Raw genomic sequence first — 57,671 nt, 5'->3', positions numbered from 1 at the left:
TAATTGAAGATAAGATTATTACAATTAATTTAAAATAAAGTATATAAAATACTTAGAAGAGGGAAAAGCAAGTAAAATGTAATTCTAATAAGATACTTGAGAAATAGATATTCTATTTTTATAAAATAGTTATCATTTACTTTCGATACGGAGAACCGTACCATAAATGATGTAGACTTTCATATAAATAGTTGATATCACTAGCTTTAAGTAAAATAATAGTGTGATATTTTGTATCATATTTGTAAGCAAGTTTTTAAACTAACTAAGCTTAAATATAAGTTAAAGAGATATTTCATAGATAAAAAAGAAGGAGAAGCCTCTCTTCATCAGAGACTTCTCCTTCTTTTTCAGCTTTTTCAAATTATTTAGAACCAGTTGGTACCGGAATTTTGATTCCAACTGTTGCTGCCATTTTTGCTATGGCTTTCGGGTCGGAATTTTTAACGTTCACGTCAACACGTGGAGTGTAGTATGCTTCTAATTGATGTACTTCTTCATTGGTTAACTCGATTGAGAGGGCTTTAATTGCATCGTCGATGTGGCTAGTTTTAAGTGCTCCAACGATAGGCGCTGCAACAACCGGATTTCGGTATAACCAAGCAAGCGAGATTTCTGCACGACTGACCCCACGTTCTTCTGCAACTTTACCAATGGCTTCAACAATTTTCTCATCGGCTACTGCAGTTGCCTCAAAGTAATTTAGAGCTCCTGCTTCAGCCTCGGAGCGAGTTGTCTTTTCACCCCATGGACGAGCTAGCATACCACGGGAAAGCGGGCTGTATACGATGGTCTGAATACCTTCATCAGCACAGAGCGGAATCATTTCATTCTCTTCCTCACGAGCGACCAAATTGTAATTATGTTGCATTGATATAAAGCGTGTCCAGCCATTAACCTTCTGGATGTGAAGAGCCTTAGCAAACTGCCAAGCTCTCATTGTAGAGGCTCCCAAATAGCGCACTTTTCCCATCTTTACGAGATCATGGAGTGCTTCCAAAGTTTCTTCCCATGGGGTAAATGGATCAGCTCTATGAATCTGATAAAGATCGATGTAATCAGTTCCAAGACGTTTTAAACTATGATCAATCTCTGTCATAATCGCCTTTCGTGAGAGTCCAAACGAGTTAGGCCCAGATCTCATCGGGGCACCAAGCTTTGTAGAGATGACTATATTCTCACGTTTAGCAAATTCTTTCAGCGCCTTACCAATTATCTCTTCACTTGTCCCTTGAGAATATAGATTGGCAGTATCAAAAAAGTTAATACCTTCCTCGATTGCATGTTTGATTACAGGGCGGCTGCCTTCCTCATCAAGCGCCCAAGTAGGATGGCCCTTAGCAGGGTCCCCAAACCCCATGCAGCCGATGCATATCTGTGAAACTTCAAGTCCAGAGTTGCCTAGCTTAATGTATTGCATATAAATACCTCCTAAAAATATGTTATATTTGTTCGTTGAATCTATTTATATTATACATGTAGCTCTAAAGTCATCGGTAACACAATTCAATCAAAAAGTTGCCTAATCCTATCAAACTATACAATGTGGCTTTGATGATAGAATAGTTATAACAAAAAAGAGTGGTAAGTTAAAATGCCTTCACGCTCTTTAATAGTTTAAATTATTTATTATTGAATTTCTTAAATATCCACAATTGTATCATTAATGCATTTAAGCCGTTTAACATCCTCTCTGGGTGGAAAGCCAAACATTCTTGAGTATTCACGACTGAATTGCGTATGGCTTTCATAGCCAACATTAAATGATGCATCTGCCACATTCATTGACCCTGATAGTATTAGACGCCGGGCTTCCTGAAGCCTCAATTGTTTTTGAAATTGAATTGGACTCATTGCAGTTACTTCCTTAAAATGTCTATGGAATGATGGAATGCTCATCTTTGCCACATCTGCTAGATCTTCAATGCGAAGAGGATTCTGAAAATTATTCATCATATGTTGTATTGTGTTTCTAATATGAATAGTTGGACTCCCATCAGTTACAATTCGTCTTAATGAATCGCCATAATCCCCTTGCAATGTTTTATATAATATTTCTTTTGTATAAAGCGGGGCAAGGAAAGGAATATCGGTAGGTTTATCCAGAAGGCGAACGAGTCTCACCACAGCATCTAGCATGGATACATCAAATTCAGCAACATTCATACCACGTTTTGAAGTTCTCTTGCCAGTTACCTTAAACTCTTCAGCACTTAACAGTTCTAAAATAAGGCTTGGAGTAAATTCAATTTTGCAATACAAGTTTGGAACTTCGGGGGAGGATTCCATTGCTTCAAAGATAATCGGTAAATCTATAGATGATACAATGTAATTCGATGGACCGCCCCTTAATCGTTCACCCCCAAGTATAATATCCTTTGAGCCCTGAACTACGATACAGAGGGAAGGATTATAGAGTCCACGTGGAGGGCCAGCCAATGTAGAATAATGAGTAGTGGAATAACGTGAAAAACCAAGGCACGGAATTTTTGTAGGCTGATAGCCTTCCATGTGGGTATGTCGCTGAACGAGATCAGCAAGCTCCTTTTGAAAATAACTTATTTGATTAAACATAAGATCCTCCTGTATAAATCTTTATTCTTTAAGGCTTAAGCAAAGAAAATACCTTCGTCCAAAAGTGTCATTTATCTTATCTTTTAATAAATTATATCAAATTATTCTATAGTAGTATCATTTTTTTGTCTCATTACACTTGGATACAGTTGTTAGGAAAGAGATGGATCTACTTAATGGGTTTTCATAAAATTTATCATATAAGGTCTAAAAGTTTGAATATTAATTAGTGCTTTTGAAAAGGCCTTTTCCTAAACAATATTATCTACTTAAAAAGGAGTAGATGTGGTATAAAAAATAATCAAATGATAATATTGAAATGGAAATTTTGCAATAGTAAAATGGAATTAATAAAAAATAATGTGCAAAGAGGTATATGTAATAATGAATTTAATTGATTACATATGCCTTTATTTTTTATCATATTTACAAATTTGTGATTAGAAAATAAAGGGGGATATAAAAGGTGCAAAGTTTAGAAACAAATGACTGGATGGTTATTAATAATATAGTATATCAAATTAATTCTATTGAGGATTCAATGACCATGAGAAAAAATTTTCTTACTCAGATGGCTCTTATTCTAGATTTTGATAGTGCTGACTTTTATATTGCATCAGAGTTAAATAGCCATATCCTAACTAATCCGGTTTTTTACAATTATAAGCCAAAAAGTGATGAGAACTACATGGATAAATATGATAGCGTAGATTATAGCAGGGGATTGATGTTTGGAGGAAAAAGCAAAGTATATAGAGAAAGTGATATTATTTCAGAAGAAAAAAGAGTGAAGACAGAATATTATAAAATATATTTTGCACCTAATAATTGGCACCATACTTTAAACATGATATTGGCATATAAGAATCAGTTTATAGGAGTAGTATGTTTTTTTAGATTAAAAGGTAAAGAAGATTATACATATGAAGATTCTTTTATTTTAGATATTATAAAGGAACATATGGCATTTAGATTATATCAAGACTTAAATAAAAGTTCATTGAATGATGAGAAAATAACTCTTTCACAATGTGTAATAACTTATAATTTAACAAAAAGAGAGGAGGCTGTCTTAAAAGAACTTATGAATGGTACAGGAAATAATGATATTAGTGATAAATTATGTATTACCAGCAACACTTTAAAAAAGCATATACTTAATATTTACCGAAAATTAAATATAAAAAACAGAGTTCAGCTATTTAAAATGGTTAAGGAAAAAGAATAACATACTACTTTATAAGTATATATATATCAAAAAGTATAATTAAAATGGTGTTTTTGGACAATTGTTATAAAAATATTTTGATAGTATATTATTCACAAGAAGTAATTAACTGATTACAATAATTTTTCACATAATTTAATAACTTGGGGGTGATTTTATGAAGGAAATAGTGCTAATCATAAGACCTGAAAAGCTAGAGATTGTTAAAAGTATTTTAGATGAGTATCATTGTGGTGGAATGACGATTTCAACTGCCATGGGATGTGGGACTCAAAGAGGATCTTTAGATGGAGTTAATCAAATTAAAGGCTTAAAGACTAATATAAATTTATTACCTAAAATTAAGGTTGAGGCGGTAGTAGAAGATAATATATTAGAAGACATTTTCTTAGCAGTAATAAACAAGGTTGGCACAGGTAATGTTGGAGATGGAAAGATTTTTGTTCGAAACATAGAACAAGCTGTTCGCATAAGAACTGGTGAAAGAGGAGTCAAAGCTTTATAAGTATATATTTTTAAATGCAAGGGTGCATAAAGATACAGATATCTTTATGCATTTTTTAATTAAAAATTAATGTTTAATTAAAAAATATAATTGACTAATAGTAAGAAAGCATAAGGATAATAAGCAATATTTATTTAAGGAGTGAAGTTTTATGATTAAGGGAAGCTTAAAAAAGTTTATGGCAATTATGATGGTTGGGACTATAGCAGCAACAATTTTGGCAGGATGTGGTTCAAACAACCAAAGTTCTTCTGTCAGCAGCAGTTCTGGTGAGAAAAGTGGAAGTAAAGAATTAAACGTTATTACTTGGTCAGAATATATACCAGATGAGGTAGTAAAAGGCTTTGAAGATAAATATGGAGTCACAGTTAATTTAACCACATATTCTGATCCAGATGAAATGCTTGCCAAAATGAATTCGGGAGCAAAAGGAACGTATGATATGATCATTGGACCTGCACAAGATATTAAAACCTTAAAAGATCAAGATTTAATTCAGAAATTAGATACTAGTAAAATAGATAATTTTAAAAATCTTGATGAACAATATTTACATGAAGCCAATGATCCTAAAAATGAATATAGCCTTCCGTATTTAGGTACAAGCATTTTAATTGCAGTTAATACAGATAAAATTAAAGATAATATAACATCATATAAAGATTTGTTAGATCCTAAATATAAAGATTCAATGGTTGTTGTTGAAGATGCAAGACCAATTGTTGGCATCGCATTAATGGAAAATGGCTATAAAATAAACGATACAAGTGATGAAGGATTAAAGAAAGCAGAAGATTATTTAACACAGTTAAAACCAAATATTCATGCCTTTAATGGGGATAGTCCAAAAACCTTATTATTAAATGGTGAATGTTCTTTAGGTCTTGTATATGGAGGCGAATGTGCATTAGCAGCAGAGCAAAATCCAGCAATTAAAGTAGTATATCCATCAGAAGGCATATATTTCACTTTCGATATGATGATGAAAACAAATGGAGCTAAAAATCCTGAGAGTGTAGATTTATTCATGAATTATATTTTAGATCCACAGGTAAGTGCAACTATTTCTAAAAACTTCCCATATGTAAATCCAAATAAATCAGCTAAGGATGTATTAGGAGATGAGTATAAGAATAATATAATTGAAAATATTCCTGAAGCAGAATTAAAGAAGAGCCAAGGTTTAGTTGATATAGGAGATAATGTATCAAAAATAGTTGATATCTGGACTAAATTTAAAGGTTAGATATATTTGATAAAATAACAAGTCATTAGAATGTACTATTTTTATTAAACAAATTTAATAGAGGCTGCTTGTAGATGTTATTATAAAAAATAATTATTGAAGTTCTGACTTGTTATTTTTACTAATAAAAATTTAAAAACTGTGGAGGGGATGAAATGTCTGAGGTTATCGTAAAAATAGATAATATAAATAAAAAATATGGAGATAATTATGTAGTTAAAGACTTAGCTATTGATATAAGAAAAGGTGAATTTTTAACTATGCTTGGACCTTCAGGTTGTGGTAAAACTACTACTTTAAGAATGATAGCTGGTTTTGAAACACCTACAAGCGGAAATATTTATATAGAAGGTGAGGAAATTCAAAATACAGAGGCCTATGATCGTGAAGTAAATACAGTTTTTCAAAACTATGCATTATTTCCTCATATGACTATTTATGATAACTTAGCGTTTGGGTTATCTATAAAGAAGGTAAAGAAGAAAGAAATAAAAGAGCGTGTTATAGAAATGCTTGAATTAGTACAATTGGTTGGTTTTGAAAATAGAAAGCCTGATCAATTATCAGGTGGGCAAAAGCAAAGAGTTGCTATAGGAAGAGCTCTTATAAACAGACCTAAGGTTTTGCTATTAGATGAACCTTTAGGAGCTTTGGATTTAAAGCTAAGGAAACAGATGCAGTTTGAATTAAAGAGGCTTCAAAGAAAATTAGGAATTACCTTTATTTATGTAACACATGATCAGGAAGAAGCACTTACTATGAGCGATAGAATTGCAATTATGAGTAGTGGAAATCTTGAACAGATAGGAACTCCAAAAGAAATATATGAAAAACCAAAATCTAAATTTGTAGCAAACTTTATTGGAGAATCGAACTTATTTTATGGAGTTGCAAAAAAGAAAGAAGATAATGTACTAGAGGTAAAGGTAGAGAGCGGCAATGTAAGTACCATAGGTTCACAAATAAATGATAATGAAATAATTTATGTGCTAGTAAGACCAGAAAATATTAAATTATCTAAAGCACCAATTGATGGCTTTACCCTTGTTGGAAAGGTGAAAGAACATGTTTATATTGGCAATGTAAATAAGACAATCATTTTGCTTCCTACAGGAATGGAAGTGAAGATGAACACCAATCCCAAAATAGAGCTGATGTCAGTAGATTCAGAGGTATATATTTATTGGAAAAAAGAAGATGCAGTTGTAATTAAGTCTCCAAGTCAGGAAGTTTTTAGTGTTATAGATAATCCTGTATTTACAGCAGAGAATCAATTAAAGTAAGGGGGTAGTTAGATGAATCATAAAAAGAAGATAAATTTACCGCTTGTTACTACAGTAGGGCCAGTTTCAGCATGGATGATTTTACTTGTAGCTATCCCATTTATTTATGTTTTTGTTATGAGCTTCATGCTTAAAGATCCAAATGGTGGAGTTAAAATCGGATTTACACTAAATAATTTTAAACAGGTATTTGATCCGCTTTATTTAAAGGTATTTGGAGAATCACTTTTGATTTCAATTTTTACAACTATAATATGCATATTGGTTGCTTATCCATTCACTTATTTTATAGCTCAAAAGACAACTATAAAAAAGACTGTATTTATGGCAATGGTAATAGTACCGTTTTTAGTAAGCTCTTTAATAAGGCTTTTTGGATGGATTAATATACTTCGTAAAGATGGCATTCTCAATTCACTGTTATTAAAATTAGGATTAATTCATCAGCCTCTTGAGTTAGTATACAATACTACAGGAGTTATGATTGGTCTAGTATACATGTTATTGCCATTTATGATTTTGCCTTTATACAGTTCAATTGAAAAATTAGATAAGTCTTTGTTAGAAGCTTGCAGTGACTTAGGAGCTAAGCCAGCAGCTGCATTTTGCAGAGTAACATTACCACTTACAATGCCTGGAATATTTGCAGGAAGCATCTTAGTTTTTATTCCATCTCTAGGATATTTCTTTGTTACAGATATACTTGGAGGCAGCAAGACTCAAGTAATTGGAAACATTATTAGAAATCAATTTATAACTGCAAGAAACTGGCCTCTAGGTTCTGCTATTTCAATCTTTTTAATAATAATTACATTGATTCTCGTATGGCTGTATCAAAAATCAGGTGGTAGTATGGATGATTTAGGAGGGATGTAAAATGGTAAAAGCAAAGAAGAAAAGAATATCTGGAGTATTAAAAAATGTCTATATTGGTCTTGTTTTTTTATTTTTATATCTTCCTATTTTCTATGTAATAGTTTTTTCATTTAATACCTCAAAGTTGAATATTGTTTTCGAAAATTTCACCCTTCAATGGTATGGAAGTTTCTTTAAAAATAGAGCTTTAATGGATTCCCTTGCAAACACGTTAATTATTGGAGCTGCAAGTACAGCTGTATCAACTGTTATAGGAACTATTGGTGCTATTGGATTAAATAAATATAGATTTAAAGGAAGAGGAATAATAGATAAGTTATTATATATTCCTATAGTAATACCAGAGGTAGTTTTGGGAATTGCATTACTTTCTATATATTCTGCATTAAGTATTCCTTTAGGGCTTATAAGTTTAATCTTATCTCATATTACTTTTAGCATACCGTTTGTAGTAATAACAGTTAGAGCAAGACTTGCTGGCTTTGATAAATTTTTAGAAGAAGCGGCCATGGATTTAGGAGCAAATCGTATCGTAACTTTTTGGAAAGTTACTCTTCCACTCATAATGCCAGGAGTTCTATCAGGGGCGATGTTAGCTTTTTCATTATCTATTGACGATGTTGTAATCAGCTTTTTCACAACAGGACCAGGAAGTATGACTCTTCCCCTTAAGATTTTTTCAATGGTAAAGACAGGAGTAACTCCAGAAGTAAATGCTTTGTCTACGGTAATAATGGTTATTACTATCGCGATCATTGCTGTGAATACTGCATTTCAAGTTAAAAGACTAAAATCTAAAGGATAAACAGTTAACTAAATAAAATGGAGGTTAATATGAAATATGATTTTGTTATAAATAATGGTACCATAATAGATCCAAAACGTAGAAAAAGTACTGTAGCCAATCTCGGAATTTTAAATGGAAAAATAAGTGCTATAACAAGAGAAAGTATAGAGGGTACCTTTGAATTAGATGTTACAGGAAAAATTGTATGCCCAGGAATTATAGACATTCATGCTCATGTTGAAGGAAATTTAGAATGTGCAAAAGTCATGGCAGCAATGGGAGTTACTACAGTTTATAATGGTAACTGCGGAATGTCTCCAAAAGATATCAAGGAGTTTTATGATAAATATAAATATTTTCTAATTAATCAAGTGGAACAAATTGGACATACGACTTTAAGAGAGCAGGCTGGGGTTAATGATAGATATAGACCATCAACTGAGGAAGAAATAAAAATAATGAAGGCTAATATTGAAGAAGCATTTGATTTTGGTGTTAGCGGGTTATCTTTTGGACTTGAATATGTACCAGGAAGTTCTGAAACGGAAGTTTTAGAATTAGCAAAAATAGCAGCAAGATATGGTAAACTCATATCAATTCATACAAGGTCAGATTGTTATGGAGGCCTTATAACCTTGAGAGAAGCTATTGATATAGCAAGAAAGACAGGAGCTGCTATAAATATTTCACACTTGGTATATCAATTTGGAATGGGAATGGCAGATGAAGCTTTGCATATGATTGATGAGGCTTTGAAGGAAGGTCTAGACATATCAGTTGATAGTGGTTTATATAGTGGATTTGCAACATCTATTGGAAGTGCAGTTTTTGATGAAGGTTGTATAGAAAAATGGGGCTGTGACTATAGCAGTTTAATTGCAGGAACAGGAAAATACAGAGGACAAAGATTATCAAAAGAAATATATGAGGAACTTAGATGTAATTACCCAGAAGCTACGGTAATAGGTATGGTAGGAAAAGAACGTGAGGTTTTTGAAATTCTAGATAAGCCATATATGATGGTGTCTACAGATGCAGGCACCAATGTATGATAATGGAATTCCAGGTCATCCTCAAGATGCTGGAACCTATCCAAGATTCTTTAGGACTATGGTAAAAGAGCAGGACAGGCTTACGCTTATAGAAGCAATTAATAGATGTACTTATATGCCTGCTAAACGTCTAGGATTAGAGAATAAAGGAATTATTGATGTTGGAGCTGATGCAGATATTTTAATATTCGACCCTGACTTAATAGAAGATAAATCTATGTATCCTTGTTTTGGGCCTACAGATTTAAGACCAGAAGGTATTGAATATGTTTTTATAAATGGAGTTATAACGGTAAAGGGAAAAGAAGTTTTAGATGTCAATGCAGGAAATGTTATTAAAGATAAATGTGAATTTTGGAAATGGGATTAAGAATTAAAATAATAAAAAGTATATATATATATGTGGCAATTAGTTTTCTACATTTTATATTCTGGTATTTACTTAGCCTATAAATGTTTTAAATGTAATTTTACTATTACGACATATATATACGAGTTTGGCAAAGCGCTAAAGGTTGATTGTAAATTTAAGTGAAATTAATTGGGAGGTTAAAATATTATGGAAATTAAAAAGATGTATATAAATGGTGAATGGATGGAGGCAATTTCAAAGAAGACAAGAGATGTTATAAATCCGGCAAATGGACAAGTAATTGCTAAAACAACAGAAGGCGGAGTTGAAGATACTAAAGCAGCTATTGCAGCTGCTAAAGAGTCCTTTTATGGAAAAGGAGAATGGAGAAGAATGAATGCACAGGCTCGTGCGGATATTCTTTTGCAAATTGCTGATAAAATAGCAGAAAAAAGAGATAGATTTGCAATGCTTGATACTATAGATAATGGAAAACCACTCCGTGAAGCAGAAGGCGATATTGATGATGGAATTCACTGCTTTAGATATTATGCTGGGTTAATAACAAAACCATATGGAGGCGTTTATGATGTAAATGATGGCTTTGGGCAGATGCATTCATATACGGTTCATGAACCAGTAGGTGTATGTGGACAGATAACACCTTGGAATTATCCATTTTTAATGGCAGTTTGGAAATTAGCGCCAGCAATTGCAGCAGGCAATAGTGTCGTATTTAAGCCAAGCTCAAACACTCCTTTATCAACTATTGAATTATTTCAAATATTTGATGAAGTTGGGCTTCCAAAAGGCTGCGTTAATTTAGTTTTGGGGTCAGGTGGAACTGTAGGGCAGGAGATAGCAGAAAGCAATGATGTAGATATGATTACTTTTACAGGCAGTACAGAAGTTGGCCAGAGTATTGCTAAGGCGGCTGCTAGAAATCTTAAGAAAGTAGGGTTAGAACTTGGAGGAAAATCACCAAATGTTATTTTTGCAGATGCAGATTTTGAAGGTGCTGTAGAATGGGCTATGATTGGAATTTTCTTTAATCAGGGTGAAGTATGTTCAGCAGGCTCACGCATAATTATTGAAGAGTCCATAAAAGATAAATTCGTAGCACGTCTTGCAGAAAGAGCAAATGCAATTACTATAGGCAATCCAGTAAATAATCCTGATATGGGACCACTAGTTTCAAAAGAGCATATGGAAACAGTATTAAAATATATTGAAATAGGCAGAGAAGAAGGCGCAACTTTAGTTTGTGGCGGTGAGAGATATACTGAAGGTGAATGTGCAGAAGGATATTATATTAGACCAACTATCTTTGATAACTGCACTTCAGATATGACCATTGTAAAAGAAGAAATTTTCGGACCAGTAGTAACTATTCAAACTTTTAAGACAGAAGAAGAAGCTATAGCTTTAGCAAATGACACAATATATGGATTGGCAGGAGCAGTATTTACTTGTGATGGAACAAGAGCATTAAGGGTAATAAAAGAAATTCGTGCAGGAATCACATGGATAAACTGCTACAATCCAACTTTCAATGAAGCGCCTTGGGGTGGATATAAGATGAGTGGATACGGAAGAGAATTAGGTATCCATGGATTAGAAGAATATCAAGAAATAAAACAAATAAATATTAATTTAACACCAGGCCCAATAGGCTGGTATGAACACTAAAAGATTTATACTTATGCGGTAGCTTACCGAAATCACATACATTTTTATTCCACAGGACTTATGAAATTTTCGCTGGAAGGTTCTAAATGTGGGCTTGTCACCATTTCAGCGTGTTCCAAATGTAAAGTTTGGACAAGCTGTAAATGGAACAAGCCCACATTAGAACCTTCAACAGCTCAATTTCATATGCCTGTTCCACAAAAATGTATGTAATTTCTGGTTTAGTAATCTCATTTAAGTTTAACAAATATAGATATCCAATTTATAAATTCAACTTATACATTAGCCTGATTCATGTGATATCAATAATAATTTCTGGTGTATAAGTGAATTTCTTGTTTTGGATATCTATACTTTTCATAATTATAAAATAGATTATTAAGACAGCAGAATGTGATGAGATTTTAATAAAAATGCTCATTATATTCTGCTGTCTTAATGGTTTATAATTAAATAACATTATTTATGATTTATCTCTGAATTTTAATAAATTCCATTTAGTTGATACATTGAATTTTTTATATAGATTCTGAATATGTTTTTTTAAAGTATATCCACTTATAAATAGTTTTTCAGCAATTTCATCGTTATTCATATCTTCAAAAATAAGCTGTAATATCTCGGATTCGCGATTGGTTAAATTATATTTGGAAGCAAGAGCAGCTATTGAATAAGATGTGCTGGAAGAAGTTTTTGAATTCTTTGTATAATGCTTGTAAAAGCTAAGATTTAAATGATCACTAAAAGCTTTTACCAGAAATATCTCATCAGACGTAAAATCCCCTTCTCCTTTAGTACGATAAATTGTAACCACTCCTAGAAAAACATCATTATATACTAGATTTAATTGTAAAGAATAATGAAGTCCAAAAGGTTCATAACATTTTTTATATAGTGTCGTTTTTATTCTCTCACTTTCAGGCATTAAGTCACTTTCACGGATGAGAAGAGATTGTCCACTTAACATAATCCATCGGGTATAATCTTCATCTTCATTTAAAAGATAATTTTTTTCAGTATCTGAGTAAACCTCGGGCATGCAAATTGGATCGCAAAGTAAGTTTTTTGAATTAGTATGATCAGCCATTAATATGCTGGAGGCAGTGTTTGGAACCAACATTTTAAGTAAATTTAAGAATGTAATTTTCATAGTATCAAAATCAGAAATGCTATATATCTGATATATTATGTTATTTATTAAGAGAAATTCATTGTTCTGCATAAAAATACCTCTCTGTACTGATATAATTTTTAAGCAAAGTGTTAAACGATGTCATATGAAAAATAAAGCAAATATATGACACGTATTTTGGAAACTAAAGAATAAAAACAGTTTATCACAATTAAATATGCTTGTATATATGGATTGCCAACTTTAAAACTAAACTTATGTGGTAGCTTACCGAAATCACATACATTTTTATTCCGCAGGACTTGTGAAATTTTCGCTGAAAGTTCTAAATGTGAGCATGCACCCATTTCTGCATGCTCCAGAAACAAGTTCGTGACAAGCAGCAAATGGAACAAGCTTTAGCAGCTCAATTTCAAATGCCTACTTCACAAAAATGTATATGATTTCTAGTATAGATACACACAAAGGTTTGACTTAAATGCATAAATATTCTATATATAAGTTAAATTTTTAATTTGTTTATCTATATAGTGACTATACTAAATGTGAGTATCAACAGATATTAAGTAAGAAAGAATCTACTTATAAAGTAGTATAAATACTTTTAAAATAATACAATAACCATACCGTAGTGGAATTGTAATCGAGGATTAGTTTATTTTATAATAATATCAATAAAAGAAATATATGAATACAACGGCGTATTAATGATTTAAAAATCAATATAATACGCCATTTTAATTTTAGAAAGGAAGTACTGATTATGGCACAAAAAGAACAGGTTATTGAGGATTTAAAAAAAGTAATAGGATATATCAAAAGTGATGAACTAACAAATGAGGAAAAAGAAAAAATAACAAAAGATACAGTAAATTATTTTGATAATTATGTGAGTCCAGGCTGGTTAAAATATAGAAAATCAGTATCAACAAATGCGGCAGTTGTAGAATGGACTGATAAGGGAACATATTGTACAGGCTTATACGGAGAAGAATTTATAGATTGCCTAGGCGGCTTTGGAATTTATACATGTGGACATAGAAATGATGAGATACTTGATGTTGTAAAGTCACAGCTTGATCATCAAGCTTTACATTCACAAGAATTATTAGATCCTTTAAGAGGATATCTTGCAAAAGCAGTTGCAGATATTACTCCGGGAGATTTAGAATACTGTTTCTTCACAAATGGAGGTGCAGAAGCAGTAGAAATGTCATTAAAGCTTGCGAGAATTGCTACTGGCGGCAGATGGTATATTTCAACTGTTGGAGCTTTCCATGGTAAGTCAATGGGAGCTATCTCAATGGGAGGAAAAAGTACTTACAGAATACCGTATTCACCAATGGTACAGCAAGTACAGCATGTTGAATATGGCAATGCAGATGATATGAGAAAAGCTATAAAAAATCTCGTAGCTGTTGGAGAAAAAGTTGCAGCAGTTATAATAGAACCTATACAGGGTGAAGCAGGAATTATTATTCCGCCAGAAGGATATCTAAAGGAAGTTAGAGAAATATGTGATGAATATGATGTAGCATTGATTTTTGATGAAATCCAAACTGGTATGGGTAGGACAGGAACTATGTGGAGATGTGAAGCAGAAGGTGTAGTCCCTGATATAATGACTTTTGGTAAAGCTTTTGGTGGAGGAATAATGCCAATAACAGGTATTATATGCAAGCCTAAAATGTGGGTACAAGAATTGATAGATAATCCATGGCTGCTAGGTTCACCAACATTTGGAGGAAATCCAGTCTGCTGCTCAGCAGCACTTGCAACAATAAAATACATGCTGGAAAATGATGTGCCTGGACAATGTAAAGAAAAAGGAGAATATCTTAAAGCAGGATTAGAAAAATTATGGGGGAAATATCCTGAAGTAATTGATGAAGTAAGAGGAACAGGACTAATGCTTGCAGTAGAATTTTGTGAAAGTGAAGTAGGATATTCTGTTGCTAAAGGAATGTTCAAAAGAGGAGTCATGACAGCAGGAACTCTAGTAAACGCTAAATGCATTCGTTTTGAACCCGCAGCAGTAATTTCCAAAGAAGATATGGATAAGGTAATCGAAAGAATGGACGCAGCTTTAGAAGATACAAAAAAGGAATTTAATTTATAAAATAGATTATTATGAAAAATGTTGTAAATAATAGGGCGAAATGATATAAAATTTGTAAAATATGAAGTATAATGAAGATAGAATGTTTAGAGATAAGTGTTCTATCTTTTTTATATTTGGGAGGTTTATTTATTAAGGTTAAAGTGGTGATTATGTCTATAATAGGCAGTTCGGCGAAGATCAATCAAAACCTAAACTAAATGCTATGGTTAAATGATGTTATTCTTATTATCAATGAAAAAGGATTAGAATTTTTATTTAAATTAGATTTAGAAAGTAATGAAGAACTTAGAATATACTATGTTGCAATTAGTAGAGTTATGGAAAGTTATTTATTAATGTTTCTATATTACCAGTTGAAAAAGACAACGATTTAAAAAAATTGTTTTGAATTATAAGAATTTAACTAGTGATTTTAAAATATTTATTTTATTCATTAGCCGATTAGAGTATATTCAAAAAAATATGAAAAGAGGTATATCATGAAAAAATGTGCATATTGTGGTATAGAATTAGCAAGACAAAATAAAACTAAAGAGCATATAATACCACACGGTTTAATTAATTTGTTTCCAGAGTAGAATATTACATTTACAGAGGAGAGAGCGTATAAAGATAATTTTGGACAATCTATATCAGATGTTTGTGCTAAATGTAATAATGAAGATTTGGGAGAATTGGATACATATGGAGTAAATTTGATTAAGGATGTTTTCATGAAAGATTTTAAAAGAGATGAGAAACTTAGTATATCATTTGATTTCAATATGTTGTCAAGATGGTTGCTTAAAATAGCCTATAATTATAATCGAGTTTCAAAAACAAGTTGTGCATGGTTTGAAAAAAATATTGATTATATATTAGGTAAAGATGTTTCGTGTGATAGAGTTTCAATATTTGCAGGAGTGCATGTTGATATGAACCCATTAGGTGAAAAAAATGACATATATTTACCTTTAAGCATTGGAACTGATTTAAAGTTTTATGATTCTGGAATTATTCCATATAGAACTTTGATGTATGGACTTCACACTCAAGAAAAAAATAAACCATTAAATTTTAAAGATATTTATAAAAGTTATTCATTTAGATTTGCATCAGCAAGATTTATATTAATATTATGGAAAAGCTCATCAAATTTAAAAGATATAGAGAATATTAAAAAATTAATAGAAATGATGTTTCCTTATACAAATGTAAGCAATAATGAGGTTACATTAGAACGGGCTAATGATAATTTGAGTGGGCGATATAGTAATTTAATTATAGGATATACTGGAATGAGCTTAATGGATGCTCAAGTTGATAGTTTAGTTCCTGATATTGAATATACACAAAAACATTTTAATGAATTTGGTAAAAAGATGAAGTCGCAATATGGTGATATGGTAGAAAAATTAGTTATAAAAGAATATGGTAAAAAGTAATTATTAATCAGCAGGGCTAATTGATTAGAGCTTAAAGCAGATTTTAATTGATTCTCTCATAAATATGAGTGTAAATTTCTGTTGTAGCAACACTCTGATGTCAAAGAATTTGTTGCAAGTTGTCGTATTTATACATAAGAATAGCAGTGGTATGACAAAGTTTATACGTTGTTATAAAATTTGCATTAAGTTCGGAAGAGATAATACATTTCCTTACAATATTTTGGATAGATTTAGTAATAATGCGGTTATTATTTCTTTGGATGAATATAACAATCAATAACTAGATTATGCGATTAGGCACTATGGATTTAAAATGGTAAGATACAAATATTAGACAATATGTTAATAGTCATAGTTACATATAAGGAGGCAATTATGAAAGTAGAATACAATAATAAAAATAAAAATGATGCAGCTAGTTTGATTTTTAAAGAACTATATGAAGTTTCTAGTTTATCTGATACTGGAGAATATGTTGATGGAAAAGTGAAAAAGGAACAAATAAAGGTTGTTTTATATTCACATTTTTACCAGTATAAGACTGAAGAGAACGATACTTGGGGGATATTAACTAGTAAAAATATTGATAAAGTAGAAAGTATTGAAGAATTTTACAATAAGATTATAAGTGAATTAGTAGCATTAAATATGATTGAGAGCTATGGTATATTTTCTGCGGATGGATACAAGCTTACACTTTTAGGATTTAAATATAATTTAAAATTAGCTAGTAGCAACAGCTCAATTAATCTATTTATTGAAAGTGAAGCAGCAATTTCAGCGGAGATATCATATTTGAAAACTATTAAAATACCTGAAAGTAAGACAAAAACATTAATTAAAGATTTATTAGAAATAATTTATCTTTATAAAAATAATTATAATAAAAAAATACAAATTCATGAACTAATTATGAGATATTTATCTTCCATTGAGGATGAACTGTCGAAGTATTCAAATTTATATGATGTTGAGGAAAGTAAATTATATGATAAAAATAGCTTACAGGAAATAAAGAAAATAATTGAAAATGAAGTCTATTCGAGTTTTAGAAGAGATTTAATATTTTATGACAATTTTAGTTCTGGTTTAATTGATATTACGCCTAGCGGGATAAAATACTTATTGGGAGATAAGATTACTATAGAAAATGAAGAAAAATTAAGTGGATTAAATAAAGAAATATCTATAATTCATATTTCAGACTTACATTTTGGTTCAAGCATTAATGATGGAATTGATAATAAGGATAATCTTAAAGGCGTAGAAGGCTTGAAAGTTCCATTATTTAATAATTTCAAAAAAAATTTAATGATAATATATCACAAGATACATTTTTGATAGTTAGTGGAGATTTAACAACTAAAAATGAAGAAAATGGTCTTAGTGAATGTCTAAAACATTTATCTGAATTAAATATAAATCAAGATAATATTTATATTGTTCCAGGAAATCATGATTGTGATAGGGACGGAACAAATGAAAAAATTCAATTCTCTAAATTTATTAGCTATTTCTCTGAATATAATAGTCCATTTGTTAAGAATAAGTATATTTTAAATAAAGAATTAAAATTATTTATTATAGGATTTAACTCAGTTCATATATCACCTGAAGATGATAAACAGGAACTATTTTATATCAAAGAAGAAAAAATAGATGAGTTAATTAAATTAGTAGATAAATTATCTAACGAAATAGATGACTTTGATAGATATACAAAGCTTGCAGTAGTACATAATAATATTGTCCCACATCCGTCTGTAGAAGTAAAAAAATATGCAGATATTCTAAATGTATATAAATTTAAATATACACTTAATCAACTAGGTTTCAAGTTTATATTTTCAGGGCATAAACACCAATCATTAATTGAAAGACATATTACTTACGGAGATGATTCTCAAGGAGATTTGTTGCTAATTTCAGCAGCCTCATTGTGTGGACAAGTGGTTGGAGAAAGAAATGGATTTCAAAGCATAGATATATATAAGGATTTAGCTTCCGATAGATTAAATAAGATCATTGTTAAGGAGTATTATTCTAATCAGATAGGACTCTATAAAGAAGAAAAACAATATGAGATCAAGTACTAGTAAATATAAAGAATCTATTAAAATTAATTTTGGTTATTTTAAATGGTATGAATTTATTATTGAAGGTGGAGTTTATGACTTATTGTAGAGCATGGAAAAAAGAAAAAACACTATTTCTATTATCAGATACTTGTGTATCTGAAAAATATGGGAAGATTAATAACTATAAGAGTTCTTTTGGAGATAAATTTGGTATTTATAATAATTATTCAGTAAGTGAATCCGAAATAAAAATAGTAACAATAAATGATAAGATAGCTATTGCTTATTCAGGAAATATAGAAAAAGCTAAAGAAGCTATAGATAATCTCATTACTTCTATTAAGCATTTTGATGTGAAAAATTCATTGGCTAAATTGGAAGCTACTTATAACACTGATGAATTTGAGTTAATTGTTGTTTGTATGGAATTAAATCATGAGATATATTATTTTAATGGTAGTGTGTGTACAACAATTGAAAAGTATATTGAGATAGGATCAGGAAAAGAGGATAAAGACTTTTGTGATAAGATAGATAAGTTTATTGAGAGAGCAATATGAAGTAACAATAGATAGTATGTGTTGTTTGTTTTCTAAAAATGATAAATTCAATCCGGATAAACACTTAGTCAATGTTATTTCATATATACAATTACTATCTAAAGCTAAAAATATGTTTAGTGAGGGGGTTGGTGGCTTATTCAGTGGATTATATCTTAATAAAGAAATAATATGGTGTAGTGATTTACTTTATTATATTTTCGATGGTGATATAGATAAATTTAAAACTGTCTCAGTAGTTGAAAGATTTAATTCAGTATTTTCATATTCTGATTATAATAAAATAATTAGATACTATTGCAATGGAGTAAATGATGATGAAAGAGTAGTTACTGATGAATATGCTCAAAATAGTATAATTAAATCTTTAATAGAAAGTTTCCCTGATTATGTTGCAGTTTATAACATTAAAGATAAAAGAATAGCCGTATTAGAAACAGATAAATGGCCATATAATCAATTGTTTAAAATGTGGATTAGAAGAAGAAAAAATAAAACTAAATATGCTTTTTTATTTTCTTCAATATTTATGCACCTAAATGATATTATCATAAATTCTAGTAAAGATGATTTAGAGTTATATAATCTTAAAGTTGAAAAAGTACCATTTGAAATAAGAGAAGATTGTGTAGGAGCGCTTTGTAGTAATATTGAAGATGTTGAAGATTTTGATATTGAATATGATTATGATCTAAGAAGTTTAGAGCTTAATGATGGATATTCAAGTGACAAATGTAGCATTCTAGAGAACACTATTTCAAAATACCATAATATATTAATAGTAGATTATAGATTTTTATATGAGATAATAGATGAAAAATATAATCAATATAAATTTGCTGGAGTTCGATTAGAGCAATTAGATTTAGAACTTTTAGTACAAAAGAATTTCTATGGTGTTTCTTCACAAGAATTTAATGAATATGGATTTTATATTATCAAAAGTAAGAAAGATAGCGGATGTATTGATAAATTTTCGTTAACAGAATGGATAAAAAAATATGATAATTGTACATTAATTGAAGTAGATGATGATAAATATGAAAAAGAATTGATTTCCATAATACTTAAGACAATTGCAAAATACTATTATGATGAAAAATATTTTTGTATAGATAAATTAATACTATTCTGTGACAATAGCTACATTAATGAAATATTACAGTTTGTCCCTAAAATTAATATGGAAATAGATAATCCAGATATAATATTGATCAGAAAGATAAACCACGATACTGAAATGGATGGAAGATTTAGATATGTGATATGTGATAATGCTGTAGCAATGATGTTAGGATATAGTGAAAAGGAATTTTTACTATTAGAATCAGAATATGATCCTAGGGAGTGTAGCTAGTGCAATAAACGATTATTTATTTAGGAATTTATATGCCGAATTTAAATATATAAACTAAGACTAAGCATTTCATAAATCAAATAAGTTTTTTATTATTTATAAAATGGAAAACTGATAGAACTAGAAAAAATATTCTAAAAATTAAATGAATGGAGTGAAGCAAACTTGTGGATTAAAGAATACGTAAAACTTAATTTCCCATTAGATCCCAATGACTTGAGAATACAGGATGCAATAAAACTTAAACATCAAAATATACCAAGTTCGTTATATCGTTATAGAAAATTTAACGAGTGGAGTCTTAAAAATTTAATAGAAGAACAAGAAAGACAATCTTATCCTATTGAATTTAACGATCCATTTGATGCAAGTCTTAAGATAAATTATGAGGAAGTAAGTAAGGAATTATTTTTGAAAAGAAATATGAAAAATATAATAAATGAATTGGAAAAAAGTGGAGTAGATATAGAGGATAAGGATCTTAAAACAATTAATCTTTCTGATCAGCCAATATATGATTTTGTAAAGCTTATATCTAAATTTGATAGTAATCTTAATGGAAAGGAAGATGAATTTGCAAAAATTCTATCAGAACAAACATTAAACAGTATAAAAGAGATGTTTAGTAAATTAAGGACAAGTTTTCAAAATGGATACTTAATCGTTTGTTTTAGCGAGTTAAAGGATGAAGTATTGATGTGGAGTCACTATGCTGAAAATCATACTGGTTTTTGTATTGAGTATAATTTTCAAGAACTTGGACTATTTAATGCTCAAAGTAGAATGCTTAATCCTGTTATTTATACGGACGAGCTATTTGATGCTACACAATATATATTACAACCACTAATACTAGAGAATCATAATTTTAATAACCTATTTGGAATTTACTCAACTATATCTAAATCTACCAAATGGTCTTATGAAAAAGAGTGGCGAACTGTTTTTCCATTAGGACCAGGTGCGTCAGAAGAAGATCGTTTTATAAAGGTACCTAAACCTAAGGCATTGTATGTAGGAGCAAAATCAACTGAAGATAATATTAGAAAGTTAATGGACATAGCGGTGATAAAAGAAATACCTCTTTATCAAATAATACTTTCCGATACTTCCCATGACTTAAAGCAACACGTACTATATAATCCAACAGAAAGTTGAAAATAATATGAACTATATGTAAACTGTGAAGAAAAAGTACTAATATTCTATAATTATGCGATAAAAATGTATCATAAATAAAATGTTACTTCCCATTATTAATATAATTGGACGTGCTATGGTGATTCTAATTAGGCTAATAATACGAAGTCAAGATTTGGGGTGGAAAATAGAAATTGTTCTTTGAGCATTGATTAGTATAGTATTTTGAAAATATGTTGTAAGGATTAATTGAGAGAAAAATAGTGATTTTTCCGTTGAAATATAAGTTGAAAATGGCATATATCATTGAAAAAAAGATTGTAAAGGGGGATATTATGGCTTGTTTTATTGTTACTTATAATATGAAGGAGCGTGGATTGTCGACTCTATTCAAACACAAAATTTTTACTGTAAAAGCAGAAGAAAGGAATGAGTGGGATTATTCAAATTTACAACAATACTTGGGTGATTATGAATTGTCTGTTTCAAATGATGTGTTTAAAAAATATAAGGGGAACGAAGAAATAGAGGTAATTCTAAAAGAGATGTTGGCGGATAAATGCCACTTTAAGGTAGATAACAACAAATCATCTAAATACAATGGAAAAAAGCAATATATTAGATGCACAATACCAGTGTACATATTAGGATTTTTTAAGAAGCTGTTTATTAGTACGCTTGTATTTGATGCAGAAGATATGGATATTCCAGAAAATGAGTCAATTACATTTAGATTTGATACTAATAATAAAACTGTGACTATTGCTGAATTAGATATATATATTCCAAACAACAATCCATACTTTATCTATGCGAGGAATGCCGCTAGTTCATTATCTGTGGAGGCAATTGGATTAGAGGATTACTGTATTGAAAATACAAAGGATGTTAAGGATTTTTATAATTTTAACCAAATGTCCAAGTGGAAAGATATTAAACAATTAAAGAATGAGAATAGTATAGAGGATAAGTCGGGCATTTACATGCTCTATGATGAGAAGAGTAATACTTTTTATGTAGGAAAAGCAATAAGACTAAAGGATAGAATGCTTCAACATATGAATAATGCAGCTGGCAACGATCCAATTCCAGGTTTTACACATTACAGATATAGTGTTATTTCAGGAGAGTATTATGAATTTCTTTATTTAATTGAAAATGCAGCTATACATGATGCAGCATGGATCATAAACATGCCAAAGGCAACCAAATTTACGCCATCACTATCTGAAGAATGCTCAAAAATTGGGATAAGCCTAAATGACTGCAATGTGGTAAACACACAAGAACATCAAACTAGGAAACAATAGTATGAGAACAGGAAACTTCCAAACTGTCAAGAATTCTGATTTCTAAAGTGAATGAAGAGATAAAGAAAAGAAGCTGATGAAGAAAACAGATAAATTCCAATTTCGTAGAGTTATCGATTGCTATTGATGCGGTGAACAAGCATTAATAGAATTCAAATTCTTATTATTCATATAATTTAGCGAGGTGAAGAAATGAAGGTTTTAGGAATCAATAGTAGCTCAAGAAAAGATGGAAATACAGCATTGATTATGAAGATTGTTTTTGAGGAATTAGAAAAGGAAGGGATTGAAACAGAAATGATTCAATTCTCTGGAAATATAATTGAACCATGCAAAGGGTGTTTTGCATGTAAAGGAAAGAACAATTGTGTTTTTAAGAAAGATATGTTTTATGAATGTTTTGAAAAAATGAAGTTAGCAGATGGCATAATTTTAGGTTCTCCAGTGTATTCAGCAGATGTAACAGCAAACATGAAAGCTTTTTTAGAAAGAGCAGGAGTTGTTGTTGCAACAAATCCAGGTTTACTTAAACATAAGGTTGGAGCTTCTATATCTGCGGTTCGTAGAGGTGGCGGGATGACAGCAGTAGATACAATGAATCATTTTTTATTAAACAAAGAAATTATTATAGCTGGTTCTACATATTGGAATATGGTTTATGGAAAAGATGTAGGTGATGTATATAAAGATGAAGAAGGAATTAAAAATATGCAGAATCTAGGTCAAAATATGGTGTGGATTTTAAAGAAAATTTATTAATAAAGCTGATAGAGAATCAAAAAAACAACCCCATGAATTTGATGAATATACTGTTTGTGTTTCTGGACAATATAATATATAGAAGTATTTAAAGCCATAGAACATGTTTTAAATACTGATGATGAACTTTTAGTACATAAGGGAACACCACATCATGGTAGATGTATTTCAGGTACTAGGACAAGTCATGTTTTTGGTGGGAAAAGGATTCGGACTGATTGTAATTTGAAAGGATAGAGCTATGGAATTATGGGATGCATATAATGAAAAGGAAATAAAAGTAGGAATTGATTTAATTAGAGGTGAGAAAATAGATGAAGGCTTATTTCATGCAGTAGTTGTAATTATTGTTTGTCATGAGGATGGAACCTATCTATTAATGCAACGAGATTGGAATAAATCAAAGTTCCCAGGTTTATGGGAAGCAGGTGCTAGTGGATGCGTTTTAAAAAGTGAGAGTTTTTTAGAAGCGGCAAAAAGAGAATTACTTGAGGAAACAGGAATTGTCTCTGAAGAGCCTAAGTTGATTTATAGTATTATTAATGCAGAGGTGAATGCATTTTTCAAAGTATTTTTATGTACTTGTAATATTGATAAAAATAATATTGTACTCCCAAAAGGTGAAACCATTGATTTTAGATGGGTTTCTTCAAAAGAATTAATTAATTTTATAGATTCCGAATATTTCATAAATCCATCTCCAAAAGAATTAAAACAATATGTTATGTCTAATCAATAAATTATAATTTGTAGATGAGTTGAAGGTGATAACTTATGAAGAGTTTAGTTAGGCTAAGAGAATATAGTAGAGAGGATGTTCAAGGAATATTCCATATTGCTGATGAATTACAAAGTGGAAAGTATAAGGACTTTTTAAATGGTAAGACAATAGTTATGTTCTTTCCAGATTTAAGCATAAGAACAAGAATTACGTTTGAAAAAGGAATATATTTATTGGGGGGGCAAACTATACTATTTCCACCTTCAGCATTGGATAAGAAAGAAAAAATTGAAGATGTCATAGGATATTTAAATAATTGGACTGATGGTTTAATTATACGCTACAAAGATATTTCCGTTATTGATGAAATAATAAGGTATGCTAATTTTCCAGTAATCAATGCTATGACAGATATAAATCATCCTTGTGAGATGTTAGCTGATATGTATGGTTTATCTAAAATAAGGGAGGACTTTACCAAAGAAAATTATCTATTTGTAGGAGCAAACGGAAATGTTGGATTAGCATGGAAAGAAGCATCTGAACTAATGGATTTTTCATTAACACAAAGTAGTCCAAGTGGATATAAAATATCTGGTGTTAATCATATAATTGACTTAAAAAGTGCTATTGTTGGTAAAGATATTATTTGCACGGATTCGTTAGGCTCTGACATATTAAAAGATTTCTCTGAGCACCAAGTTACATTAGAAATAATGGAGAATGCAAATAAAAATGCAATATTAAATCCTTGCCCTCCATTTTATAGAGGAGAAGAAGTTTCTAAGGATGTAATAGAAAGTAAGTATTTTGTTGGATATTCTTTCAAAAAATATCTATTAGAGATACAACAAGCAATAATAATATATAGTATGTTAAGCTAAACAAATTCCAATTTGTATAACTGAAAAAAATAGTCATAATTATTGATGGATTTAATGAATAATGGTATTTTTTTGCGAAGCAAATAGAATTATAAGGTATGAAAATTTTGTTAGGAGTGATTTTATGAAAAGGGCAATTATTTTATTTCCAAGTTTTGATAACATTAACATTATTAATAGGATAAGAGAAAAATATGACCCACTTGCAAACTGTATTGGACCACATATCACTATTGTTTTTCCATTTGATAGTGATATATCAATAGATGACTTGAAGTCGCATTTTAATAAGGTATTAAAAGGAACAAAAAGGTTTAATGTTCAATTAAAGCATTTTACAGGGGACTATAGAGATGGGTATTTGTTTCTTAATGTTAAGAAAGGAAATGACAATATAATTGAACTACATGATAAATTATACAGTGGAATATTAGAGCGTTTTTTATTAAGAAAAATAACGTATTGCCCTCACTTAACAGTTGGTAGATTACATCAACAAATTGAGTTTGATAAAGCCCTTGATGAACTAAGTTGTTATGATGAAAGTTTTGAAATCGTAATTGATAAGATATCTGTAGAAAATATTGATGACATTGAACATTCTACTATCGAATTCTCATTTGACTTAGATTGAATTTAGGAAATGTTTCACAATATTCTCAAAAAACATATCAGTAAATAACTATGAAGTAGTATGAAAATTGTAATTTGAAGAATTCTAGGGAGATTTTGAATATGTTAAATGGAATAATTATTATGGGGCTGAACGGGAGTGGCAAATCAACTATTTGTCACGAACTTGCAGACTTATTGAATTATGGACGTATGGATGTTGAAGACTATTATTTTCTTGATTCTGACATACCTTATGACAAAAGCCGTACACATGAAGAGGTTAAGCAGTTAATGCTTGACGATATAAAAATTTATCACAACTATGTGCTCTCATCTGTTGGGTGTAATTGGGGTTCGGAGATTGTTTCTACGTATAAGTTGGCAATTCTTCTTTATGCTCCACTTCAAGTGAGATTAGATAGAATAAAACAACGTGAGATAACTCGTTTTGGGAATAGGGTATTAGAGGGGGGAGATATGTATGAATCTCAACAACGATTCCATGATATGGTTGCATCCCGTTCTGCAGAGGATATAAAACAGCAGGCATGTTCGCTCACCTGCCCAGTATTAGAGATAAATGCGATACAGCCTGTGAAAGAGATTCTTGGTTTGATTTACAGCTACTATTTGAATATGCTTGAGGAATAACTCACCGACAAATTTCAATTTGTAGAGTTATCAATTGCAATTGATGTGAAGAACAAATATTAATAGAATTAAAATTTCCATTATTCATAAAATCATGCTTTACGATTATAAAAAAATACATTTGCTTATTTTGTTATTCTTAAACAGTAAAGTGGTTGCAATGATTAAGCAGGAGTTTAAAAATATATTACGAATTTAAATCTTACAGAGTACGATAAACTAATTAAGATAAATATTTTATAGCTAAAAATTGGAGGAACAGTATGACTGAAAAAATATGTAGAATTATTGATGGTGAATATCACTGCGATATTGATATAACTACTGAGGAATGGAAGCAATTGTTAGTTAATCCTAAAGTTTTTGATGATAAAAGCAAAGAAGCTATAAGGAAATGGTACATAGAACCTGGATATTCTGCAACTTGCAGTTACATAGGTAAAAAATATAATGAGCATAGCATGAGTGCTAATGGAATTATAAATGGTCTGGCGGGAAGAGTACAAAAAGAACTTGGGCGTTTTGAGGTTAAAGGAATAGGTGATATAGCTAAAGGAACAAGATTTATTGTAGTGATGAAAAGCAAACAAATTAATACAAAACCAAAGACTTGGGAATGGACACTAAGAGAAGAACTTGTACAGGCTATTGAGGAATTAAATATATTTTCAGATGATAGTTATTCAGATGATGACCTTATTTCAGATATTAGTAAAAGCGATATTTCTTTGGATACCACATATTTTGAATATATAGGTAAATCTAAAAATAAAAAAAATCCTGTTTGTATCCAAAATAAATATGTTTATCCTAGAAGCCGCAGGGTATCAATAAATGCGCTGCGGCATGCAAATTACAAATGTGAATTTGATAATACTCATTCAACATTTCTTAGAAAAAACTCAAACTTAAACTATACAGAACCTCATCATTTAGTACCACTCACTTATTACAAAAATTTTGAAGTATCTTTAGACGTTGAAGAAAATATTGTTTCTTTATGCTGTAATTGTCACAAACAAATACACTTAGGACAAGGATTTGAAGCAATGATTGAAAAACTATATGATGAACGGAAAGATTTATTAAAAAAGGTTGATATAGATATCTCTTTAAATGAATTGATTAAATTATATAAAAATAATAAATGCTAAAATTGAATAATGGAATTTAAAGTATAAGCAAGTATTTAATTAAAAAATAGTCTTAGCTAAAAACAAGAGTGAAAGCAGTCAGATGAATTATATTATAAATAAAATACAATTTCTAACTGATTGTAATTTGAAAGGATAGAGCTATGGAGTTATGGGATGCGTATAATGAAAATGAAGTAAAAGTAGGAATTGACTTGATTAGAGGTGAGAAAATAGATGAAGGCTTATTTCATGCAGTAGTTGTAATTATTGTTTATCATGAGGATGGAACTTATCTATTAATGCAACGAGATTGGAATAAACAAAAATTCCCGGGTTTATGGGAAGCAGGTGCTAGTGGATGCGTTTTAAAAAGTGAGAGTTTTTTAGAAGCGGCAAAAAGAGAATTACTTGAGGAAACAGGAATTGTCTCTGAAGAGCTTAAGTTGATTTATAGTATTATTAATGCAGAGGTGAATGCATTTTTCAAAGTATTTTTATGTACTTGTAATATTGATAAAAATAATATTGTACTCCAAAAAGGTGAAACCATTGATTTTAGATGGGTATCTTCAAAAGAATTAATTAATTTTATAGATTCAGAATATTTCATAAATCCATCTCCAAAAGAATTAAAACAATATGTTATGTCTAATCAATAAATTATAATTTGTAGGTGATTTTATGGAAAAGTTGATATTAAAGAAAGTAGCAATAGAATATGGCGATGATATATTTTCGTATAAGAATGAATTTATTTATAATAATGAATCAATGGATGGAACAGGTTTCTTAAGAAATTCTAATTCACCACAAGAATATATTGAAAAATCATTATTAAATGAAACAGAGGAAGTAGATGGAAGAAAAGTTACATCTACACAATTTTTAGCAATTAGAGAAAGTGATAATCGTATTGTGGGAATGATACAAATAAGGCATTTTCTAAATGAGTATCTTTTACAATATGGTGGACATATAGGGTATTCTGTAAGAAAGTCTGAAAGAAGCAAAGGATATGCAAAAGAAGAATTAAGACAAGCATTAATTTATTGTAAGGACATATTACATATTAATAGAGTTTTATTAACTTGCGATAACGATAATTTCGCTTCTCAGAAAACTATTTTATCAAAAGGAGGAAAAAAAGAAAATGAAGTATTAATTAAAGAAGAAAATTGTGTTATTGAACGATATTGGATAGATTTATAAATTATAATTTATGAGGGAGAAGTTATTACATGGAAAATAAAGATATTATACAAAATAATAAAACATATTGGGATACAAATGCGGATTTATGGTTTGGAACTACAGCTCTTCCTGAATATGGGGTTAAATTTGTAACAGAAGATGACTTACACTTATTTGGAGATGTGTCAGGCAAAAAAATGTTAGAAATTTGTTGTGGAAGCGGTCATTCATTAAAATACAATGCAGATAGAAATGCTGCTGAATTATGGGGGGTGGATTTATCACATAAGCAAATTGAAAATGCCAAAGCATATCTAAAAGAAAATGGATACACAGCAAAGTTTATATGTGCACCTATGGAATCAGACCTTAATATTCCAACAAATTATTTTGATTATGTATATTCAATATATGGAATTGGCTGGACAACAGATTTGCAAGGTACCTTTAACAAAATAGCTTCGTATCTGAAAAAGGATGGAATATTTATATTTAGTTGGCATCATACTTTGAATTATTGTGTGGCATGGTCTTGCAATCAACGGAAAGATATTATAGAGAACAATCAATTGATTTTTAATAGGAGCTATTTAGATGAATCGTATTTTACAATGCCAGTCCATGATAGCGAGATTGTTCTTTGCAACCGAAAAATATCAACATATATAAATGCATTAGCTAGGGCAGGCTTTGTTATTGAACAAATGATTGAGGAAACAGACCAGAAAATTATAGAATCTGTTGAAGACGATAGTGATAAGGCTAGGAAGGCAAGAATGCTTCCAATTTCGGTATGCTTCAAAGCTAGAAAGCTATAGCGAAGGTATTTGCAGATTCCAACTTGTAGAGCCAGCTATAAGAATTATAGAGGAAGATTAAGTTATAAATACTTAACCTGCCTTTATTTTTATTCCTTAAGATTATTTTTTAGATACTCATAATAATAGCGGATAGCTTCATCAACAATGGTATTTAAATATACATTGTCATCGTTATGGATAACTTTTATTTTACTTAAGATACGGACGGTTGAGCGCCTTAAGGTATAACTTCTTACCATATCAAAGGCTTCACCATCAACAGAAGGGGTTCTGCCATTTGGATTAGATTTTTGAGTTCTATGGTCTAAAATATCATCTTTATGAGCAGCGTTATTATAAGAATTATCATTAGTTGAGATTACTTTAGCAGGAGTGATAGATGAGGCGCTAGCAGAACTTGAATTTGTAAAAACTTCAATGGGTTCATCAGACGAGTCAAAAGAAAAAGATCTTAAAAGCTCGCCTTCAATTTTTGCCTCACCATCACAAAATTCACTTACATCTAGTTCTTCATCTTCATTAATGCTAAAGTCATCTTTAACTTGATCTTTACTTTTTGATTTTTTTGTAGTTATGTTCATTAATAAAGCCTCCTTATTTATTTTTAAATATGCATCAATGGAAATAATAGTGTGTAATTAAATTATCCTTAACAGATTTAATTACCTTATATAATAGAAATATGCAAATATAAAAATATATAAATACTTAAATAGAAAAAAATTAAAATTTTTTCATATTTTTAAATATTCATAGGTTCATATAAAGCTATAAAAATTTGAAAATATGTTTGAATATTTCTAGGTAAGTTTGTTTATAGGAACATATTTAGCAAGGAATATATGTACAAAGAAAAGAATTTTAATATGAAAATAGGTAAATATATAAATATTTATAGGAAACATGCGGGTTTGAAGAGCATGGGTACAATCTAACATTTAGACACTTTTAGCGAAGTTTTCATATTCAACGAGAACAAATATGTATCAGATTTCGGTTAATATGCACATAGGTTTAGGTTCAAAGTTGGATATCTATAATTACTGGAGGTTTACGTGAACCAAAGAGTTATTATACTTAAAACATGATGTTAACGGAAGCATTTTCATGTGATAAAGTCAAGAAATATTTAGATATTGCATTTTACAAAAAACATATGATACTATTAATCTAGTTATAAAAGTAGATTCATTAAAAGGAATGAAAACAATGGATGCAGTAAAGATTTTTAAAGCACTAGGGAATGAAACTAGATTAAATATATTATTATGGTTAAAAGATCCAAAGAAAAATTTTGATCCACAAATACATTTATCAGTAATGGATGATTTTAAAGGTGGTGTGTGTGTAGGTTCCATAAGAAAGACAGCTGGATTAAGTCAATCAACTATATCTGGATTTTTATCAATATTAGAAGAAGCACAGCTCATAGAATCACGAAATATTGGTCAGTATACATATTACCGAAGAAATGAAAAAACCTTAAAGGAAATATCTAAATGGATTAAAATTGAGTTGGAAGAATAAAGTAAGAGTAATAAATAAATTGGCAGAATCTGCTGGAATTTTATTTATTACTCTTTTTGATTTTCATTGCATTAAAAGTTTTGATGTGTTAATCTGTATTTGGCGATTTAATTAATCGGTATTTATAGATTAATTAAAATGTTAACTATAGATTAAAATTAAATAAGGTAAGAATTTTTAAAAAAGGTATTCATTAAAAATTTACATGAAGACTAATTACAAAACTTTCATAAGCTACACTTTAGATTGTAATTTGATAATAAGTATTAAAATAAACAAAAAAGGGAGACGTGATAAAAATGTCATATGTACTTAAAAGCTTAGAAAACTGTAAATTAAAATTAAATAATAGATTGGTGTTTCCGCCTATGGCAACTGCAAAATCAGATAATGGAATAGTGAGTCAGAGCTTATTAGATTATTATGATGAGAAATCTAAAGGTGGATATATGTCTTTAATTGTTATAGAACATAGTTATATAACACCTCAAGGTAGAGCTAGTAAAGGACAGCTTTCTATAGCAGAGGATTGCAATATGGAAGGTTTGAAAAAATTAGCTGAGGTTATTCATAAAAATGGTTCTAAAGCAATAATGCAGATTAACCATGCAGGAAGTGCAACCAATATAGAGATTACAGAAGGCTATGAGAGTGTAGGACCTTCAGCTATAATTAATCCACGTGCAAAGTCAGATATTCCTAAAGAACTTAATAAAGACGAAATAAAAGAAATAATTGAAGCTTTTAAAGTAGCAGCTAAGCGTGTAAAAGATGCAGGTTTTGATGGAGTAGAAATACATTCTGCTCATGCATATCTTCTAAATCAATTTTATTCTCCGCTAACAAATAAGAGAACTGATGAATATGGAGGCGATGTATTAGGCAGAATAAGAATTCATTTAGAAGTAATAAAAGCTGTAAAAGAAGCTGTAGGCAGTGATTTCCCAATTCTTCTTAGACTAGGAGCTTGTGATTATACAAAAGGTGGAACAACAATAGAAGATAGCAAAATAGCAGCCTTAGAATTCCAAAAAGCAGGAATAGATATATTAGATATATCAGGAGGATTTTGTGGTTATATTGCTCCAGGCAGAGATAATGAGCAAGGATATTTTTCTGAAATTACAGAGGCAATTAAGGAAGTTATATCAATCCCAGTTATACTAACAGGGGGAATAACTAAAATAGAAGCCGCAGAGAAGTTAATTTCTTCAGGCAAAGCTGATCTTATAGGGGTAGGAAGAGCAGTTTTTAAGGATTCAATGTGGGCAAAAAATGCAATTGAAAGCATTAAATAAACGTATATGTAAAATTATAAAGTGAAGTTCTTTTAATAGGAACTTCACTTTTTTTGTTTAATTTCCAAATGTGTTATAATTAACCAAAGAATAAATTGTATAATAGTAATTTACTGTAATTTAATACGTTATGAGAAAGGTGGTATTAGTATGGGGATTTTTAATAGACTTTAATAGTCTATATGCAAGAGTGATTATTAATTCTCCCGTGTAGACTATATAGAAAATTTACTATGTTTATTACTGGGAGGTAAAAAATGTCTTATTTTAAATATCAAAATTTTAATATTTACTACAGAGTATATGGTGAAGGAAAACCTTTAGTTATGATACATGGGGATACAGCGTCCTCAAAAATGTTTATGACAGAATTAAAATTCTATTCTAAAAACTTTAAGGTGATTTTGCTAGACTTAGTAGGTCAGGGAAAGTCTCAAAGAGTAAGTGAATTGCCATTAAATTATTGGCAATTTAATGGGATGTTAATTAATGAATTATGTAAATATATAGGAATTGGGGATGTTAACCTTTTAGGTACAAGCGGTGGAGCTATTATAGCTTTAAATGCTGTGTTGGCGAATCCAAGCTTATTTAATAAAATAATTTTGGATAGTTTTATGGGAGAAAATTTACAATATGAATTTGCTGAAAAAATTTTATATGATAGAAAAATAGCAAAAAGTAAGCTAAGCTCAAAATTATTTTGGTTTATGATGCATGGCTCTGATTGGGAAAATGTTATTGACCAAAATACAAATTTAATTATGAATTTTGCAAGAGATATAGGCAATTTTTTTGAGTATGATCTTAAAAATATAAAAAATGATACCTTAATTACAGGAAGTTTGAAAGATGATTTAATACCTAATATTGAAAATATATTAAAAAGCATTAATTCAAAAATAGAGAATTCTAAATTAGTTGTTTTTAAGAATGGAAATCATCCGGCTATGTTTAGCAATAAAAAAGAGTTTAGAAATTTAGTATTAAACTTTTTGAAGTAAATTATAATGAATTTCAACAATATATATAAACATTATTCGTAAATTTGAAATTGCGATTAAAAAAATAACTTAGTACTCAAAGACTTACGTAAAATATAATAAAGAGTAACACATCAAAAGGGGGAGATGAGTGTTACTCTTTATTATTACATTTATTTAATAGGGTCAATATTTATGAAAAAAAATTATTATCAACTTTGTAACTTTATTATAATTGGCTAATGTGTCAAAATAATGACAAATTTAAATCTAAATTATAATATGTAGATTGGACGTAGTAAGGCAATGTAAAAATTTGGTGGTGAACTATAAAAAAGATACCATAATGGTATCTTTTTTATAGTTCACCACCAATAATTATAATTATAGAACCGTCAGTAAGTGGTTTAAGAAGATAATTTGCGGAGTTTGCTTCCAAACGTAGGAATTCTTGCATCAGTTCGTCTGAATCAAAAATAATAAGAATTGCTTTACCAGTAGGAGAAGTATTTCTAACATTGTAGGAAATATTAGTTAATAATTCAGTATCTTTAACCTTATATAATCCTTGGGTAAAGGATTTAGCTTCAGGGGCTGCAAAAGCTAATATGATATTTGAGTTAAGTGATAGAAATAAAAAAATAGACAAAATAGCAATAAATCTTTTCATTATTTTGACCACCTTAAAATTTATTTTATTAAACATTAGTATGTGAACTTAAAGAATAAATATTCAAGATGTAGAAGGAGCGAATTTATATGAAAGCAAATAAAAAAACATTAATGGCAATTAAGAAATTTTTAGACGAGGAACAAGAATTTTGGGATTTAGATGAATTTAAAAGTGAATTGGTTGTCAAAACAAATCTTTTAAAGCATGAAAGTATTGGAGAACATAACTTATCACTTGATGAATGTGGAATAGAATGGGATGGACAAGAGATTTGTAATTTACAAGATTTTATAGACGATTATACCAGCAAATTTATTGAGGCATATGCAATGTATTAGATTCATTTGTTGGTGAAGATATTAGTTATTATTTTGAAGATGAAGAGTAATGCATAAGCTGTAGATTTGATGTAGTAAATTATAGAAATGTTCTTTGAAAATTGAATAATACGGTATTTACAAAATATGCTATAATTAAGACAGAATAGTAAATTATGATGAAACAATGATTATTTATATAATGAGAAGTGGAGGATAATATGATTAAAGCAATATTATTTGATTTTGATGGTGTACTAACGACTGATGCAACTGGTTCACTGTCGATATGTAATTACATTTGTAAGAAAACTGGCTTAGATATAGAAAAATTTGAAAACGAGTATTATAAATATAATGATGATCTTTTATACGGGAAAATTAATCATGAAGAAATATGGGAAAAATTGTGTAAAGAACTAAATTCTAAAATTGATATAAATATATTATATGAATCCTTTATAAATACCCCTATAGATGTGCAAATGATAGCATTTATAGATGAACTGAAACAGCAAAATTATAAAATTGGCATGGTTACTGATAACAAGAAAGACCGTATAGATGACATTGTCAAATACTATGATTGGAATAAAATATTTGATTCAATCACTGTTTCAGCCGAAATTGGTTCAGGAAAAGATTATAATGAAATTTTTGTAAAAACTATAGAGTGCTTGAATGTAAGTGCTGATGAATGTGTATTCATTGACAATCAAGAAAAGAACCTTATTATTCCTAAAAGCATGGGAATGACCGTTGTTTATTTTGACCATGAAAAAAGAAATTATGAAAAACTTATTAAAGAATTTAAAAATTTATCAATCAATATTACATAAGACGAGCATAATATACGCAACATTCTTCGGTTATGAATCAATAAAGTTAAATAACAAATTGTAAAATTGCATTATTCAAGAAAATGAATTTACGATTTTTTTAATACACAATTCTAATGATAGATGCATAACTAATGAATTTACAATATATTCGTTGTAAATTAATAATATGATGTTTACAATTTATGTTATAATTGGTCAATGATAAAATAATTATAACAATCATTAATGCGAGTGATATAGCGAGAGGAGATGTCTATTATAATGAGATCATATATTTCTCAACCTAAAGGTAGTATGAGTTGCGGTGCATATTCAATTGCTTACTATTTATGGCAGACCGGTAAAGCTCAATGTATAAATGATAGAACTTTTGTTGCTGATATTTATAAAAAAATACAAGTTGGTTCAAATAATATTGGTATTCACGAAGCTTATTCAAATCCAGAAAAAATGTCCAAGGAATTAAGTGATAATTGGAATTCACATTCCTATGTATGTATATTATCCGACAGTCCACTTAGGAAACTTGCAAAGGGGCTTAACATATCTGGAGTAGATATAAATGTTCTTGATAATGTTAAGTCATGTGTTAATAAATATGCAATTATTTTGTGTAGCTCGGAAAAGTCTGCTCGAGCATTACACTATATACTTATTAAATATGAGGATAATACGTTTAAAATGTTAAATTCATCGGCTATCTATGGTAATGGCATTGATAATGTGGTTTGGGAAAATTTTATTATTGAATCTAATGGAAAACTTAAATTAGAGCGAGACACTCCATACATATATACAGATGCAGGAATTCTTATAGAGTAGTTTCCTAAACAAGGAAACTAAAATTTCTTTAAAGTTAATTGTAAGCTAATCAGCGTGTGAATTCTAATGGAATAAGGAGGAGAAATAATGGTTCAATCAGTTGTGCATATTGCTTTAGTAGTAAAAGATTATGATGAGGCAATTGAGTTCTATACAAAGAAACTTCATTTTACATTAGTAGAAGATACATATCAACCTGAGCAACAGAAAAGATGGGTAGTAGTATCGCCACCAAGTTCAAATGGAACAACAATATTACTGGCAAGAGCATCTAAGCCAGAGCAAGAGCCTTTTATAGGAAATCAAGCAGGAGGAAGAGTTTTTCTTTTCTTAGGAACTGATGATTTTTGGCGTGATTATAATGAAATGAAAAAAATAGGAATAGAATTTGTTAGGGAGCCTAAAGAACAGTAGCAGTATTTAAAGATTTATACGGGAACTTATGGGATTTGGTTGAGTTCAATGAAAATCATCCAATGTTTAAAAGAGTTAAATAAATGTTATGAATAACTTTTATTTAACTTTTAAATATGCATCAATGGAAATCAGAGTGTGTAATTAAATTATCCTTAACAAATTTAATTACCTTATATAATAATCGATTATTTATTTTAACAGATCTAATATTTCGTCCTCTGGAATTGAAGAATCGCAACGAACTTCTATTTCTCTATTTTTACTAACAATAAATCCTGGTACAGTTACAATATTATATTTTTCTCTAAATGAGTTAAGAGAGTTATCTGAAAAATCAGCACTATCCACATAGTAAATAGTTGTGTTAATTTTACTAGTCAAGCCACTTAATTTTTTAGCAAATTTACGGCAGAATGGGCATGTTTCACGACCAATATAAACAACAGCGAAGTCTTCATTAGATAATAATTCGTCTGCTTTTGTAGAAGTAACTTTTTTGAATAACTTTACATCTTCTTCGTAGCTATCTTTTTCAAACATTTGTATCCTCCTTGTTTTTTATAATATTATATCAAAGCAAAGTCATTAAATCAATTTATGTTCTCCTTAAAACTAAACTGTATTGATATAGTATAATCAATAAAAGAATGAATATATGTAAATCTTTTAGAAAAGATTCAGTATTTATATAGATAAACAAATTATAAATTTACTTAATATATAGAATAATTATCTCTATGTATGTTGTAATAATAAAATTACATTTAAAACATTTGCAGGCTAAGTAAATAGCAGAATATAAAATGTAAAAAGATAATTGCAACATATATATTTAAGTTAAACTTGTGTGTATCTATACTAGAAATCATATATATTTTTGTGAAGCAGGCATGTGAAATTGAGCTGCTTAAGGTTCTTAGTGGAAGGTTGTTCCATTTACTGCTTGTCTTGAACTTGCTTCGGGAACATGCAGTAATGGGTACATCCTTCCACTTAGAATCTTCCAGCGAAAATTTCACAAGTCCTGAGGAATAAAAATATATGTGATTTCGGTAAGCTACCACATAAGTTTAATTTTAAAGCTAGATATCTATATTAATGTTACATGTGATGTTTATAGTATTCTTATTTACATTTCATAAACAAAATTTCTTTTACAGCCTCCTCAAAAGGTATTGAAACACTTTTAATATTTCCTGTGCTATCATAATTAAAGGTCACATCAATCAAGGAGGATTCCATCACTATCATGGTAAAAATGTCATAGCATTTATGATTAAGTGTAGATTCCATATTATTATAAATTAATTTCAAGCTATTATCTTTCACTTCGATTTTTAAAGAACCATATCCTGGATTTTCATATATACCTTTATATTCTTCAAGGGAGTGGGACGGAGATAAGTTTTCTTTTTTAGAGATTTTTGTAGGTTTAGTAGCAGATTTCATTGCTTTTAACATCGTTTCAGCTTCAGCTTGTAGTTTTTCACTAAAATCACTATGGTCATATCCTAAAAGCTTGTCATATATATGGTATGCTATAGGCATTGCACAGACAGGATTATTTAAATTAGTAAGAATAACTACGCCAATATTCTCATCTGGAAGAAAGCTTGTATAGGAGCAAAATCCATCTATATTTCCGCCGTGGTTAACATGTTTTCTTCCTCTATAGGCTTCAACAAACCAGCCTAAGCCATAAGATGAAAATTGTAATTCATCAAACTTTAAAGGGATTAGCTCACAAGGGAGTTGAGGTGAATGTAACTCGCTTATAGTTTTTTCAGATATAATCTGTTTTCCGTTTACTTTACCTTTATTTAAATGAAGGTTAAGCCATTTTAACATATCAGTCAAATTTGAATTCATAGAACCAGCAGGAGCAACAGCATCTAGTTTTCTAAAGTCTATTTCATTAATTTCTTCACCTTTTTGTGCATAGGGCTTACTGTAATCAGAAGACTTTTTTGAAACATCCACTGAGAAATTTGTGCTGTTCATACCAAGAGGCTCAAGAATTCTTGATTTCACAAATTCTTCCCAGGTTATTCCTGTAACTAGTTCAACAAGGTAGCCAGCTGTAGCATACATCAAATTGTTATATTGCCATGTTTCTCTGAAATCTTTACTAAATTCCAAGTATTTAATTCTATCTACCAGCTCTTTTCTGCTTAAAGAAGGGTTGGTATACCATAAAATATCATGTCTAGGCAATCCAGAACGATGGCAAAGCATGTCCCTTAATGTAAGATGTTCCTCAGCATATTTATTTTGCATTTCAAAACTAGGCATATATTTTTTTATAGGGGTATCAAGATCAAGTTTACCTTCATCTACTAATATACCTATTGATAGTGAGGTAAAAGATTTACTTGCAGAACCTATAGCAAATAAAGTATCTTCTGTGACATTCAAATTTTTGTTGACATCACTAAGGCCTAATCCATTGCAGTATATTAATTCATCATTTTTAATAATACCTACTGCCATTCCAGGGATTCTCCATTTCTTCATGTATTCAGATAAGAAATCATCAAGATCTTGAAAGTTATTAGATATATAATTTTTCATAATACTATACCATCCTTATTTATTAAATTTTTTATTTTCTTTCATTTCTTGTTCTTTCAAATTCGTTTAATGCTCTCTTTTGTATTTCTTGTGTATCCTTACCCATGTCAAATTCAGCTTCTTCTTCAAAACCGTCTTGTTCTTCGCCATCAAATCTATATAATTTCTTTAATAGCGTCCATAAGATTTCCATTTCCTCAATGGAAAAGCCTTTAGAAAGCATACCAAAGAACTCCATCGATTTTTCGGCACCTATCATCATGGCATCTGTTCCAGCTTTAGTAATCTTTACATTAACTGCACGTTTATCATATTGGCTTGGTACAGTAAGGACATATCCTTTGCTCTCTAAATTAGTAATTAATTGTTTTACACTCTGTTTTGTTGTACCTAGTTTTTTAGCAATATTATTTAGAGTTGTCTCATTTTCAGGCAAATGGATAATAGCAACCATTGCCATAAGCTGTCTGCTAGTTAAAGGCTCACAATATTCATCACCTTTAATTTGAATTTTATTAGTGAGCGAAAACAAAGTTGCGTATATTTGTTGTATTAAAAAAAGCGCTTTATAGTTATCCATAAAATATCTCCTCCTTAGTTGGACAATATACTGTCTAAAATTACGATAGCATATTATTCCAATGTAGTCAATATACTGTCTATTTATTTCTATTAAAATGTTAAAATTATCGCCAAGTGAATCAGATAGACTTATCATCAGATGAAGATGGTTATTGACTTTACAGGAGAAAAGTAATAAGGTTTTATCTATACAATTTAATCTTGAGTTACTTGCAGCTAGTCTCGAGTTTTATACAAAATTACAGAAATATTACTTTAAATATAGTTGTAAATGGATGGTGGTTTAAAATGGCAAAATTATTTTATCAAGGACATGGAAGTTTTAGAATTGTAACAGACAATAAAACTGTTATTTATGTGGATCCATATGCAGGAGAAGGATATGAACTTCCTGCAGATATTATATTGGTTACACATGAACATGGGGATCATGCAAACGTGGAATTAATTACTCAAAAAGAAGATTGCAAAATTCTAAGGGCAGAATCTATGCTTATAAATGGAGAATATAAGAATGTAACTATCGAAAATATAGAAATAGAAGCAGTTCCAGCTTATAACAAAAATCATGATATAAATGAATGTGTAGGTTATTTAATTAAAACTGATGGTGTGAAAATTTATGCAGCAGGGGATACTTCAACAACAGAATATATGAAAACAAATTTGTGTAATGAAAATATAGATTATGCGCTATTACCATGCGATGGTTTTTACAATATGGATGTAAAAGAAGCAGAAAAGTGTGCAGAAATAATAAAGGCTAAATACGCGATACCAATTCATACAAAACCTGGTGAATTATTTGATATAGAGGTAGCTGAAAAATTCCAGCCTTCAAATAGATTAATAGTAAAAGCTGGAGAAGAAATAAAATTATAATGATAATTATTAGATAGTTTAAAAGATAATGACATTAGGCATTTTAAATAAATTTTAACTTTAGCTTTAACTTTCCTTATGCATGTACTATAATTGTAACGGCTATTTAATATATAAATAGATAATTTCAAAATAACATATTAAATAGTATTATATACATACAAGGTGGTATTTTAAATGTTAAAAAATGATTTTGGAAGTAGTGCATTATATAGTATTTATGATGCAATTCCATATATTGAGACTTTCTTTGATAATGATATTGAAATAATGTTAACAGACAGAGAGAAGGTATTATATTACAAAGGAAGCAAGGAAATACAGTTTGATATTAAAGAAGGAGATCCTGCCGGAGATTTTGTTGTAAAGGCTATGAATGCTGGGAAAACTTTAATTGAAGTAATTCCTGAAGATTTCTTAGGTGTAGCCTTTAAATCATATATGATTCCAATAAAGGAAGAAGATAAGGTTGTAGGTTCAATTGCTATTGGTAGAAGTTTATCTAAGAAAAATTCAGTAACTAATATTACAGAAACATTAATTGGATCAATATCAGAAATATCGGGTGGAATATGTGATATTTCTGCAGGCTTTCAAGAATTAGCAGGCATGAATTCAGAAATAGTTAATGAAACAAATAATGCTAATGAAATGGCCAATCATACAGATCAAATAGTTGGATTTATAAAGGGAATTGCTTCCCAAACAAATCTATTGGGATTAAATGCTGCAATTGAAGCTGCAAGAGCGGGAGAACAAGGAAAAGGCTTCAATGTTGTCGCAAAGGAAATTAGAAAATTATCAAGTGAATCCAATCAGTCTATAGGAAAGATTGAAACAGTAATAAGAGACATATCAAGTGCTGTAAAAACAATAAATAACAAAGTGATTAATGTTAATAATATATCAGATAAACAATTAGCAGCCATAGAAAAAATAACAGGTTCAATTGAAAATTTAGAATCTACTGCAAAATTGTTAAGTAAATTATCTGAAGAATTATAATTGCTGATATTATATGGAGATTCTAATTAAATCCATACATTTTAATGGACTCTGTAAGGATTTAAACTGCAATTTGCTATAGATCATATAAACAATTGTATTTTGTTAATTGCAGCATGTATATTAATTTTTTCGTAAAGTAAATATGAAAACAAAAAGGATATTTTGGTGATTATCAAAATATCCTTTTTATATATTCAAATTGTAAAATAAAAATCTTAGTTATTAAAAAAATTTATTTGTGATATAATAAGCATAAAAAATTTCGAATTTTATCCATTGGTGGTGAAGAAAAATGTCAGTTACTGTAGGAAAACTGTTTGGAAATGGAGCTGTTTTATATCAGATGAAATTGTTAGCTGGTCAAAAGGGGCTCAATAATCTTGTGGAATGGGTTCATATTATTGAAAACGATGAGATTAGTGAGTTTCTTCATGGAAAGGAAGTTGTATTTACTTCTGGTATTCTAAACACTAATGATGAATGGTTATTAGAATATGCAAAAAAGCTATATAGTGTCGGTACGAGTGCTTTTGTTGTAAATATTGGACCATATACAAAATCAATACCACAAAAAGTAATAGAATATTGTGATGCTGTCAATTTGCCGCTTTATACTATTCCATGGGAAACACGGATGGTAGATGTAACAAGAGATATATGTTATCGGATTATGAAAAGCGATGAGACAGAAGCGAGTATTGCAACTACAATTAAAAACATAATTTTTAAGATAGGTGATTTAGATACATTAATTTTACAGATGGAGAGATATGGGTATTTAAGAGACAGCCGTTTCTGTTTTATTGCAATATCTTTTGAGAACAGTCAGAATAGCGATGAAGATTATAACATGAAAAAAATAAAGATGTATTCAGAAAGAATTGCTAGAAGTATTCATCAATTATATATTTCATTTTCCTATAATGATTGTTGCATTTTAGTTCTTGTAGATTATAGTGATTATGATATTGATAATTTTGTAAACACTTTCTTAAAGAATTGGGATGATGGTTTGTGGGAAATACATTTAGGCATTAGTGAAAATTTAAATGATATTAAAGTGCAGGATGAGAATTTTAATAAGGCATTAACAGCTATGAAGATGGCAAAAAAGAAAGACAAGAAGGTTATTTATTATAAAAAACTTGATATTTATAAGCTGCTTTTAAATTCTAAGGATAAAGAAGTGCTAAAAGAATATTACGAAGATACTTTAGGGAAATTAGAAAAATATGATAAAGAAAACAATACTGATTTAGTTGATTTTATGTATATGTACTTAGAAAACAATGGGAGCCAGAGTCTTGTAGCAGAAAAGCAGTATATTCATAGAAATACAGTTAACAATCAATTGAAAAAAGTTGAAAAGATTACGGGATATAACCCGTTAGATTTAGAAGAAAAACTAAGGTTCTATTTAGGATTTTATATTAAAGATCTGCTATAGATTTACAATAGCTTGTAACTCATCACTATTAACTCATAATTAAGTTAAGGCACTATCAAATAAAAACAAGTCCGATTGCAAGGATATTTTGGACTCATTATTTATTTTCATGTGCTAAGTGTGCATGTGCACAGATTAATATGGTCATTTGCCTGCTTAAAAATATAAAAAATATGTGTATAATTTATATTATTACAAATGGAAAAAGGTAGCAAAGGGGCTTATTCATAGAATAAGCTCCTTTTTTAAATCAAAAAGCTTCAAAAAAGTGGAATTAAAGATGAAAGGGTGAGAATTTAATTGAGTTGTATAAAAAAACTTTTAAAGTTAAGAGTATATGAGTTACCAGAGTATTAAAATATAAAGAATAGGGAAGTGATAAAGATGAATATTAATAGTTTAAATTTAGCAGAGTTAATTATAATACTGGTATTAATGGGATTACTTATAATAAAAAATTGGAGGAGTAAAAAACTTAAAAGTGAATATGATATGGCAGTTCAGAAAATAGTTTCAGGAAATTTTTCATTTGATCTAACAAATGAAAAAGAAATTAATAATAAGTTTATAAAAATAACTAAGAAGCTGTTGTTTTGGGTATATAGTACTTTAAAATCATCAACAGAAATCTCAGAGCAGGTAAAGCATGTAAATAAATCCTGCAGGGAATCTATAAAAACGTCTGAAGAAATAAAAAGCAAGTTTGCTGAATTTGATGAGAAATCTAAATCAACCCTCAGGCATTTGGAGGAATTAAATAAACTATCAATAGAAACTTACAATTCTCAAGAAAAAATATATAATTTATCTAATAATGCGCGTGAAACTGCAAATAATACAGAAAATAATATAAAATCAGGAAGCAATACAGTTGAGATTGCGGTTAATATACTTGAGGATATGAATGTACATATAGAAAATTTAACAAATCATATGGGGAGTTTATCAAGTATAACCAATAGGGTTGATGATATGGCTCAATTAATAAATAAACTTTCTTCTAATATTAATCTGCTGTCATTAAATGCGGCTATTGAGGCAGCAAGAGCTGGAGAGGCAGGAAAGGGCTTTGCGGTTGTAGCCTCTGAAATTGGCAAATTGGCTGATGAAAGTTCTGAATATGCAAAAAATATTAAAAGCAACATATCTGAAATAAATACAAGGACAAATGAGGTGGTTGATGCTATGAGCATATTATCTCAAAAGAGGACAGAAGCTCATGAGTCAACAAATTCAATTAAAAATTATTTTAATGATATTAATAGTGAAATTATGGAAATAACAACATCTATACATACGGTGTCTGGAAAAATTAAAGAAGGATTAGATTTTAATAGAGAGATTAAAACAACTTCAGAGGATGTTTCAAACTTCTTCGAAGAATTCATGGCTGAACTCGATTTAATAAATGAAGATATTAAGTATCAAAATAAGTTAGAAAATGATAATGCTGAAAGCTGCAATAATATGCTAAAATCCATAGAAAACATGCTTAAGTTTACTCAAGAGTTTGAAAATATAATAGCAGATAAACTTGTTAGTAAATGCAGGATGATTTCTGAGAAATTAGTGAAAGGAGATTTAAATAAAAATAATATAAGTAAATATTGTGAAGAAAATGGAATATCAGAAGTTTATATAACCGACGACGATGGGGTAACAATTATGACTAATAATGCTCCAGCCATGGGCTTTAGATTTACAGAGGACGAAACATCTCAATCACATGTATTTAGAAAAGTCCTTGAAGATAGGAATTCTATAGTTACACAAAACTTCCAGAAAAGAGACCTAGATAATAGATATTTTAAGTATGTAGCTGTTTCAAGAAAAGACTCAAAAGGAATAGTGCAGGCAGGCTTAGATGTTGAAGATATATTAGCTTTAAAGATATGATAAGGTATAAAAACGAAAAAAGGTGAGGCGTGTTTCAATTGAAGAGCAGCCCAGCCTTTTTTTACTATGAGTTCATAATTTATAACTCTCAATTAAGTTAAGTGTGCAACTGCACAAATAAGATTAGTCACTTATTTGTTGAAACGGAGTATAAGCCATTATATAATAAATACAAGTTAAAGAAAAAACGAATTTATATAGGAAAACAGCAACGGAGCTTGTTCACTTGAATAAGTTCCGTTTTTTATTTGCATAAGTAAAGTAAGGGGAGTGTTTAAAATGAATAGTGAAGAAATTAAAAGTACATTAAAAAAATATAATTTGCAATCTTGGAGTAAGCAAAGAAATATAAATCCAATTCCAATAGAAAAAGCTGAGGGAATTTACTTCTGGGATTATGATGGAAATCGTTATTCAGATATGTCATCACAACTTGTAAATATGAATCTAGGCTTCGGAAATAAAGCCATAGGAGATGCAATTAAAGAACAGGTTGATAAATTTTGCTTTATAGGCCCATCTTATGGAGCTGAATCTAGAGCAAAGCTTGCAAAAAAAGTAGTTGAACTAATGCCTGACAACATGGGAAAGGTATTTTTCACAAATGCTGGTGCAGAATCAAATGAAAATGCTATAAAAATTGCAAGAATGTTCACTGGAAAGACAAAAGTTTTCAGCCGTTACCGCAGCTATCATGGATCTTCTTTTGGATCAGGAAACCTAACAGGAGAACCTAGAAGATATGCATTAGAACCAGGAATTCCAGGATTTATAAAATTCTTTGATCCATATATTTATAGAGAACCAATTGAATTTGAATCTGAAGAAGCAGCTACAAAATATTATTTAGCAAAGCTTAGAGAACAAATTATTTATGAAGGACCAAATAGTGTGGCAGCTATAGTACTTGAAACTATTACAGGATCAAATGGTGTAATTATTCCACCAAAAGGATATCTTCCAGGAATCAGAGCATTATGTGATGAATTTAATATACTTATGATCTGCGATGAAGTTATGACAGGCTGGGGAAGAACTGGTAAGATGTTTGCTTTTGAAAATTTTGATGTAAAACCAGATATAGTTACTTTTGCAAAAGGTGTTACCTGCGGATATGTTCAGCTTGGTGGTGTTGTTGTAACTAAAGAAATTGCAGAATATTTCGACGATAATCTGTTATCTTGTGGTCTAACATATAGTGGACATCCTCTAGCTTGTGCAGCAGGAGTTGCTACAGTAAATTATTATGAAGAAGCAAATATATTAGAAAATGTTAATACAGTAGGTAAAGTGCTTGGTGAAAAATTAGAAGCTATGAAAGCCTCTCATCCAAGTGTTGGAGATGTAAGATATATAGGATTATTTTCAGCAGTTGAACTTGTAAAAGATAAAACAACTAAGGAACCATTAGTACCATATGGCAAAGATCCGGAAGGAATAATGGGAAAAATAATTGGTCTTTTAAAAGAAAGAGAATTTATGACTTACTCTCATGAGAATATGATATTAATTTCTCCTCCGTTAATAATTACTAAAGAACAATTAGAAGAAGAACTTGCAAAATTCGATGAGGTGTTAAGCATCGTAGATAAAGAATATATTTAGATGAGGTGAATTAGATGGCATATGAATTTAGTTTACCAGGACGTACAATTCTTGGAGATAACGCATTAGAAGCCAGTGAAAATGTGATAAAGACTTTTGGAAAAAAAGCATTTATAGTTTCAGGAAAAAATGTGACTAAAGCGGGGACAGTTAAAATCCTTACAGACTGCTTAACTAAATGGGAAATTGATTTTGAAGTGTTTAATGACATTACAGGTGAACCAACAGAAGTTATGACTGAAAGTGGTGTAAAAGCGTATAAGGCAGCAAAGTGTGATTTCTTAATAGCCATAGGTGGAGGAAGCCCTCTAGATAGTGGTAAAGCAATTGCAGCAATGACAAAATTAGAAGGCGAGATATGTGATTATATGGGAAAGTCAATAGAAGGTGATTTCCCCAAAATGGTGTTAATTCCAACTACAGCAGGCACAGGATCGGAAGCTACAAAATTTACGGTAATCACAGATTCAAAGAAGAATATCAAAATGCTTCTAAAGGGAGAAGCATTGCTACCAGATTTGGCAGTTATTGATTCTAAGTTTTCACTCACAGCACCAAAAGGCGTAACAGCAGCAACTGGAATGGATGCACTTACACATGCAGTAGAAGCATATACTTCTAAAAAAGCAGGCCCATTAACAGATACTTTTGCTTTAGCTGCTATTAAAAGAATTTTTGAGTATTTACCTCTAGCTTATTTAAATGGTCAAGATAAAAAGGCAAGAGAAGAAATGGCTATAGCAGCTTATGAGGCAGGGATATGTATAAATAATTCTTCTGTAACAATAGTTCATGGAATGAGTAGACCTATAGGAGCTAATTTTCATGTAGCTCATGGAATTTCAAACGCTATGCTTATAAAGGAATGTTTAACTTATGTTTTAGATGGAACATATGAACGTTTTGGAAATATAGGAAGAGCAATAGGTGCAGCAGACGAAACAAAAAGTGATAAAGAAGCAGCAGAAGCTTTTTTAGAAAAACTTACAGAACTATGTGATATATGCGAAATTCCTACTTTAAAGGAATATGGAATTAATAAAGAAGATTTTGATGCAGTAGTAAATAAAATGGCCCAAGATGCCATTGACAGTGGAAGTCCATCTAATACAATAAAAGAGGTTACAAAAGAGGATTTATTAAAAATATATAGTCAGCTATGGTAGAAATTAAATAAAAACTAATAATAAAATTTTCTTAGATTATTAAAAAATATAGAACAATTGCAACGGCGCAAAACCTAAAAAGTTTTGCGCCGTTTTTTAATTGAAAGAAAGCTAGCAGCTTTAATTCAAAATTGTTAATTGTTAACTACAAATTGTTAACTTGAGAAAAGGAGGTTTAAATTGATGAATACAGCGATAAATAAAACTGAACTTCCAAATTCAATGGAAGAAAATATAGAAATAAAAATAGAAAATTTAAGTATGGTTTACCAAGATAAAAATGGAGGTGAGCCAGTAACAGCACTTAAAAATGTAAATTTAGAAGTTAAGGAAGGCGAATTTATTTCACTTCTTGGACCCTCAGGTTGTGGTAAAACAACTTTACTTAGAATAATAGCTGATCTGCTTCAGCCTTCAAGTGGAAAAGTAACGGTAAGAGGACAAACTCCGAGAGATATAAGATTACAAAAAAAATATGGAATAGTATTTCAAAACCCAGTTTTATATGATTGGAGAACAGTTAGAAGAAATGTATGTATGCCTATGGAACTTTTAGAAATGCCTAAGCCTAAGCGTACAGAAAGAGTTACAGAAATGCTCGATTTAGTTGGACTCACGAATTTTGGAAAACATTATCCTTATGAACTTAGTGGAGGAATGCAGCAAAGAGTTGGGATTGCCAGAGCACTTGCAATTAATCCAGAAATACTTTTAATGGATGAACCATTTTCAGCCTTAGATGAATTTACACGTGAGAAGCTTCATGAGGACTTACTTAATATATGGACAAAAACAAAAAAGACTGTAATATTTGTAACTCACAATATTTCAGAAGCAGTATTTTTATCAGATAAAGTGGTAGTGCTTTCACCACATCCTGGACGTGTTTCAGCAGTAATTGATATTGATATACCAAGACCAAGAAACATGGAATCAAAACAAACAACACAATTTTATGATTATATAACAAAGATTCGAAATAGCTTTGAGGGGGTGTAGCCATGATAGATAAGAAAGAAAAATATAAGGTTAATTTAGTCTGGACTATTGGAATTATTCTAGTTTGGGAATTAATTGCTTTCTTTCTAGACAAAATAGCTAAAGATCCTATGGCAGCATCAAAATTGCCATATCCTCATGAGGTTGTAATATCAATTACTCAAAATTTTACAGAACTTGTGGGAGCAGCTGGATTGACTTTTTCAAGAGCAGTCATGGGTTTTGCTCTTGGAACAGCCATAGGGGTTGTGTTAGCAATAATTATGAGTTTATCAAGGGTTGTTGAAAAAATATCTTTGCCATACCTTATTGTATCGCAAATGGTACCTGTTTTAGGGCTGGCGCCTATTATCTTCACTCTTGTAAAAGATATGGATGCATCAAGAATAATAATTGCAGCCTACATCACGTTTTTTCCAGTATCCATAAATATGTTAAGTGGATTAAACAGTGTTGATAGCGAAAAGAAAGAATTACTATATTCTTACGCAGCAAAGAAAAAGAGCATTTATTACAAACTTATGATTCCATATTCTCTTCCATATTTATTTGCAGGCTTAAAAATAGCAGCACCAATGTCAATTACAGCTTCTATTTTAATAGATATGCTTGGCTCAAGCGGAGGAATTGGAGTAAAGCTTCTTTATTCTTTATATTCAGGAACAAAAGATGTATTTTGGGCTTCAGTGGTGACAAGTGCTCTTATGGGTATTATTAGTTATTTCATTGTTATCTTAGCTGAAAAAATTTGTATGCCTTGGAGAAAACAAATTACATAAAACGCGTAAAGAGATAATTGTATTAGAAATTATTAGTTTTGGAATACTTCTTAAAGAAAGGGGATCAATATATGGGAGAAAAAATTAAAAATGTTCTATGGCCATTAGGCTTTGGAATTTTAATAATAGCTATTTGGGAATTAGGTTTTATCCATAGTGCCTTGGGTTTTAAGCCTTTTCAACTACCAATACCTTCACAGATAGTAAAAACGCTGCAGAGTAATTTTTCTAAAGCGATATATGATACTTCGGTTACAGTATCAGGAGCATTAGTGGGAATGGCTTTAGGCTGCATAATTGGTTTTATTGTTGCTCTTATAGCTACTCAGTTTCCAAAGTGGGGTTATACAGGACTTACAGTAATATCAGCCTTTAATGCAATTCCAATTGTTGCATTATCGCCTATAATGAATCGCTGGTTTACCAGTGGATTTGCACAAAAGGTTGGAGTCGTAACAGTTGTATGCATGGCTGCAATGGCAATTAATGCCTATCGTGGTTTAAATGACTTAAAACCATTTTCAAAGGATCTGTTAGAATCTTATGCAGCATCCAATAAAATTATATTTTTTAAACTTCGTCTGCCTAATTGTCTTCCAAGTATATTTACAGCATTGAAAATTAATGTTGCCGCAGCAATAATGGCAGCTATGATAAGTGAATATTTTGCTTCATCAACTTCAGGTATTGGCTTTGGAGTAAAAGATAATTTAAGAAAAGGAATGATGGCAATGGGGTGGTCTTACATAGTTATGGCAGCTGTAATTGGTATTGTTCTATACTCAATAATTATACTGGTAGAACGCAGAGCTATAAAATGGCATGCTTCACAAAGATAAAAATTTTATTTAATAGGGAGGAATTTAATTATGAAAAAAAGATTATTAGCTTTATTTACAATGATAATGATGATGACTGCAATGCTTATAGGATGTGGATCTAATTCATCCTCATCAGGCTCGTCAAATTCAGGTGACACGGCAAAGACAAGTGATGGAGGACTTCAAAAAGTAACACTTCAATTAAAATGGCTTCCACAATCACAATTTATGGGATACTATGTGGCAGCAGCAAAAGGTTACTATAAAGATGAAGGAATTGATCTTCAAATTCTTCCAGGTGGAAGTGACATTATTCCAGAACAAAACGTATATAACGGCGTAGCAGATATTGGAGTTAGCTGGGTATCAAGTTTAATGACATATCAAGCTCAAGGCTATAATTTACAAGAGGTTGCTCAAACCTTTCAAAAGTCAGGTATGTTACTAGTATCTAAGAAAGAAAAGGGAATTACTTCACCAAAAGATTTAGCAGGTAAAAAAGTTGCAAACTGGTTTGGTGGAAACGAATATGAACTTCTTGCACTACTTGCAAAATATAATCTAGACAAAGAGAAAGATTTAAAGCTTGTACAACAAGACTTTACAATGGATCAGCTAAAAGAAGGTTCTGTAGATGCAGCTTCAGCAATGACATATAACGAACTAGGGTTAGTACTTGAAGGTGGAACAAGCAAAGACGACTTAAACATAATAGACATGAATGATGAAGGCGTTGCAATGATGGAAGACTGTCTATTTGTAAATTCTGATTGGGCATCTAAAAACAAAGATTTATTAGTTAAGTTCTTAAAAGCTTCAATCAAAGGCTGGCAGGATGCAGTTAAAGATCCAGAAGCAGCAGGAAAGACAGTTTACGATGTTGATAAATCAGTATCTTTAGATCACCAAGTATACATGGCAAAAGAAGTTGCAAAACTTGTAGCTCCAGAAGGTTTTGATACTTCAAAGATCGGACAAATCGATATGAATGCTATTAAACAAACAGGGGATTTCTTAAAGAAATACAATAAAGATTTAGCTAAAGATCCAGTAGTTGATGATACTACATTTACATCAAAATATTTGGATGAAGCTGAAAAATAGTTATGAGCTATAAATTATAAGTTATGAATTATTAGTGACAAGTTATTAAGTTAAGGATAGAAGTTTTAAGTCAGGTTTAAAAATTTTTAATTTAAATTTTAAAGATTATAGAAATATAATTTTGAAAAACTTAAGGCTTTTCTTCCTTAACTTATCACTCATAACTCGTCACTTATAACTAAAAAAGGTTGGGAGGAGAATTTTTATGGATTTAATTATTAAAAATGGGACTATTGTAACACCATCAGAGTCTTATATAGCTGATATAGGTGTAAATAATGGAAAAATAGTAGCAATAGGAACTGGTTTTTCTGAAGAAGGTGCTAAGGTAGTAGATGCAAAGGGAAAGTTAGTATTACCAGGTGCCATTGATGCTCATACACATTTAGCAATGCCATTTGGAGGAACAGTTTCAGCAGATAATTATCTTGCAGGAACAAGAGCAGCAGCTTGTGGTGGTGTTACAACAGTTTTTGATTATCCAATGCAAAGAAAAGGAAGTGGGATAATTGAAACCATTGAGTCAAGAAAAGATATCTGTGATGCTGAAGCCTGCGTAGACTATGCATTTCACTGCTGTATAACAGACTTAAATGGCGGCGCTATTTTAGATGAATTTGAAGCTGCTGTTAATTATGGAATTACAAGCTTTAAATGCTTCTTAGTATATAAGAAGGAAGGCATGATGGTAGACGATGGGACTTTGGTCAAAATATTATTAAAAGCAAAAGAAACAGGTGCTATTACTAATATTCATGCAGAGAATCCAGATGTAATTGACTTGAATATTGAAAAATTCTTAAAAGAGGGCAAGACTTCAGCCTGGTATCACTATTTAAGCAGACCAGAATTTGTAGAAGCAGAAGCTGACAAGAGGGCAATTCACTGGGCTAAATCGGTGGAAGCACCATTATATATAGTTCATATGGCAGACAAAGAAGGCTTGGAAGCAGCTATAGCTGCAAAAAATGATGGTCATGAGATTTATATAGAAACATGTCCGCAGTATTTGGAATTTACCTGTGATGTATATAAGAGAGAAGATGGAAGAAACTTTGTATGCTCACCTCCAATGAAAGGTCATGAGAGCCAGGATGCACTTTGGAAGGCAATTGAATCAGGTGCTATAGATACTGTAGCTACAGATCACTGTCCATTCCAAAGCTATGAAAAAGACTGGGGAAAAGATGATTTCACAAAGATCCCTAATGGTTGTGCAGGGGTAGAAAACTTATATCCTTATATGCTTTCAGCAGCAAATGAAGGGAAAATAACTTTTAATCGTGCAGTTGAATTGTGTTCGTTTAATCCAGCTAAAATATTTGGCTGTGCAGATAAAGGATCTTTAGCAGTTGGAAAGGATGCAGATATTGTAATTTATGATCCAAATAAAGATTTCACAATTTCAGTAGATAACATGCATTCAGATTATGATCACACTATTTGGGAAGGAAAGAAACTTCACGGATATCCAGTAAAGACCTTTGTACGTGGAAATTTAGTATATGATGATGGAAACTTTGTTGGAAAGCCAGGGTTTGGACAATTTGTAAAGAGAGTAGGACGTAAATAGTAAGGCGTATGAAAGAAAATAGGCAAGGTTACTTACTTGTTATTTCTTTGATAATGCTTAAACAGGCAGATAATTAGGAGGAATGGAAATGAGTAGTTTATTTAATAAGGATATTTCTATTAATGAATATGTGTCAGGGTGTCTTTTATGCAATGAAGCACCTTGTAGTAAAGCTTGTCCCCACATGCTTGAGGCGGATAACATTATTCGTTCTTTAAGATTTGAAAACAAGGCTGGGGCAGTGAATAAACTGCCACATCCGCTTCCTTGTGAGACTTGCAAAGGAAAACCATGCAAAGAAGCATGTTTAAAAGGAAAAATTAATGAACCAGTACCAATCGATAAAATTATGAAAGCAATTGCAGCTGAACCTAAAGTAAAAGAGGAAGATGTTGATTTATCTATAGATTTTTGCGGTGTTCATACTGAAAACCCATTTTTCCTTTCTTCATCAGTAGTTGGAAGCAATTATGAGATGGTGGCTAAGGCTTTTGATATGGGATGGGCAGGAGTAGCTTTTAAAACTATCGGTATGTTTGTACCAAAAGAAGTTTCTCCAAGGTTCGCAGCTTTAACTAAGGAAAATTTACCTTTTATAGGTTTTAAAAATATAGAACAGATTTCAGATCATACCTTAGAAGAAAATATTCAGTTTTTAAAACAGTTAAAGAAAGATTATCCAACTAAAGTCATTGTTGCATCAATTATGGGACAGAATGAGGAAGAGTGGACTAAGCTTGCAAGGCTTATGACAGAAGCAGGAGCTGATATCATAGAATGTAATTTCTCGTGTCCACATATGACAGGGGAAGGTTTAGGCTCTGACGTTGGACAAAATCCAGAATTAGTTGCTTTGTATACTAAGGCAACTAGAAAAGGAACTCATTTGCCAATACTTGCAAAGATGACACCTAATATTGGCAACATGGAAATACCAGCAATGGCTGCAATGAAAGCAGGAGCTACAGGAATTGCTGCTATTAATACAATTAAGAGTATTATGAATATAGATCTGGAGAGCTTTGAATCTGCACCAAATGTAGAAGGAAAGTCAAGCGTTGGAGGGTATTCTGGAAAGGCAGTAAAACCAATAGCATTAAGGTTTATTCATAATATGAAGGTCTGTGAGGATTTAAAAGATGCACCTATAAGCGGAATGGGTGGTATTGAAACGTGGGTAGATGCAGCTGAGTTTTTGGCTTTAGGCTGTGAAAATCTACAAATAACTACTTCAGTTATGCAATATGGTTATAGGATTATTGATGATTTGATAGGTGGAATGAAATTATATTTAAGTTCACAAGGTTATAAAAGTGTAGGTGAAATAATTGGGAAAGCCTTACCTAATATCGTTCCAGCAGACGAGCTTGAAAGAGACGGTATATGCTATCCAAAATTTGATAGAGAAAAGTGCTTAGGTTGTGGAAGATGTTATTTATCATGTTTTGATGGAGGGCATCAGGCTATAAAAATGGATGAAAAGACAAACAAACCTATGCTTATAGCAAATAAGTGTGTTGGATGTCAGTTATGTTCTACTGTCTGTCCAGTTAATGCAATCTCACCAGCCAAAAGAGTAATAAAAAAATAAAGTTTTTTAAATAGATTAAACGGATTTAAAGGGAGGATATTGATATGATTACATGTAATATTGAAAGAATGGACGATAAAATTAAAACTTTTAGCAAGTTTGGTGATACAGGAAATGGAGGTATAACAAGATTATCTTTATCTCCAGCAGCTTTAGAAGCTAGAGAAGAATTTTGCAAAAGGTGTAAAGCCCTTGGAATGGAAATAAAGACAGATGATATGGCTAACATTTATGCAACAATTAAAGGTGAAGCAGATTTACCAGCTATTATGATGGGATCGCACGCGGATTCAGTTAAACAAGGAGGAAATTATGACGGTATTCTAGGTGTTCTTACTGCTTTAGAGGCAGCAGAAACCATAGTTACAGAAAAAATACCTCATAAACATCCAATAACAGTAGTTATATGGACTAATGAAGAAGGTGCTCGTTTTGAACCAGCAATGATGTCATCAGGAGTCATAACAGGAAAATTTGATAAAGATGTAATGCTTGCATCTACAGATACAGAAGGGGTTACATTTAAAGAAGCTTTAGAAGCTAGTGGATATATGGGAGAGCCTTCTAATAGAATGACTCCTGAAAAATATATGGCATTAGTAGAGCTTCATATAGAGCAAGGACCAGTCTTAGAAGATGAGAAAATTGATATAGGCGTTGTTGAAGGTGTCTGCGGTATGATTAACTACGAATTTACATTTGTAGGTCAGGCTGATCATGCAGGAACAACACCAATGAAATATAGAAAAGACGCGTTATATGCAGCAGTAAAAACAATTCAATATCTCCATGATGAACTTGATAAACTTGACAGTAAGCTAGTATATACAACAGGAAAGATTTCAGCGCATCCAAATATTCATACTGTTATTCCTGACATCGTAAAGTTCACTTTAGATGCTAGGCATCAAGATCCAGAAGTGATTAAGCAGGTTCTTAGCATTATTAAAGCTATTCCTAAGGTAGTTGAGAAATGTACAGCAAGCTATGAGGAAGCATGGTCACGTAAGACAGTTCATTATTATCCTGAATTTATAGATTATGTTGAAAAGAACGCCAAGGAATATGGATACTCCTCAATGAGAATGTATAGTGGTCCAGGCCATGATGCACAATTCATTACAGATGTGATTCCAACTACAATGATTTTTGTTCCAAGTAAAGATGGACACAGTCACTGTGAAAAGGAATTTACACCTGTTGAAAACTGCTGGAAGGGTGCAAATGTATTATTACAAACAATCTTAGATATAGATAAAAGTAATTAAGAGTTAAGTATAAAAGCCAATCTTATGACGTTAATGCATAAGATTGGCTTTTTTATTTAGTTAAGTCTTTTATTGAAGTACTATCTAATGAAGGTCTCTTTTCAATATCAACTATTCCTAAATTATAGGGACCATAAGCGATTATAGAATCTAGATGGCTATCTGTAACAGCATTCATATCATTAATTTTGATATTTTTGTTAGAATCTTTATATTTATCGAACATAACTATACCTCCATGAATTATTCTTTTGAATCCACATATATATATTTTGCCCAATAGGATGTTTAAAAATACAATATAATAAAATTATTTATATTAAAAGATTAGATTCTTTACGGATAATAGTCAGATTTATGTTTATAATAACTTTAGCATAAGTATATTAATAGGAATGGTGATTATGGATACTCTAGAAAAATCTTATTCATATGTATTTAAAGGCATATTAAAAGCTGTAAATCCTATAAAGAAAAAAATAATAAAGACTGAGTGTAAAGTTCATAAATTCATAAATGTTCAGGCCGTAATAATATTAAAAAATGATGGACATATAGAAGCGCATAAACTTATGAACTTATATATAGATGATATAAATGCAGGAGTAGTTTGGGCTGATCAAGATCTAAAAAGCAATAATCATTTTTATAATCCACATAAGGACAAAGGACTATATGGAAGCAGCAATGCAAAAAAGGAATGCATATCATACTACGCAAAAGCTCTTGATGATTATTTTCATGGTGATATTAGAAGTTCGATGTTCTATTTAGGGGCAGCTTGTCATTTAATTCAAGACTTGACAGTTCCACAGCATGCTAACGTTAATTTATTAGATAATCACAGAAGTTATGAGAATTGGGTAATTAGAATGCATATACATTATGATGAATTCAAAATAAAAGAAGGAGGAATATATTTTAATTCTTTAAATCAATATATTATTTCTAATAGCAAAAGAGCTATAAATATATATAGGAAGCATTCTCATGTGAAAAACAGGAGTGTAAGGTTTCGTCTGATTACTTCGAGGATACTAACAATGGCTGAGGCTACCACTGCAGGTTTAATGTTTAAATTTTATAGAGACATAGAAGAAATTAAGTCCATTAGAATTACTAAGCAGAAAAATTCCTTTGAGGATATTATAAGGAGATTAATAGGTTAATTGGAATATATAATATTAATTAGCATATTTTTTACAAAATATGTTATAATCAATTTATGATAGCAAAGTTTTCTAATATTATGAAAGTAAATATGTATGATGATAAAAGGACGTAATAGTAAGATTTGTTAGGGATTATAAATTTTGGGATTGTGTTATTTTTTATTGGATTAAATTTGTAGATGTATTTAAATAGTTATAAAGGCTTATTTTTGGGAGGAGAGTTAGGTGAGTAAATGCATGGAAGATTTACAAAATGCTAACACTTTAAAAAAGAGGACGAAGAGATTAAAAATAGGAGTTTTAGTTACTATAATAATAATTATATTTGGAACTATAGGAGTATTAAAATATAAATCAAATAGAGCTTCTACGGATAATTATTTATCATTAAATACAATAATTAGTACATTTAATAAAGGAGGTCTAATTCTCAAAGAAGATAAGTTAAAGTCTCCAGAGGATTTTGCTTTAAATGAAATAAAACCTGCTATTTTTAATATAGGAGATAGGAAGGATACACTTCTAATATATATTTTCAAGTCTTTTTTAGAACGAGATGAAATACTAAGACAAACTGATAAGTTTAACAATCCATTTTCTATAGAACAAATTCCTTTTAAAGCTAAGAATGCACTTATTGTTTATATTCCTTATGAATTACCAAAAACCGAGGAGGAGTATGCACCTATTAATAAACTGATAAGCACAATTTCTTCTACAGTGTTTAAGCAATTAAATGATGGTAAAGAGAAAGTATATAAAGGAGAAAGTGCAAACTGGGAGGGAACTTTTACTTTTAAATACTACGAACATTGGTTTCAAGATGAAAAGG

Annotated in this window: 59 protein-coding genes and 1 pseudogene (2 of these 60 cut by a window edge); 51 read left to right on the top strand and 9 right to left on the bottom strand. The window is 30.4% G+C overall.

What is annotated here, in order from left to right; translation table 11 throughout:
- Window positions 1-38, top strand: the 3' portion of a protein-coding gene (locus CDLVIII_RS19805; protein WP_009171253.1) for a DUF4179 domain-containing protein. The gene continues 1,054 nt to the left of window position 1, outside the view; only the last 38 of its 1,092 coding nucleotides appear in the window; its start codon lies beyond the left edge, outside the window; its stop codon occupies window positions 36-38.
- A 326-nt stretch (window positions 39-364) separates the two neighbouring features.
- Here CDLVIII_RS19805 and CDLVIII_RS19800 read toward each other — a convergent pair whose 3' ends face one another.
- Complete coding sequence (locus tag CDLVIII_RS19800; protein ID WP_009171252.1) at window positions 365-1,420, bottom strand: aldo/keto reductase; 1,056 nt, start codon at window positions 1,418-1,420, stop codon at window positions 365-367.
- Between the two features lie 221 nt (window positions 1,421-1,641).
- Entirely contained in the window at window positions 1,642-2,574 is a 933-nt protein-coding gene (locus tag CDLVIII_RS19795; RefSeq protein ID WP_009171251.1) for an AraC family transcriptional regulator, read from the bottom strand.
- A 466-nt stretch (window positions 2,575-3,040) separates the two neighbouring features.
- Here CDLVIII_RS19795 and CDLVIII_RS19790 point away from each other — a divergent pair, with 466 nt between their 5' ends.
- The 9 genes from CDLVIII_RS19790 (at window position 3,041) to CDLVIII_RS19755 (ending at window position 11,592) form a co-directional block, all read left to right on the top strand.
- Complete coding sequence (locus CDLVIII_RS19790; RefSeq protein ID WP_009171250.1) at window positions 3,041-3,802, top strand: helix-turn-helix transcriptional regulator; 762 nt, start codon at window positions 3,041-3,043, stop codon at window positions 3,800-3,802.
- A 157-nt stretch (window positions 3,803-3,959) separates the two neighbouring features.
- A complete protein-coding gene (locus CDLVIII_RS19785) occupies window positions 3,960-4,307 on the top strand; it encodes a P-II family nitrogen regulator (protein ID WP_009171249.1) in 348 nt (115 codons plus the stop codon).
- A 151-nt stretch (window positions 4,308-4,458) separates the two neighbouring features.
- Entirely contained in the window at window positions 4,459-5,553 is a 1,095-nt protein-coding gene (locus CDLVIII_RS19780) for a spermidine/putrescine ABC transporter substrate-binding protein (RefSeq protein ID WP_009171248.1), read from the top strand.
- Window positions 5,554-5,708: 155 nt separating this feature from the next.
- Window positions 5,709-6,836: an ABC transporter ATP-binding protein gene (locus tag CDLVIII_RS19775; protein WP_009171247.1), complete on the top strand. Its 1,128-nt coding sequence runs from the start codon at window positions 5,709-5,711 to the stop codon at window positions 6,834-6,836.
- 12 nt (window positions 6,837-6,848) lie between these two features.
- Window positions 6,849-7,712 (top strand): ABC transporter permease, encoded by an 864-nt coding sequence (locus tag CDLVIII_RS19770; RefSeq protein WP_009171246.1) that lies wholly within the window; start codon window positions 6,849-6,851, stop codon window positions 7,710-7,712.
- Window position 7,713: 1 nt separating this feature from the next.
- Window positions 7,714-8,517 carry an ABC transporter permease gene (locus CDLVIII_RS19765; RefSeq protein WP_009171245.1) on the top strand — a complete coding sequence of 268 codons (804 nt, stop codon included), beginning with the start codon at window positions 7,714-7,716 and terminating at the stop codon, window positions 8,515-8,517.
- Window positions 8,518-8,546: 29 nt separating this feature from the next.
- Window positions 8,547-9,551, top strand: coding sequence for an amidohydrolase family protein (locus CDLVIII_RS19760; RefSeq protein WP_242835771.1), 1,005 nt, complete (start codon window positions 8,547-8,549; stop codon window positions 9,549-9,551).
- Entirely contained in the window at window positions 9,544-9,921 is a 378-nt protein-coding gene (locus CDLVIII_RS32225) for an amidohydrolase family protein (protein ID WP_242835770.1), read from the top strand. Before CDLVIII_RS19760 ends, CDLVIII_RS32225 begins: the two co-directional genes overlap by 8 nt.
- A gap of 189 nt (window positions 9,922-10,110) precedes the next feature.
- On the top strand, window positions 10,111-11,592 hold the full coding sequence (locus CDLVIII_RS19755) for an aldehyde dehydrogenase family protein (RefSeq protein WP_009171243.1): 1,482 nt from the start codon (window positions 10,111-10,113) through the stop codon (window positions 11,590-11,592).
- A 463-nt stretch (window positions 11,593-12,055) separates the two neighbouring features.
- Here CDLVIII_RS19755 and CDLVIII_RS19750 read toward each other — a convergent pair whose 3' ends face one another.
- On the bottom strand, window positions 12,056-12,814 hold the full coding sequence (locus CDLVIII_RS19750; RefSeq protein WP_009171242.1) for a LuxR C-terminal-related transcriptional regulator: 759 nt from the start codon (window positions 12,812-12,814) through the stop codon (window positions 12,056-12,058).
- A 673-nt stretch (window positions 12,815-13,487) separates the two neighbouring features.
- Here CDLVIII_RS19750 and CDLVIII_RS19745 point away from each other — a divergent pair.
- The 19 genes from CDLVIII_RS19745 (at window position 13,488) to CDLVIII_RS19665 (ending at window position 29,493) form a co-directional block, all read left to right on the top strand.
- On the top strand, window positions 13,488-14,843 hold the full coding sequence (locus CDLVIII_RS19745) for a putrescine aminotransferase (RefSeq protein WP_009171241.1): 1,356 nt from the start codon (window positions 13,488-13,490) through the stop codon (window positions 14,841-14,843).
- Window positions 14,844-15,043: 200 nt separating this feature from the next.
- Entirely contained in the window at window positions 15,044-15,220 is a 177-nt protein-coding gene (locus CDLVIII_RS31505; protein ID WP_186005513.1) for a hypothetical protein, read from the top strand.
- A 105-nt stretch (window positions 15,221-15,325) separates the two neighbouring features.
- The gene (locus tag CDLVIII_RS32220; RefSeq protein ID WP_242835769.1) at window positions 15,326-15,424 is read left to right on the top strand and encodes an HNH endonuclease; all 99 of its coding nucleotides are present in this window, start codon (window positions 15,326-15,328) and stop codon (window positions 15,422-15,424) included.
- A gap of 135 nt (window positions 15,425-15,559) precedes the next feature.
- Window positions 15,560-16,270: a hypothetical protein gene (locus CDLVIII_RS19740; RefSeq protein WP_035301855.1), complete on the top strand. Its 711-nt coding sequence runs from the start codon at window positions 15,560-15,562 to the stop codon at window positions 16,268-16,270.
- A 378-nt stretch (window positions 16,271-16,648) separates the two neighbouring features.
- A complete protein-coding gene (locus tag CDLVIII_RS19735) occupies window positions 16,649-17,614 on the top strand; it encodes a hypothetical protein (RefSeq protein WP_009171240.1) in 966 nt (321 codons plus the stop codon).
- Entirely contained in the window at window positions 17,611-18,369 is a 759-nt protein-coding gene (locus CDLVIII_RS19730; RefSeq protein ID WP_009171239.1) for a metallophosphoesterase, read from the top strand. The genes CDLVIII_RS19735 and CDLVIII_RS19730 overlap by 4 nt, the downstream gene beginning before the upstream one ends.
- A gap of 74 nt (window positions 18,370-18,443) precedes the next feature.
- Window positions 18,444-18,911, top strand: coding sequence for a hypothetical protein (locus CDLVIII_RS19725; RefSeq protein ID WP_009171238.1), 468 nt, complete (start codon window positions 18,444-18,446; stop codon window positions 18,909-18,911).
- The gene (locus CDLVIII_RS19720) at window positions 18,895-20,268 is read left to right on the top strand and encodes a hypothetical protein (RefSeq protein ID WP_009171237.1); all 1,374 of its coding nucleotides are present in this window, start codon (window positions 18,895-18,897) and stop codon (window positions 20,266-20,268) included. The genes CDLVIII_RS19725 and CDLVIII_RS19720 overlap by 17 nt, the downstream gene beginning before the upstream one ends.
- Window positions 20,269-20,433: 165 nt before the next feature.
- Complete coding sequence (locus tag CDLVIII_RS19715; RefSeq protein ID WP_009171236.1) at window positions 20,434-21,426, top strand: DUF2971 domain-containing protein; 993 nt, start codon at window positions 20,434-20,436, stop codon at window positions 21,424-21,426.
- A gap of 317 nt (window positions 21,427-21,743) precedes the next feature.
- Window positions 21,744-22,718, top strand: coding sequence for a GIY-YIG nuclease family protein (locus CDLVIII_RS19710; protein ID WP_009171235.1), 975 nt, complete (start codon window positions 21,744-21,746; stop codon window positions 22,716-22,718).
- A 192-nt stretch (window positions 22,719-22,910) separates the two neighbouring features.
- Entirely contained in the window at window positions 22,911-23,477 is a 567-nt protein-coding gene (locus CDLVIII_RS19705; RefSeq protein ID WP_009171234.1) for a flavodoxin family protein, read from the top strand.
- A 241-nt stretch (window positions 23,478-23,718) separates the two neighbouring features.
- A complete protein-coding gene (locus CDLVIII_RS19700) occupies window positions 23,719-24,216 on the top strand; it encodes an NUDIX hydrolase (protein ID WP_009171233.1) in 498 nt (165 codons plus the stop codon).
- Between the two features lie 35 nt (window positions 24,217-24,251).
- Window positions 24,252-25,082, top strand: coding sequence for a peptide transporter (locus CDLVIII_RS19695; RefSeq protein WP_009171232.1), 831 nt, complete (start codon window positions 24,252-24,254; stop codon window positions 25,080-25,082).
- Between the two features lie 124 nt (window positions 25,083-25,206).
- Window positions 25,207-25,716 (top strand): 2'-5' RNA ligase family protein, encoded by a 510-nt coding sequence (locus CDLVIII_RS19690; RefSeq protein WP_009171231.1) that lies wholly within the window; start codon window positions 25,207-25,209, stop codon window positions 25,714-25,716.
- A 101-nt stretch (window positions 25,717-25,817) separates the two neighbouring features.
- A complete protein-coding gene (locus CDLVIII_RS19685; RefSeq protein ID WP_009171230.1) occupies window positions 25,818-26,348 on the top strand; it encodes an AAA family ATPase in 531 nt (176 codons plus the stop codon).
- Between the two features lie 263 nt (window positions 26,349-26,611).
- Window positions 26,612-27,502, top strand: coding sequence for an HNH endonuclease (locus CDLVIII_RS19680; protein WP_009171229.1), 891 nt, complete (start codon window positions 26,612-26,614; stop codon window positions 27,500-27,502).
- A gap of 143 nt (window positions 27,503-27,645) precedes the next feature.
- Entirely contained in the window at window positions 27,646-28,143 is a 498-nt protein-coding gene (locus tag CDLVIII_RS19675) for an NUDIX hydrolase (protein WP_009171228.1), read from the top strand.
- A gap of 22 nt (window positions 28,144-28,165) precedes the next feature.
- Entirely contained in the window at window positions 28,166-28,693 is a 528-nt protein-coding gene (locus CDLVIII_RS19670) for a GNAT family N-acetyltransferase (protein ID WP_009171227.1), read from the top strand.
- Between the two features lie 29 nt (window positions 28,694-28,722).
- Window positions 28,723-29,493, top strand: coding sequence for a class I SAM-dependent methyltransferase (locus CDLVIII_RS19665; RefSeq protein ID WP_009171226.1), 771 nt, complete (start codon window positions 28,723-28,725; stop codon window positions 29,491-29,493).
- A gap of 89 nt (window positions 29,494-29,582) precedes the next feature.
- On the opposite strand, the gene CDLVIII_RS19660 is transcribed toward CDLVIII_RS19665, so the two are convergent.
- Complete coding sequence (locus tag CDLVIII_RS19660; RefSeq protein WP_009171225.1) at window positions 29,583-30,077, bottom strand: hypothetical protein; 495 nt, start codon at window positions 30,075-30,077, stop codon at window positions 29,583-29,585.
- Between the two features lie 619 nt (window positions 30,078-30,696).
- On the opposite strand from CDLVIII_RS19660, the gene CDLVIII_RS19655 reads away from it, so the two are divergent.
- The 3 genes from CDLVIII_RS19655 to CDLVIII_RS19645 all read left to right on the top strand — a co-directional run bounded on the left by CDLVIII_RS19655 (window position 30,697) and on the right by CDLVIII_RS19645 (window position 33,325).
- On the top strand, window positions 30,697-31,023 hold the full coding sequence (locus CDLVIII_RS19655; RefSeq protein WP_242835768.1) for a metalloregulator ArsR/SmtB family transcription factor: 327 nt from the start codon (window positions 30,697-30,699) through the stop codon (window positions 31,021-31,023).
- 299 nt (window positions 31,024-31,322) lie between these two features.
- The gene (locus CDLVIII_RS19650; RefSeq protein ID WP_009171223.1) at window positions 31,323-32,321 is read left to right on the top strand and encodes an NADH:flavin oxidoreductase; all 999 of its coding nucleotides are present in this window, start codon (window positions 31,323-31,325) and stop codon (window positions 32,319-32,321) included.
- 257 nt (window positions 32,322-32,578) lie between these two features.
- On the top strand, window positions 32,579-33,325 hold the full coding sequence (locus CDLVIII_RS19645; RefSeq protein WP_009171222.1) for an alpha/beta hydrolase: 747 nt from the start codon (window positions 32,579-32,581) through the stop codon (window positions 33,323-33,325).
- 337 nt (window positions 33,326-33,662) lie between these two features.
- Here CDLVIII_RS19645 and CDLVIII_RS19640 read toward each other — a convergent pair whose 3' ends face one another.
- The gene (locus CDLVIII_RS19640; RefSeq protein WP_009171221.1) at window positions 33,663-33,974 is read right to left on the bottom strand and encodes a hypothetical protein; all 312 of its coding nucleotides are present in this window, start codon (window positions 33,972-33,974) and stop codon (window positions 33,663-33,665) included.
- 89 nt (window positions 33,975-34,063) lie between these two features.
- On the opposite strand from CDLVIII_RS19640, the gene CDLVIII_RS19635 reads away from it, so the two are divergent.
- From CDLVIII_RS19635 to CDLVIII_RS19620, 4 genes and pseudogenes are all read left to right on the top strand, one after another.
- Window positions 34,064-34,315: a hypothetical protein gene (locus CDLVIII_RS19635; RefSeq protein WP_009171220.1), complete on the top strand. Its 252-nt coding sequence runs from the start codon at window positions 34,064-34,066 to the stop codon at window positions 34,313-34,315.
- A 200-nt stretch (window positions 34,316-34,515) separates the two neighbouring features.
- On the top strand, window positions 34,516-35,133 hold the full coding sequence (locus CDLVIII_RS19630; protein WP_009171219.1) for an HAD-IA family hydrolase: 618 nt from the start codon (window positions 34,516-34,518) through the stop codon (window positions 35,131-35,133).
- Between the two features lie 264 nt (window positions 35,134-35,397).
- On the top strand, window positions 35,398-35,958 hold the full coding sequence (locus tag CDLVIII_RS19625; protein WP_009171218.1) for a hypothetical protein: 561 nt from the start codon (window positions 35,398-35,400) through the stop codon (window positions 35,956-35,958).
- Between the two features lie 87 nt (window positions 35,959-36,045).
- Window positions 36,046-36,455: pseudogene (locus CDLVIII_RS19620) on the top strand (VOC family protein).
- A gap of 109 nt (window positions 36,456-36,564) precedes the next feature.
- Here CDLVIII_RS19620 and CDLVIII_RS19615 read toward each other — a convergent pair.
- The 3 genes from CDLVIII_RS19615 to CDLVIII_RS19605 all read right to left on the bottom strand — a co-directional run bounded on the left by CDLVIII_RS19615 (window position 36,565) and on the right by CDLVIII_RS19605 (window position 39,526).
- A complete protein-coding gene (locus tag CDLVIII_RS19615; RefSeq protein ID WP_009171216.1) occupies window positions 36,565-36,915 on the bottom strand; it encodes a thiol reductase thioredoxin in 351 nt (116 codons plus the stop codon).
- Between the two features lie 585 nt (window positions 36,916-37,500).
- Window positions 37,501-38,946 (bottom strand): serine hydrolase, encoded by a 1,446-nt coding sequence (locus tag CDLVIII_RS19610; protein ID WP_009171215.1) that lies wholly within the window; start codon window positions 38,944-38,946, stop codon window positions 37,501-37,503.
- Window positions 38,947-38,977: 31 nt separating this feature from the next.
- Window positions 38,978-39,526, bottom strand: coding sequence for a MarR family transcriptional regulator (locus CDLVIII_RS19605; protein ID WP_009171214.1), 549 nt, complete (start codon window positions 39,524-39,526; stop codon window positions 38,978-38,980).
- Between the two features lie 290 nt (window positions 39,527-39,816).
- Here CDLVIII_RS19605 and CDLVIII_RS19600 point away from each other — a divergent pair, with 290 nt between their 5' ends.
- The 13 genes from CDLVIII_RS19600 (at window position 39,817) to CDLVIII_RS19540 (ending at window position 55,667) form a co-directional block, all read left to right on the top strand.
- The gene (locus tag CDLVIII_RS19600; RefSeq protein ID WP_009171213.1) at window positions 39,817-40,410 is read left to right on the top strand and encodes an MBL fold metallo-hydrolase; all 594 of its coding nucleotides are present in this window, start codon (window positions 39,817-39,819) and stop codon (window positions 40,408-40,410) included.
- A 177-nt stretch (window positions 40,411-40,587) separates the two neighbouring features.
- On the top strand, window positions 40,588-41,415 hold the full coding sequence (locus CDLVIII_RS19595; protein WP_009171212.1) for a methyl-accepting chemotaxis protein: 828 nt from the start codon (window positions 40,588-40,590) through the stop codon (window positions 41,413-41,415).
- Window positions 41,416-41,710: 295 nt separating this feature from the next.
- Window positions 41,711-42,865, top strand: coding sequence for a PucR family transcriptional regulator ligand-binding domain-containing protein (locus CDLVIII_RS19590; protein WP_009171211.1), 1,155 nt, complete (start codon window positions 41,711-41,713; stop codon window positions 42,863-42,865).
- A 384-nt stretch (window positions 42,866-43,249) separates the two neighbouring features.
- Window positions 43,250-44,761 (top strand): methyl-accepting chemotaxis protein, encoded by a 1,512-nt coding sequence (locus tag CDLVIII_RS19585; protein WP_009171210.1) that lies wholly within the window; start codon window positions 43,250-43,252, stop codon window positions 44,759-44,761.
- Window positions 44,762-45,040: 279 nt separating this feature from the next.
- Window positions 45,041-46,366 (top strand): aminotransferase class III-fold pyridoxal phosphate-dependent enzyme, encoded by a 1,326-nt coding sequence (locus tag CDLVIII_RS19580; protein WP_009171209.1) that lies wholly within the window; start codon window positions 45,041-45,043, stop codon window positions 46,364-46,366.
- A gap of 14 nt (window positions 46,367-46,380) precedes the next feature.
- Window positions 46,381-47,532 (top strand): iron-containing alcohol dehydrogenase, encoded by a 1,152-nt coding sequence (locus CDLVIII_RS19575; protein ID WP_009171208.1) that lies wholly within the window; start codon window positions 46,381-46,383, stop codon window positions 47,530-47,532.
- Window positions 47,533-47,715: 183 nt separating this feature from the next.
- The gene (locus CDLVIII_RS19570) at window positions 47,716-48,531 is read left to right on the top strand and encodes an ABC transporter ATP-binding protein (RefSeq protein WP_009171207.1); all 816 of its coding nucleotides are present in this window, start codon (window positions 47,716-47,718) and stop codon (window positions 48,529-48,531) included.
- Between the two features lie 2 nt (window positions 48,532-48,533).
- Window positions 48,534-49,310: an ABC transporter permease gene (locus tag CDLVIII_RS19565; protein ID WP_009171206.1), complete on the top strand. Its 777-nt coding sequence runs from the start codon at window positions 48,534-48,536 to the stop codon at window positions 49,308-49,310.
- 71 nt (window positions 49,311-49,381) lie between these two features.
- Window positions 49,382-50,149, top strand: a complete 768-nt coding sequence (locus CDLVIII_RS19560) for an ABC transporter permease subunit (RefSeq protein ID WP_009171205.1) — start codon at window positions 49,382-49,384, stop codon at window positions 50,147-50,149.
- Between the two features lie 30 nt (window positions 50,150-50,179).
- Window positions 50,180-51,235, top strand: coding sequence for an ABC transporter substrate-binding protein (locus CDLVIII_RS19555; RefSeq protein WP_009171204.1), 1,056 nt, complete (start codon window positions 50,180-50,182; stop codon window positions 51,233-51,235).
- A gap of 205 nt (window positions 51,236-51,440) precedes the next feature.
- On the top strand, window positions 51,441-52,808 hold the full coding sequence (gene hydA / locus CDLVIII_RS19550; protein WP_009171203.1) for a dihydropyrimidinase: 1,368 nt from the start codon (window positions 51,441-51,443) through the stop codon (window positions 52,806-52,808).
- A gap of 88 nt (window positions 52,809-52,896) precedes the next feature.
- On the top strand, window positions 52,897-54,399 hold the full coding sequence (gene preA / locus CDLVIII_RS19545) for an NAD-dependent dihydropyrimidine dehydrogenase subunit PreA (RefSeq protein ID WP_009171202.1): 1,503 nt from the start codon (window positions 52,897-52,899) through the stop codon (window positions 54,397-54,399).
- Window positions 54,400-54,443: 44 nt separating this feature from the next.
- Window positions 54,444-55,667, top strand: a complete 1,224-nt coding sequence (locus CDLVIII_RS19540; protein WP_009171201.1) for a Zn-dependent hydrolase — start codon at window positions 54,444-54,446, stop codon at window positions 55,665-55,667.
- 52 nt (window positions 55,668-55,719) lie between these two features.
- Here the strand turns inward: CDLVIII_RS19540 and CDLVIII_RS31500 are convergent, their stop codons facing one another.
- A complete protein-coding gene (locus CDLVIII_RS31500) occupies window positions 55,720-55,893 on the bottom strand; it encodes a hypothetical protein (protein ID WP_009171200.1) in 174 nt (57 codons plus the stop codon).
- A gap of 178 nt (window positions 55,894-56,071) precedes the next feature.
- Here CDLVIII_RS31500 and CDLVIII_RS19535 point away from each other — a divergent pair, with 178 nt between their 5' ends.
- Window positions 56,072-56,836, top strand: a complete 765-nt coding sequence (locus tag CDLVIII_RS19535; protein ID WP_009171199.1) for a zinc dependent phospholipase C family protein — start codon at window positions 56,072-56,074, stop codon at window positions 56,834-56,836.
- 228 nt (window positions 56,837-57,064) lie between these two features.
- Window positions 57,065-57,671: the 5' portion of a hypothetical protein gene (locus CDLVIII_RS19530; protein WP_009171198.1), read on the top strand. The gene runs 263 nt beyond the window's last position; 607 of the gene's 870 nt are visible here — the first part of the coding sequence; it begins with the start codon at window positions 57,065-57,067; the stop codon falls past the right edge of the window.

Source organism: Clostridium sp. DL-VIII (assembly GCF_000230835.1).
Taxonomy (GTDB): domain Bacteria; phylum Bacillota; class Clostridia; order Clostridiales; family Clostridiaceae; genus Clostridium.
Note: the sequence above shows the minus strand (reverse complement) of the source record. Positions and strands in the feature narration are given on the sequence as shown.

Excerpts from the sequence above, each read along its gene's own strand:
- CDLVIII_RS32225 (WP_242835770.1), top strand. The coding sequence starts at position 9,544 with ATGTATGATAATGGAATTCCAGGTCATCCTCAAGATGCTGGAACCTAT.
- CDLVIII_RS19785 (WP_009171249.1), top strand. The coding sequence starts at position 3,960 with ATGAAGGAAATAGTGCTAATCATAAGACCTGAAAAGCTAGAGATTGTT.
- CDLVIII_RS19745 (WP_009171241.1), top strand. The coding sequence starts at position 13,488 with ATGGCACAAAAAGAACAGGTTATTGAGGATTTAAAAAAAGTAATAGGA.
- CDLVIII_RS19670 (WP_009171227.1), top strand. The coding sequence starts at position 28,166 with ATGGAAAAGTTGATATTAAAGAAAGTAGCAATAGAATATGGCGATGAT.
- CDLVIII_RS19630 (WP_009171219.1), top strand. The coding sequence starts at position 34,516 with ATGATTAAAGCAATATTATTTGATTTTGATGGTGTACTAACGACTGAT.
- CDLVIII_RS19570 (WP_009171207.1), top strand. The coding sequence starts at position 47,716 with ATGAATACAGCGATAAATAAAACTGAACTTCCAAATTCAATGGAAGAA.
- CDLVIII_RS19595 (WP_009171212.1), top strand. The coding sequence starts at position 40,588 with ATGTTAAAAAATGATTTTGGAAGTAGTGCATTATATAGTATTTATGAT.
- CDLVIII_RS19680 (WP_009171229.1), top strand. The coding sequence starts at position 26,612 with ATGACTGAAAAAATATGTAGAATTATTGATGGTGAATATCACTGCGAT.
- hydA (WP_009171203.1), top strand. The coding sequence starts at position 51,441 with ATGGATTTAATTATTAAAAATGGGACTATTGTAACACCATCAGAGTCT.
- CDLVIII_RS19760 (WP_242835771.1), top strand. The coding sequence starts at position 8,547 with ATGAAATATGATTTTGTTATAAATAATGGTACCATAATAGATCCAAAA.
- CDLVIII_RS19685 (WP_009171230.1), top strand. The coding sequence starts at position 25,818 with ATGTTAAATGGAATAATTATTATGGGGCTGAACGGGAGTGGCAAATCA.
- CDLVIII_RS31500 (WP_009171200.1), bottom strand. The coding sequence starts at position 55,893 with ATGTTCGATAAATATAAAGATTCTAACAAAAATATCAAAATTAATGAT.
- CDLVIII_RS19635 (WP_009171220.1), top strand. The coding sequence starts at position 34,064 with ATGAAAGCAAATAAAAAAACATTAATGGCAATTAAGAAATTTTTAGAC.
- CDLVIII_RS19710 (WP_009171235.1), top strand. The coding sequence starts at position 21,744 with ATGGCTTGTTTTATTGTTACTTATAATATGAAGGAGCGTGGATTGTCG.
- CDLVIII_RS19605 (WP_009171214.1), bottom strand. The coding sequence starts at position 39,526 with ATGGATAACTATAAAGCGCTTTTTTTAATACAACAAATATACGCAACT.
- CDLVIII_RS19600 (WP_009171213.1), top strand. The coding sequence starts at position 39,817 with ATGGCAAAATTATTTTATCAAGGACATGGAAGTTTTAGAATTGTAACA.
- CDLVIII_RS19770 (WP_009171246.1), top strand. The coding sequence starts at position 6,849 with ATGAATCATAAAAAGAAGATAAATTTACCGCTTGTTACTACAGTAGGG.
- CDLVIII_RS19675 (WP_009171228.1), top strand. The coding sequence starts at position 27,646 with ATGGAGTTATGGGATGCGTATAATGAAAATGAAGTAAAAGTAGGAATT.
- CDLVIII_RS19655 (WP_242835768.1), top strand. The coding sequence starts at position 30,697 with ATGAAAACAATGGATGCAGTAAAGATTTTTAAAGCACTAGGGAATGAA.
- CDLVIII_RS19700 (WP_009171233.1), top strand. The coding sequence starts at position 23,719 with ATGGAATTATGGGATGCATATAATGAAAAGGAAATAAAAGTAGGAATT.
- CDLVIII_RS19610 (WP_009171215.1), bottom strand. The coding sequence starts at position 38,946 with ATGAAAAATTATATATCTAATAACTTTCAAGATCTTGATGATTTCTTA.
- CDLVIII_RS19765 (WP_009171245.1), top strand. The coding sequence starts at position 7,714 with ATGGTAAAAGCAAAGAAGAAAAGAATATCTGGAGTATTAAAAAATGTC.
- CDLVIII_RS19575 (WP_009171208.1), top strand. The coding sequence starts at position 46,381 with ATGGCATATGAATTTAGTTTACCAGGACGTACAATTCTTGGAGATAAC.
- CDLVIII_RS19565 (WP_009171206.1), top strand. The coding sequence starts at position 48,534 with ATGATAGATAAGAAAGAAAAATATAAGGTTAATTTAGTCTGGACTATT.
- CDLVIII_RS19585 (WP_009171210.1), top strand. The coding sequence starts at position 43,250 with ATGAATATTAATAGTTTAAATTTAGCAGAGTTAATTATAATACTGGTA.
- CDLVIII_RS19650 (WP_009171223.1), top strand. The coding sequence starts at position 31,323 with ATGTCATATGTACTTAAAAGCTTAGAAAACTGTAAATTAAAATTAAAT.
- CDLVIII_RS19540 (WP_009171201.1), top strand. The coding sequence starts at position 54,444 with ATGATTACATGTAATATTGAAAGAATGGACGATAAAATTAAAACTTTT.
- CDLVIII_RS19695 (WP_009171232.1), top strand. The coding sequence starts at position 24,252 with ATGAAGAGTTTAGTTAGGCTAAGAGAATATAGTAGAGAGGATGTTCAA.
- CDLVIII_RS19555 (WP_009171204.1), top strand. The coding sequence starts at position 50,180 with ATGAAAAAAAGATTATTAGCTTTATTTACAATGATAATGATGATGACT.
- CDLVIII_RS19665 (WP_009171226.1), top strand. The coding sequence starts at position 28,723 with ATGGAAAATAAAGATATTATACAAAATAATAAAACATATTGGGATACA.
- CDLVIII_RS19690 (WP_009171231.1), top strand. The coding sequence starts at position 25,207 with ATGAAAAGGGCAATTATTTTATTTCCAAGTTTTGATAACATTAACATT.
- CDLVIII_RS19750 (WP_009171242.1), bottom strand. The coding sequence starts at position 12,814 with ATGCAGAACAATGAATTTCTCTTAATAAATAACATAATATATCAGATA.
- CDLVIII_RS19625 (WP_009171218.1), top strand. The coding sequence starts at position 35,398 with ATGAGATCATATATTTCTCAACCTAAAGGTAGTATGAGTTGCGGTGCA.
- CDLVIII_RS31505 (WP_186005513.1), top strand. The coding sequence starts at position 15,044 with ATGCTATGGTTAAATGATGTTATTCTTATTATCAATGAAAAAGGATTA.
- CDLVIII_RS19705 (WP_009171234.1), top strand. The coding sequence starts at position 22,911 with ATGAAGGTTTTAGGAATCAATAGTAGCTCAAGAAAAGATGGAAATACA.
- CDLVIII_RS19755 (WP_009171243.1), top strand. The coding sequence starts at position 10,111 with ATGGAAATTAAAAAGATGTATATAAATGGTGAATGGATGGAGGCAATT.
- CDLVIII_RS19775 (WP_009171247.1), top strand. The coding sequence starts at position 5,709 with ATGTCTGAGGTTATCGTAAAAATAGATAATATAAATAAAAAATATGGA.
- CDLVIII_RS19615 (WP_009171216.1), bottom strand. The coding sequence starts at position 36,915 with ATGTTTGAAAAAGATAGCTACGAAGAAGATGTAAAGTTATTCAAAAAA.
- CDLVIII_RS19590 (WP_009171211.1), top strand. The coding sequence starts at position 41,711 with ATGTCAGTTACTGTAGGAAAACTGTTTGGAAATGGAGCTGTTTTATAT.
- CDLVIII_RS19800 (WP_009171252.1), bottom strand. The coding sequence starts at position 1,420 with ATGCAATACATTAAGCTAGGCAACTCTGGACTTGAAGTTTCACAGATA.
- CDLVIII_RS19535 (WP_009171199.1), top strand. The coding sequence starts at position 56,072 with ATGGATACTCTAGAAAAATCTTATTCATATGTATTTAAAGGCATATTA.
- CDLVIII_RS19740 (WP_035301855.1), top strand. The coding sequence starts at position 15,560 with ATGAAAGATTTTAAAAGAGATGAGAAACTTAGTATATCATTTGATTTC.
- CDLVIII_RS19580 (WP_009171209.1), top strand. The coding sequence starts at position 45,041 with ATGAATAGTGAAGAAATTAAAAGTACATTAAAAAAATATAATTTGCAA.
- CDLVIII_RS19735 (WP_009171240.1), top strand. The coding sequence starts at position 16,649 with ATGAAAGTAGAATACAATAATAAAAATAAAAATGATGCAGCTAGTTTG.
- CDLVIII_RS19645 (WP_009171222.1), top strand. The coding sequence starts at position 32,579 with ATGTCTTATTTTAAATATCAAAATTTTAATATTTACTACAGAGTATAT.
- CDLVIII_RS19560 (WP_009171205.1), top strand. The coding sequence starts at position 49,382 with ATGGGAGAAAAAATTAAAAATGTTCTATGGCCATTAGGCTTTGGAATT.
- CDLVIII_RS19660 (WP_009171225.1), bottom strand. The coding sequence starts at position 30,077 with ATGAACATAACTACAAAAAAATCAAAAAGTAAAGATCAAGTTAAAGAT.
- preA (WP_009171202.1), top strand. The coding sequence starts at position 52,897 with ATGAGTAGTTTATTTAATAAGGATATTTCTATTAATGAATATGTGTCA.
- CDLVIII_RS19725 (WP_009171238.1), top strand. The coding sequence starts at position 18,444 with ATGACTTATTGTAGAGCATGGAAAAAAGAAAAAACACTATTTCTATTA.
- CDLVIII_RS32220 (WP_242835769.1), top strand. The coding sequence starts at position 15,326 with ATGAAAAAATGTGCATATTGTGGTATAGAATTAGCAAGACAAAATAAA.
- CDLVIII_RS19780 (WP_009171248.1), top strand. The coding sequence starts at position 4,459 with ATGATTAAGGGAAGCTTAAAAAAGTTTATGGCAATTATGATGGTTGGG.
- CDLVIII_RS19795 (WP_009171251.1), bottom strand. The coding sequence starts at position 2,574 with ATGTTTAATCAAATAAGTTATTTTCAAAAGGAGCTTGCTGATCTCGTT.
- CDLVIII_RS19640 (WP_009171221.1), bottom strand. The coding sequence starts at position 33,974 with ATGAAAAGATTTATTGCTATTTTGTCTATTTTTTTATTTCTATCACTT.